Origin of the sequence: Streptomyces sp. NPDC057623 (genome assembly GCF_042800355.1) — a bacterium.
Taxonomy (GTDB): Bacteria; Actinomycetota; Actinomycetes; order Streptomycetales; family Streptomycetaceae; genus Streptomyces.
In genome coordinates, this window is sequence record NZ_JBHVGZ010000012.1 from 168,769 (window position 1) to 211,532 (window position 42,764).

The 42,764-nt window shown below is 71.7% G+C and carries 37 protein-coding genes (1 of these 37 running past the window's edge); 12 read left to right on the top strand and 25 right to left on the bottom strand.

What is annotated here, in order from left to right; translation table 11 throughout:
* From ACFU95_RS15745 to ACFU95_RS15770, 6 genes are all read right to left on the bottom strand, one after another.
* A protein-coding gene (locus tag ACFU95_RS15745) for a threonine/serine dehydratase (protein WP_383827425.1) crosses the window boundary here: on the bottom strand, positions 1-398 show its 5' portion. 562 nt of this gene lie to the left of the window's left edge; the window shows 398 of its 960 coding nt (coding positions 1-398); it begins with the start codon at positions 396-398; the stop codon falls past the left edge of the window.
* A 138-nt stretch (positions 399-536) separates the two neighbouring features.
* Entirely contained in the window at positions 537-1,568 is a 1,032-nt protein-coding gene (locus ACFU95_RS15750) for a polyprenyl synthetase family protein (protein ID WP_383827426.1), read from the bottom strand.
* Positions 1,565-2,665, bottom strand: a complete 1,101-nt coding sequence (locus ACFU95_RS15755; protein ID WP_383827428.1) for a tetratricopeptide repeat protein — start codon at positions 2,663-2,665, stop codon at positions 1,565-1,567. Before ACFU95_RS15755 ends, ACFU95_RS15750 begins: the two co-directional genes overlap by 4 nt.
* Before the next feature lie 206 nt (positions 2,666-2,871).
* Positions 2,872-3,549 carry an AIM24 family protein gene (locus ACFU95_RS15760; protein WP_383827430.1) on the bottom strand — a complete coding sequence of 226 codons (678 nt, stop codon included), beginning with the start codon at positions 3,547-3,549 and terminating at the stop codon, positions 2,872-2,874.
* Positions 3,550-3,614: 65 nt separating this feature from the next.
* Positions 3,615-5,003, bottom strand: a complete 1,389-nt coding sequence (locus ACFU95_RS15765; RefSeq protein WP_383827432.1) for a CAP domain-containing protein — start codon at positions 5,001-5,003, stop codon at positions 3,615-3,617.
* Positions 5,004-5,121: 118 nt separating this feature from the next.
* Complete coding sequence (locus ACFU95_RS15770) at positions 5,122-6,417, bottom strand: serine hydrolase domain-containing protein (RefSeq protein ID WP_383827434.1); 1,296 nt, start codon at positions 6,415-6,417, stop codon at positions 5,122-5,124.
* A gap of 217 nt (positions 6,418-6,634) precedes the next feature.
* Here ACFU95_RS15770 and ACFU95_RS15775 point away from each other — a divergent pair, with 217 nt between their 5' ends.
* Genes ACFU95_RS15775 through ACFU95_RS15790 form a run of 4 tightly spaced genes read left to right on the top strand, consistent with a single transcriptional unit; the run spans position 6,635 to position 13,258 of the window.
* Positions 6,635-7,822 (top strand): ROK family protein, encoded by a 1,188-nt coding sequence (locus ACFU95_RS15775; RefSeq protein ID WP_383827436.1) that lies wholly within the window; start codon positions 6,635-6,637, stop codon positions 7,820-7,822.
* A gap of 23 nt (positions 7,823-7,845) precedes the next feature.
* On the top strand, positions 7,846-9,660 hold the full coding sequence (locus ACFU95_RS15780; protein ID WP_383827438.1) for an alpha-galactosidase D: 1,815 nt from the start codon (positions 7,846-7,848) through the stop codon (positions 9,658-9,660).
* A 41-nt stretch (positions 9,661-9,701) separates the two neighbouring features.
* Positions 9,702-12,065: a glycoside hydrolase N-terminal domain-containing protein gene (locus tag ACFU95_RS15785; RefSeq protein ID WP_383827440.1), complete on the top strand. Its 2,364-nt coding sequence runs from the start codon at positions 9,702-9,704 to the stop codon at positions 12,063-12,065.
* Positions 12,062-13,258 carry an SGNH/GDSL hydrolase family protein gene (locus tag ACFU95_RS15790; protein ID WP_383827442.1) on the top strand — a complete coding sequence of 399 codons (1,197 nt, stop codon included), beginning with the start codon at positions 12,062-12,064 and terminating at the stop codon, positions 13,256-13,258. Before ACFU95_RS15785 ends, ACFU95_RS15790 begins: the two co-directional genes overlap by 4 nt.
* Before the next feature lie 23 nt (positions 13,259-13,281).
* On the opposite strand, the gene ACFU95_RS15795 is transcribed toward ACFU95_RS15790, so the two are convergent.
* Genes ACFU95_RS15795 through ACFU95_RS15805 form a run of 3 tightly spaced genes read right to left on the bottom strand, consistent with a single transcriptional unit; the run spans position 13,282 to position 16,759 of the window.
* A complete protein-coding gene (locus ACFU95_RS15795; protein ID WP_383827444.1) occupies positions 13,282-13,644 on the bottom strand; it encodes a UBP-type zinc finger domain-containing protein in 363 nt (120 codons plus the stop codon).
* Entirely contained in the window at positions 13,641-15,086 is a 1,446-nt protein-coding gene (locus ACFU95_RS15800) for an ATP-binding protein (protein WP_383827446.1), read from the bottom strand. The genes ACFU95_RS15795 and ACFU95_RS15800 overlap by 4 nt, the downstream gene beginning before the upstream one ends.
* Complete coding sequence (locus tag ACFU95_RS15805; RefSeq protein WP_383827448.1) at positions 15,083-16,759, bottom strand: FAD-dependent oxidoreductase; 1,677 nt, start codon at positions 16,757-16,759, stop codon at positions 15,083-15,085. The genes ACFU95_RS15800 and ACFU95_RS15805 overlap by 4 nt, the downstream gene beginning before the upstream one ends.
* A gap of 199 nt (positions 16,760-16,958) precedes the next feature.
* Between ACFU95_RS15805 and ACFU95_RS15810 the strand changes: the two genes are divergently transcribed.
* Positions 16,959-17,840 (top strand): universal stress protein, encoded by an 882-nt coding sequence (locus tag ACFU95_RS15810; protein WP_383827450.1) that lies wholly within the window; start codon positions 16,959-16,961, stop codon positions 17,838-17,840.
* A gap of 14 nt (positions 17,841-17,854) precedes the next feature.
* On the opposite strand, the gene ACFU95_RS15815 is transcribed toward ACFU95_RS15810, so the two are convergent.
* The 4 genes from ACFU95_RS15815 to ACFU95_RS15830 all read right to left on the bottom strand — a co-directional run bounded on the left by ACFU95_RS15815 (position 17,855) and on the right by ACFU95_RS15830 (position 21,897).
* The gene (locus ACFU95_RS15815) at positions 17,855-19,087 is read right to left on the bottom strand and encodes a DUF4032 domain-containing protein (RefSeq protein ID WP_383827452.1); all 1,233 of its coding nucleotides are present in this window, start codon (positions 19,085-19,087) and stop codon (positions 17,855-17,857) included.
* A 40-nt stretch (positions 19,088-19,127) separates the two neighbouring features.
* A complete protein-coding gene (locus tag ACFU95_RS15820; RefSeq protein WP_383827454.1) occupies positions 19,128-19,874 on the bottom strand; it encodes an MBL fold metallo-hydrolase in 747 nt (248 codons plus the stop codon).
* A gap of 82 nt (positions 19,875-19,956) precedes the next feature.
* A complete protein-coding gene (locus tag ACFU95_RS15825) occupies positions 19,957-21,156 on the bottom strand; it encodes an acyltransferase (RefSeq protein WP_383827456.1) in 1,200 nt (399 codons plus the stop codon).
* A 111-nt stretch (positions 21,157-21,267) separates the two neighbouring features.
* Positions 21,268-21,897, bottom strand: coding sequence for an alpha-ketoglutarate-dependent dioxygenase AlkB (locus ACFU95_RS15830; protein ID WP_383827458.1), 630 nt, complete (start codon positions 21,895-21,897; stop codon positions 21,268-21,270).
* Between the two features lie 153 nt (positions 21,898-22,050).
* Between ACFU95_RS15830 and ACFU95_RS15835 the strand changes: the two genes are divergently transcribed.
* Together ACFU95_RS15835 and ACFU95_RS15840 are read left to right on the top strand one after the other, a co-directional pair.
* A complete protein-coding gene (locus ACFU95_RS15835; RefSeq protein ID WP_383827460.1) occupies positions 22,051-22,677 on the top strand; it encodes a TetR/AcrR family transcriptional regulator in 627 nt (208 codons plus the stop codon).
* A gap of 24 nt (positions 22,678-22,701) precedes the next feature.
* Positions 22,702-24,375: an FAD-binding dehydrogenase gene (locus ACFU95_RS15840; protein ID WP_383827462.1), complete on the top strand. Its 1,674-nt coding sequence runs from the start codon at positions 22,702-22,704 to the stop codon at positions 24,373-24,375.
* Positions 24,376-24,415: 40 nt separating this feature from the next.
* On the opposite strand, the gene ACFU95_RS15845 is transcribed toward ACFU95_RS15840, so the two are convergent.
* The 3 genes from ACFU95_RS15845 to ACFU95_RS15855 form a co-directional block, all read right to left on the bottom strand.
* A complete protein-coding gene (locus ACFU95_RS15845; RefSeq protein WP_383827464.1) occupies positions 24,416-24,766 on the bottom strand; it encodes a DUF488 domain-containing protein in 351 nt (116 codons plus the stop codon).
* Between the two features lie 117 nt (positions 24,767-24,883).
* The gene (locus ACFU95_RS15850; protein WP_383827466.1) at positions 24,884-25,126 is read right to left on the bottom strand and encodes a WhiB family transcriptional regulator; all 243 of its coding nucleotides are present in this window, start codon (positions 25,124-25,126) and stop codon (positions 24,884-24,886) included.
* Positions 25,127-25,232: 106 nt separating this feature from the next.
* A complete protein-coding gene (locus ACFU95_RS15855; protein WP_383827468.1) occupies positions 25,233-26,450 on the bottom strand; it encodes a saccharopine dehydrogenase family protein in 1,218 nt (405 codons plus the stop codon).
* A gap of 118 nt (positions 26,451-26,568) precedes the next feature.
* Between ACFU95_RS15855 and ACFU95_RS15860 the strand changes: the two genes are divergently transcribed.
* Complete coding sequence (locus ACFU95_RS15860) at positions 26,569-27,279, top strand: TetR/AcrR family transcriptional regulator (RefSeq protein WP_383827510.1); 711 nt, start codon at positions 26,569-26,571, stop codon at positions 27,277-27,279.
* A gap of 127 nt (positions 27,280-27,406) precedes the next feature.
* Here ACFU95_RS15860 and ACFU95_RS15865 read toward each other — a convergent pair whose 3' ends face one another.
* The gene (locus ACFU95_RS15865) at positions 27,407-28,315 is read right to left on the bottom strand and encodes a LysR family transcriptional regulator ArgP (RefSeq protein WP_383827470.1); all 909 of its coding nucleotides are present in this window, start codon (positions 28,313-28,315) and stop codon (positions 27,407-27,409) included.
* A gap of 66 nt (positions 28,316-28,381) precedes the next feature.
* Here ACFU95_RS15865 and ACFU95_RS15870 point away from each other — a divergent pair, with 66 nt between their 5' ends.
* Positions 28,382-28,996 carry a LysE/ArgO family amino acid transporter gene (locus ACFU95_RS15870; RefSeq protein ID WP_383827472.1) on the top strand — a complete coding sequence of 205 codons (615 nt, stop codon included), beginning with the start codon at positions 28,382-28,384 and terminating at the stop codon, positions 28,994-28,996.
* 79 nt (positions 28,997-29,075) lie between these two features.
* The gene (locus ACFU95_RS15875) at positions 29,076-30,383 is read left to right on the top strand and encodes an MFS transporter (RefSeq protein WP_383827474.1); all 1,308 of its coding nucleotides are present in this window, start codon (positions 29,076-29,078) and stop codon (positions 30,381-30,383) included.
* Positions 30,384-30,386: 3 nt separating this feature from the next.
* Here the strand turns inward: ACFU95_RS15875 and ACFU95_RS15880 are convergent, their stop codons facing one another.
* The 4 genes from ACFU95_RS15880 to ACFU95_RS15895 all read right to left on the bottom strand — a co-directional run bounded on the left by ACFU95_RS15880 (position 30,387) and on the right by ACFU95_RS15895 (position 35,117).
* Positions 30,387-30,836: a cyclic nucleotide-binding domain-containing protein gene (locus tag ACFU95_RS15880; protein WP_383827476.1), complete on the bottom strand. Its 450-nt coding sequence runs from the start codon at positions 30,834-30,836 to the stop codon at positions 30,387-30,389.
* Positions 30,837-31,139: 303 nt separating this feature from the next.
* The gene (locus ACFU95_RS15885; RefSeq protein WP_383827478.1) at positions 31,140-31,361 is read right to left on the bottom strand and encodes a hypothetical protein; all 222 of its coding nucleotides are present in this window, start codon (positions 31,359-31,361) and stop codon (positions 31,140-31,142) included.
* Positions 31,362-31,397: 36 nt separating this feature from the next.
* Positions 31,398-33,662: an FUSC family protein gene (locus ACFU95_RS15890; protein WP_383827480.1), complete on the bottom strand. Its 2,265-nt coding sequence runs from the start codon at positions 33,660-33,662 to the stop codon at positions 31,398-31,400.
* A gap of 63 nt (positions 33,663-33,725) precedes the next feature.
* The gene (locus ACFU95_RS15895) at positions 33,726-35,117 is read right to left on the bottom strand and encodes an NAD(P)/FAD-dependent oxidoreductase (protein ID WP_383827512.1); all 1,392 of its coding nucleotides are present in this window, start codon (positions 35,115-35,117) and stop codon (positions 33,726-33,728) included.
* 323 nt (positions 35,118-35,440) lie between these two features.
* Between ACFU95_RS15895 and ACFU95_RS15900 the strand changes: the two genes are divergently transcribed.
* Together ACFU95_RS15900 and ACFU95_RS15905 are read left to right on the top strand one after the other, a co-directional pair.
* On the top strand, positions 35,441-36,043 hold the full coding sequence (locus tag ACFU95_RS15900; protein WP_383827482.1) for a hypothetical protein: 603 nt from the start codon (positions 35,441-35,443) through the stop codon (positions 36,041-36,043).
* A 10-nt stretch (positions 36,044-36,053) separates the two neighbouring features.
* Positions 36,054-36,743 carry a fibronectin type III domain-containing protein gene (locus ACFU95_RS15905; protein ID WP_383827484.1) on the top strand — a complete coding sequence of 230 codons (690 nt, stop codon included), beginning with the start codon at positions 36,054-36,056 and terminating at the stop codon, positions 36,741-36,743.
* On the opposite strand, the gene ACFU95_RS15910 is transcribed toward ACFU95_RS15905, so the two are convergent.
* The 4 genes from ACFU95_RS15910 to ACFU95_RS15925 form a co-directional block, all read right to left on the bottom strand.
* Positions 36,635-38,539, bottom strand: coding sequence for an AMP-dependent synthetase/ligase (locus tag ACFU95_RS15910; protein ID WP_383827486.1), 1,905 nt, complete (start codon positions 38,537-38,539; stop codon positions 36,635-36,637). The two genes, ACFU95_RS15905 and ACFU95_RS15910, sit on opposite strands and share 109 nt — an antisense overlap.
* A 133-nt stretch (positions 38,540-38,672) precedes the next feature.
* Positions 38,673-40,880, bottom strand: a complete 2,208-nt coding sequence (gene glgB / locus ACFU95_RS15915) for a 1,4-alpha-glucan branching enzyme (RefSeq protein ID WP_383827488.1) — start codon at positions 40,878-40,880, stop codon at positions 38,673-38,675.
* 4 nt (positions 40,881-40,884) lie between these two features.
* Entirely contained in the window at positions 40,885-42,246 is a 1,362-nt protein-coding gene (locus ACFU95_RS15920; RefSeq protein WP_383827490.1) for a maltokinase, read from the bottom strand.
* Between the two features lie 41 nt (positions 42,247-42,287).
* Positions 42,288-42,764 (bottom strand): alpha-glucosidase C-terminal domain-containing protein (locus tag ACFU95_RS15925; RefSeq protein ID WP_383827491.1); only part of this gene is annotated, 477 nt, incomplete at its 5' end.

Below are 42,764 nucleotides of genomic sequence, written 5' to 3' on the forward strand. Positions count from 1 at the left end.
AGTCGTGTGACGAGCGAGAACGCCCCGTCCATGTCGTCCGTCAGCCGCACCGACGCCCCGGCGTCCCGGGCGATCTCGACGGCGCGGGCGGGCGCCGAACGCGGCATCACCACGGTGGCCTTCACATCGAGGACGGCGGCCGTCATGGCGAGGGCGATGCCGTGGTTGCCCCCGCTGACCGCCACCACGCCCGCCGCACGCTGGGCGTCGCTCAGCGACAGCAGCTTCGCCGTGGCGCCGCGGGCCTTGAACGAGCCGGTGCGCTGGAGGAGTTCGAGTTTCGCCGTGACCGGGACACCGAGCAGGTCGGACAGGCCGGGGCTGGGCACGGTCGGGGTGTGTACGACATGGGCGGCGACGAGGCCGGCCGCGGCTTCGACGTCTGCGATCCCGATCAAGGCAGTCACCTTTCCGGTGCGGGGCGGGGTCCGCACCGTCAGGCACCCTGACGCGGGAGGTGACGCCGGTCAACTCGGTTTCGCCGCGGGCGCCGAGGTGACACGACGGTCACCGCTACACCGCTGTGAACCGTGCTTTCACAGATCGCGTCGCACCAGGAAATCAAGCAGCGAGCGCAGCTCACCGGCGGCTCCCGCCGCCAGCGGTACCTCGGCCAGAGCCGTCTCCGCGGCGGCCACATGACGCCGTGCCTCCGTGAGCGCGGCGGTGCGGCCCCCCGCCTTCTCGATCAGCGCGGCCACCTCGCCCGTGTCGGCGGCCGACTCAAGGAGTGCGCAGAGCCGAGCGGCGGCGGGTGAGTCGAGCGCGGCCAGTACCGGGAACGTCTTCTTGCGCTCCCGCAGATCGCCGTGCACCGGTTTCCCGGTGACCCCCGGATCGCCCCAGATGCCCAGCAGGTCGTCGACCACCTGGAAGGCGATGCCCAGATGCCGTCCCGCCCGGTCGAGGGCGGTGACCGTCGCGGGCGGCGCACCGCCGAGCAGGGCGCCCAGCGCGGCGGCACAGCCCAGCAGGGCGCCCGTCTTGTGCTCGGCCATCGTCCGGTACTCGTCCGGCCGCACGCGTTCCGGCCCCGCCCAGGGACGCGTGGCGAACAGCAGGTCGTCGGCCTGCCCGCGCACCAGGTCCTGCAAGGCCACGGACAGCAGCCGTACCGCCCGCGGGCCCGCCGGTGCCATGGCCAGCGTCTCGACGGCCAGCGCGAACAGCGCGTCCCCCGCGAGGACGGCGGGCCCTGTGCCGTACGCCTTCCACACGGTGGGGCGGCCGCGCCGGGAGGTGTCGCCGTCCATGATGTCGTCGTGCAGCAGGGAGAAGACGTGCACCAGCTCCACCGCCACCGCCCCGGGCACCGCGACCCGCCCGGGCGCGCCGGCCGCCTCGGCCCCGAGTACGGCCAGTGCCTGGCGGACGCCCTTCCCGCCGGAGGCGCCGCTCGGCGCGCCGCCCCTCTCGCACCAGCCGAAGGAGTAGGCGGCCATCTCGCCGACCCACGGATGCGTCCGCTCCACGGCCTCCCGCAGCGCGGGCCGCACCAATGCGCGGCAGCGGTCGAGGACTTGGCGTGCGCCGGCCGGCGCCTGTACTGCCGAGGGGAACGTCGTCACCGTACGGCCACGGCCCCGGCGCCCGCCACGGCGCTCTCAGCGGCTGCCGCCACGGCACTCTCCGCCCCGGCCGCCCCGGCGCCGAACTCCTCCTGCGCCCGCGCCACCATCTCCCGGGCGTGCCGCAGCCCGATCCGCTCCAACACCTCGGCCAGCTCGGCCAGTTCGGCGGCCGTCTCGCCACGGTCGTGCCCCAGCCGGGCCCGCGACTTGACCAGCCCCAGGCGGGACAGCGCCTCCCCGCGCGGCTCGCTCATGGCACGGAACTCCGCCAGCGCCTGTTCGTACAGGTCCCGAGCCTCGGCGTAACGCCCCGCGCGGTAGAGGACGTTGCCGCGCATCTTGTGGTTGTAGGCCAGCGCGCTGGACAGCTTCATCGCGCGGCACGAGGTCTCGGCCTCCGACAACAGCTCCAGGGCGCGTTCCGTGTCGCCGTCGCGCACCGAGACGATGTCGGCGAGCCCACGCAGCGCCCAGGCGTGGCCCCGCCGGTCCTCGGCCCGCGCGGCTATCCCGGCCGCCTCCTCGAACAGGGTGTACGCCTTGTCGTACGAGCCGGTGTTGCGGTGGATCTGGGCGATGCCCTCCAGCGCCCACACGGTGTGCCGCGCCTCGCCGCGCCGCCGGGCCTCGGCCAGCAGCTGCTCGTGCAGCCGGTGGACGGCCTGGTAGTCGCCCTGGATGCGGCCGGTCTCGGCCAGACCGGCCAGGGAGTAGCCGCGTACGACGATGTCGCCACCGCGCTCGCCCAGCTCCGCCGCGAGCTGGAGCAGCCGCCGGGCCAGAGCGAACGCGCCGCGCTGGCGGGCCAGCGTGCCGCCGCTCCACAGCGCCCAGGCCATCGCCGCGGTGTCGCCGGCCTCCCGGGCGGCGCGGTAGCTCGCCTTCCAGGCCCGCTCCGCGTCCCCGACCTGACCCAGCCGGCGGTGTGCCTCGGCGACCGCGAGCCCCGAGCGTGCCGCCTCGCCGTGCTGCCCGGCCCGCTCGGCCGCTCTCAACTGCTCGGTGCCGGCGGCCAGTACGTCCGTCAGCGAGGAGTTCACGGACAGCTTGGTCAGGGAGCCCTGGTACTCCGGGGCGAATGCCTTGCCGTACATCGATGCCTCTCGATCGGTATACGCGCCGTCTCTACCCTCTGTGTATAGATGGTGCGTATACGTGATGGGTATACATGCCGTGTATAGTGCGCTGAAAACCGGCCCTGGCCGGAAAGGGCGGCCAGGGCTTCACCTGTTGTCGATCAAGACGTCGGCTGGGCGAACAGGGTTGCTCGTGAGGCGCAGATCACCTCACCGGAACGGTCTCAGTGCTGCTGGGCCTTCTGCGGGGTCGCCTCACTTGGCCGTACGACGACACAGCCCTGGCCCTCCAGCATCAGCTGCACGGCCTCTCCGGAGCCGCCGCGCAGCATCGAGCCCAGGGACTGGGAGCGGTGCAACGAGGTCTGCAGGCCGGCGGTCCAGCCGACCACCGCGTCCGTGTCGACGTACACCGGGTACTGCGGCGAGACCGGGATGACGAGAGGGGTGCCCTCACACACCAGCCCCAGCTTGCCCTGCCCGGAGAAGACACTGTTGAACAGACCGCCGCCGGTGATGCCGGCGCCCTTCACCGTCGCTATCCGGTACGACAGCGAGGCGTCGAAACACAGGACGTTGCGGCCGTTGACCGTGAACTCCTCGCCCGGGTCCACGTCGACGACGAAACAGTTCTGCGCCTCGTGCGCGAACCAGGCCTCGCCCTGTCCGCGCACCGCCATCAGCGGCAGCCCCTCACCGGTCATGGCGCGCTTGAGCATGCCGCCCACGCCCTGGCCCTTGCGCTCGAACTGGAGGTTGCCGCGGTAGGCGACCATCGCGCCCTGGCGGGCGTGCATCTCGCCGTTCACCGCGTACTTGACGCACTTGGAGTTCTCGATCGTCATGCCCGGCGCGGTGGCGGGCTGGACCATGTGCTCGCTGGAAAAGAGGTCACCCTTCATACGGGCATCCTGTCCCGGACGGTCCCCTTCCGCCTAGATCGCGGTGTGTCGCCGGTCACGGCCCCTCAGGCGCCGAAGAGCTGGGTCCAGTAGGTGCCCGCCGGGCCGCCGCCCGCGAAGCCGATGCCTATGTGGGTGAAGTCGTGCTTGAGGATGTTGGCGCGATGGCCCGGACTGTTCATCCAGCCCTCCACGACCTCGGCGGGGGAGCGCTGGCCGCACGCGATGTTCTCGCCGATCGCGCGCATTCGGGAGCCGGCGGCGGCCGCCCGGTCCCAGGGCCGGCTCCCCTCGGGCGAGGTGTGGGAGTAGAAGGCGCGAGCCGCCATGTCGGAGCTGTAGGCCTGCGCGGCGCCGGCGAGCGCGGCATCGACCGCCAGGGGGCGCAGCCCGGCCCTGGTCCGCTCCCGGTTGGTGAGCTCGACGACCTCCGTGGCGGTGCGGGACAGGTCGCCCGGGGTGAGCGGTCTGGCCCACAGCGCCGTCCAGTACGTGTCGCCCGAGCGGCCGCCGCTGACGTACGCCACGGCGGCGTGGGTGAAGGCCGCGTCGTGCAGGGTGCGGCGGGGCTTGTCGGTGCGCAGGCAGTACGCGACGAAGTCGGCAGGGGTGCGGGGGCCGGAGACCAGATGCTCGCCGACGGTGACATACGCGAACCCGGCGGCGCTGATGCGCTGGTACACGGAGACGCCGTCGCGGCCCTCGACGCCGAGCTGTCCTGCCGCGGCCATGGCGGCGGCATGGGCCTGAGCGGCGGAGGCCAGACGGGCGTCGAGTGTGACGGGCGGTGAACCGGCGTCGGCGCGGGCGGAGTTGACCAGCCCGAGGAACCCGTCGCGGTCGGCGAGCGGGGCGTGCGGCGTGGTGCCGCCGGACAGGGTGTGCATCGTGGGCCGGGTGGTGGGCATCGGCGGAGCGCCCGGCACGGAGGGTGCCGAGGGGGTGGGTACCTGCTGGGCGGGAGACGGCGTCGCGTCCTCGACGACGTCCACCCCGAAGTCGCGGGCGAGCCCCGCCAGCCCGTCCGCGTACCCCTGCCCCAGCGCCCGCAGCTTCCAGCCGCCGCCACGCCGGTAGATCTCCGCGAGCAGCAGCACGGTCTCCTGCCGAGGGCGCGGCGGGGCGAACCGGGCGATCGGCCGGCCGCCGGAGTCGGTGACCTGGAGCGCGGGGGCGGGCAGACGGCCCAGGGGAGTGCCGGGGTCGGCGGGGCTGACGACCACCGTGATCCGCGTCGCACCGGAGCGCAGGCGTGGTGGGTCGACGGTCAGGGTGTCGCCCTGAAGCCGGGCGCCCGGCGCGGACGGCTGGTTGTAGAACACGAAGTCGGCGTCGCCCCGGACCTTGCCGCTGTCGTCGGTGACGAGCGCGGACACGTCGAAGGGGCCGGGCACCCGGACGGCCACGGTGCCGCCCGGGAGGGGCAGATTGCCCCCGGGTACCAACTCGCTCATCGGGCCGTCCTGGTGGGTGGTTCGGGATCCGGTGGGGGATGTCCGGTGAACGTCCACCGGATCCCGCGGGTTCCCGCCGGCGGCCGGCGGCCGGCGGTCGGCCGTCAGCCGCCCGTCCTCAGTCCGCGTCGGCCTCCGCGGCGATCGGGTGAGCCAGCGGGACCCGGAGGCCCGGTGCGATGTCCTCGTACCGTTCGACCGGCGCGGAAGCGCGTCGCTGCTTCGCCTGCTTGGTCTGCTTGGTCTGCTTCACCGGCTTGCCGCAGAACGCGGACTCCAGCGTGCCCAGCATGGAGTTGAGCACCGTGCCGTTGTTGGACGTGTTGGCGAGCGCGGCGAGGCTGCGCCTGCCGTCCTTGGAGGCGAACGCGTAGGTGTAGTAGCCCTGGACGGCGCCCGTGTGGCCGTACACGGAGATCCCGCACGACAGGTCACGGCGCCGCAGCCCGAGCCCGTACGCCTGCGTACCGCCCGCCGGTACCCACCGCTGCATCTGGGCCAGCTGCGCCTTGGAGGTCAGCCGGCCGCCGAGCAGTGCCGACAGGAAGGTGTTGAGGTCCCGCGTGGTGGAGATGACCGCTCCCGCGCTCTGGGCCCAGGACACCGTCTGCTCGGTGGCGTCGACCAGCGCCGCGCCCGCCGTGTCCGGGGTGAGATAGCCGCGGGCGTGCCGGCCGGGGATCTTCTTGCCGGGGTGCACGTAGAACGTGTCGCCCAGCTCCAGCGGCTTGATGATCCGGTTCTGGTACTCGGTCCGCACCGAGTGCCCGGTCAGCTTCTGGATGAGCATCCCGGCGACGACGAAGTTGGTGTTGGAGTAGGAGTACGCGCCCCCGGGTTCGGTGGTCCGGGGCTTGCTGAGGGACCGGTTCACCAGCTGCCGGTAGGTGAAGACCTTGCTGCGGACCGCCTCGAAGCCGGGAACCGTCCGGGCGAACATCTCGTTGGTGTAGTCGTACAGGCCGCTGCGGTGGCTGAGCACATGCCGGACCGTGATGCGGTCGTCGGGCAGCAGCCCCGGCAGGTAGCGGTTGACCGGGGCGTCGAGCTTCAGCTTCTTCTCGTCGGCCAGTTGCAGCAGTACGACGGCCGAGAAGATCTTGGTGACGCTGCCGATGCGGAACCGGTCGGCGTTGCTGATGGGCCGCCGGGACTTTCGGTCGGCGACACCGACGGCCGCCCAGTGGGCCGTGCCGCGGTCGTCGAGGCGCGCGATCGCGCCGGGGGCGCCCTGTCGCTGTGCGCCGCGCAGGACGTTCCAGACGCCGGTGACGTCCGGGGCGGGCAGGGCGCCCGCCCGGGTGCCGACCGTGGTGGCGCCGGGTTCCCCGGGCACGGCGTGGGCGGGAGCCGCCAGGAGCGACACCAGGGCCGCCGCCATCGCCGTACCTCTGACCACCGTTGCTGAGACCATCCGGCTTCCTCCGCTTTCTGTCGATGTGCCGCTCATAGGAGAACGATCACGTTCGTGCGGGGCAACCTTCTCGCATCCCGTCAGATCGCCACGGACGACGCACAGTTGGACAGACACGGATCACCGGGTAGGAGTCCTCGGGTCGTCGGCGGATCCCGCGTGAACGAATCCCGCTTCTTTTATTGACGGCGGAAAATAAGGGCTCTAGGTTCCGGGCATGTCCTCGACCCGCCGCGCCGAGACGTTCCCGGCGAACACGCCGGCCGCCTCGCAGATCTTCACCACGGTCCTGTCCCACGGGCCGCTCACCCGACTGGAGGTGGCCCGGCGGGCGGGACTGTCCCCGGCCGCCGTCACCAAGGCGGTACGGCCCCTGATCGAGGCCGGCTACCTGGTGGAGGATGCGGAGGAGCCGGCCCGGCCCGCGCTGGGCCGTCCCGCCAACCCGGTGCGGGTCGACGGGGGACGGGCGCTGTTCATCGGCGTCAAGGTGACCGGCGACGAGATCATCGGTGTGCTCACCGACCTGTGCTGCCGGGTCCGCGTGGCCCGGCACGCCCCGCTCCCGGACCGGGCACCGAAGGGCGTGCTCGCCTCGGTCGCCGAACTCGCGGGGCAACTGCTCGCGGAGGCGGGCGACCTGGGCGTGCCGGTGCTGGGCCTCGGCATCGCCGTCTCCGGTGACGTCGACCGCGGCGCCGGCGTCGTGCGCTACTCGCCGTTCCTGGAGTGGCGGGACGTGCCCCTCGCCGAACTCGCCGCCACGACCACCGGGTTGCCGGTCACCGTCGACAACGACGTACGGGCCCTCACCGTCGCCGAGCAGTGGTTCGGGGCCGGTGTGGGGCTGTCCGACTTCGCCGTGGTGACGGTCGGCGCCGGGATCGGCTGCGGACTCGTGGTGCACGGCCGGGTGGTCGCCGGTGCGCAGGGCGTGGCCGGCGAGATCGGCCATGTCACCGTCGATCCCGCCGGTCCGCCCTGCCGCTGCGGCAACCGCGGCTGCGTGGAGGCGATCGCGGGGGACGCCGCGATCGTCAGGCGGATCCGCGAGACCACGGGTGTCGAGGTCGCCGACACCGCCGAGGCCGTGGCGCTGGCCCACCAGGGCAACGCCGGGGCCCGGGAGGCGTTTGCGCGCGCGGGCGACGCGATCGGCCGCGGCATCGCCACCGTGGCCAACCTGCTCGGCCCCGAGCGGGTGATCATCTCCGGCGAGGGCCTCGCCGCGCACGACCTGTTCGCCGGACAGATCCGCGACGCGTTCGCCGCGGCCGCGTTCGGCTCCGCCGCCCAGTGCGACGTACAGACCCGCCCACTGCCCTTCGAGGAGTGGGCGCGCGGGGCCGCGGCCACCGCGATCCAGTCCTTCATCAGAGCCGACGAGCAGCGCCCGAGCCGCTGAACCGACCCCGGGAGGTACGACCCATGCGGTCATCCTGGTACTCCGTCATGCCCGCACGCACCCTGAGAGCCGTGGTGGTCCTGGCCCTCACCGCCGGTGTCACCGCCGTCGTCCCCGCCGCACAGGCCGAGACCGCCCCGCCCCCGGCCGCCACGAACACCACGGTGGCCGCCAAGCCCTACATGGGCTGGACGAGCTGGACCATGCAGTCGTCGAAGTATCCGGGACTCAACCCGAAGGGCGACTACAGCTACCTGTCCGAGGCGAACGTCATCAAGCAGACCGACGCCATGGCCGCCAAGCTGAAGAAGTACGGCTACGAGTACGTCAACATCGACGCCGGCTGGTGGATGGACTGGTCCTGGAAGCCGCGGTTCGACGAGTACGGACGCCAGCAGGCCGACCCGGAACGCTTCCCGAGCGGCATGAAGGCCGTCGCCGACCACATCCATGCAAAGGGGCTCAAGGCCGGTATCTACCTCCCGGTCGGCCTGGAGAAGGGGGCGTACGGCGACGGCGGGAACCCGGTTTGGAACGCCGACGGCTGCACCACCGGCGACATCGTCCACGACGACCTGCGCACCACCAACGGCTGGGACAGCGCCTACAAGATCGACTTCTCTAACCCCTGTGCGCAGAAGTACATCGACTCCCAGGCGCGGATGTTCGCCGACTGGGGCTATGACTTCCTCAAGCTCGACGGCGTGGGCCCCGGCTCGTTCAAGAGCGGCGACAACTACGACAACGTCGCCGACGTCGCCGCCTGGCAGCAGGCCATCAGGACCGCCGGCCGCCCGATCCACCTGGAGCTGTCCTGGTCCCTGGACTACGGGCACGTCGCGGACTGGAAGAAGTACTCCAACGGCTGGCGCATCGACACCGACGTCGAGTGCTACTGCAACACCCTCGTCACCTGGGAGAACTCGGTCGACGACCGCTGGGACGACGCCCCCGCCTGGACCGGCCACGCGGGACCCGGCGGCTGGAGTGACCTCGACTCCCTCAACGTCGGCAACGGCGACATGGACGGCCTCACCAAGGCCGAGCGGCAGAGCTACGCCACCCTGTGGGCCATCGCCAAGTCCCCGCTCTTCACCGGCGACGACCTCACCAGGCTCGACTCCTACGGCCTGAAGCTGCTGACGGACCGCGAGGTCATCGCGATCAACCAGAGCGGCGCCCCGCCCGCCGAGCCCGTCACCGCCTCCGACCCCCAGCAGGTGTGGGCCGCGAAGAACCCGAACGGCACCTACACCGTCGCCCTGTTCAACCTCTCCGACGCACCCGCCGCGGTGACCGCGAACTGGTCGACCCTCGGCTTCAAGGGCAAGGCCACGGTGCGCGACGTGTGGAACAAGGAGAACCTCGGCGGCCACACCGACCGCATCACCCAGGCCCTCCCCGCGCACGGCTCCCGGCTCTTCACCGTCACCCCGCGCGGCACGGCCCTCGCCCGGACCGCCCACGAGGCCGAGTCGGCCGGCAACACCCTGAGCGGCAACGCCTCCGTGGCCGACTGCTCCGCCTGCTCCGGCGGCCGCAAGGTCGGCAACCTCTACACGGGCGGCAAGGTCACCTTCAACGACGTCGTGGTCGCCAAGGCCGGCACCTACCAGATCGAGGTCGCCTACGTCAGCGGTGACTCCCGCTCGATCCTGGTGTCCGCCAACGGACGCGGCGCCACCTCGCACATATTCGCCTCCACAGGCGACTGGTCCACCGTGAACAGCGTCCATGTGCCGGTGAAGCTGAAGGCCGGGGCCAACACGGTCACGTTCGACAGCGGGAGCGGTTACGCACCGGACATCGACCGGATCGACGTACCGAAGTCGTCCTGACCGAATCCCGGACGTCCGCCCACGACTGCCAGGAGCCCGCCATGGACACCACCCCGTCCGACCACCTGCCCCGACGCGGCCTGCTCGCCCTCGCCGCGGCGAGCGGAGCCCTCACCACACTGCCCGCCTTCACCGCGTCGGCCGCACCGCCGCGCCCGGCCGACGCACCCGCCGTCCCGGCAGGCGCACGCCACCGGCTGTGGTGGCAGGCCCCCGCCGACGAGCACTCCATGATCGAGCAGGGCCTGCCCGTCGGCAACGGCCGCCTCGGCGCCCTCGTCGGCAACGACCCCGGCCGTGAACTCCTGCTGATCACCGACGCCACCCTGTGGACCGGCGGCCGCAACGACACCCTCGACGCCGACGGCCAGTTCCCCTACGGCCGCGACGACTTCGGCTCCTTCACCCTCCTCGCCCGCCTCACCGTCGACATCCCCGACCACGACCTGTCCGCCGTCCACGGCTACCGCCGCACCCTCGACCTGGCGCGCGGGCTGGTGACCACGTCGTACACCCGCGCCGGAGTGACGTACCGCAGACGGGTCTTCGCCAGCCGGCCCGACGACGTGATCGTCCTGCACTTCACGCAGAGCGGCGGCGGCCGCCACACCGGCACCGTCGTGCTGGAGGGCACGCACGGCGAAGACGCCGCGGTGTCGTTCGGCGCCGACTTGCCCAACGGTCTGCGGTACGGGGCCGCCGTCACCGCGTACGGCTCCGGCGGGCGGGTCACCGTCAGCGGCTCGCGGATCGACTTCGCCGGCTGCCGGGAGCTGACCGTGGTCGTGAGCGGCGGGACCGACTACGCGCCCGACGCCGCCAAGGACTACCGCGACCCGGCCCTCGATCCGCACCGGCTCGCCCGCGCCAAGGTCCGCGACGCCGCCGCCCACTCGGCCGACACCCTGCTGCGCACCCATGTCGCCGACTACCGGGACCTGTACGGGCGGATGGATCTCTCGCTCGGGACGTCGACCCCGGAGCAGCGCGCCCTGGACACCTGGGAACGGCTCCGGGCACGCGCCCGGGACGGCGAGCCGGATCCCGAACTCGAAGCCGCCTACGCGCACTTCGGCCGCTACCTGATGATCTCCGGTTCACGCGGGAGTCTGCCCCTCGCCCTGCAAGGGCTGTGGCTCGACGGCAACGACCCGGACTGGATGGGCGACTACCACACCGACATCAACATCCAGATGAACTACTGGATGGCCGACCGGACCGGCCTCTCCCCGTGCTTCGACGCCCTCACCGACTACTGCCTGGCCCAGCTCCCGTCCTGGACCGACCTCACCCGCCGCCTGTTCAACGACCCGCGCAACCGCTACCGCAACTCCACCGGTGAGAACGCCGGCTGGACCGTCGCCATCTCCACCAACCCCCATGGCGGAGGCGGCTGGTGGTGGCACCCGGCGGGCAACGCCTGGCTGTGCACCACCCTGTGGGAGCACTACGAGTACACCGGGTCGCGCGAGCACCTGAGGAAGATCTACCCGCTGCTGAAGGGCGCCTGCGAGTTCTGGGCGGCCCGGCTGCTCACCACCACCCTCCCCGGCACCTCGAAAGAGGTGCTGATCGCCGACAGCGACTGGTCGCCCGAGCACGGCCCCCTTGCCGCCAAGGGCATCACCTACGCTCAGGAACTGGTGTGGGCGCTCTTCGGGCACTACTGCACCGCGGCGGCCGAACTGCGGAAGGACACCGGCCACGCGGCCACGATCGCCTCACTGCGCAGAAAGCTGTACCTGCCGCAGGTCAGCGCGACCACCGGCTGGCTGGAGGAGTGGATGACCCCCGACAACCTCGGCGAGATCACACACCGCCACCTGTCCCCGCTCGTCGGCCTGTTCCCCGGCGACCGCATCCGCCCCGACGGCTCCACCCCGGCCGACCTAGTCGCCGGCGCCACCGCCCTGCTCACCGCGCGCGGCATGGAGAGCTTCGGCTGGGCCAACGCCTGGCGCAGCCTGTGCTGGGCCCGCCTGAAACACGCCGAGAACTCCTACCAGCTGGTCGTGAACAACCTGCGCCCCTCGACCGGCGGCAGCAACGGCACGGCACCCAACCTCTTCGACATCTACGAGGTGGAACGCGGCCGGGGCATCTTCCAGATCGACGCCAACCTCGGTACCCCGGCGGCGATGGTGGAGATGCTCCTGTACTCCCGGCCCGGGCACATCGAACTCCTCCCGGCACTTCCCCGTGCCTGGGCCGCCTCGGGCTTCGTCAAGGGCGTCGCCGCGCGCGGCGGCTTCGAGGTCGAGCTGCGCTGGCGCGACGGGAAACCGACCGAGGCACGGATCCACAGCGTCGGCGGCCGCACCACCACCGTCGCGTACGGCGACGTGTCCCGCACGGTCACCCTGCGGCCCGGCGCCTCCGTCACGCTGAAGGACCTCGCCCGGTGAGGGCCGCACTCGCGTCGGCCACGGTCCTGCTGACGGTCGTCGCCTGCCAGTCCGCGCCGGCACCCGCCGAGACGACTGCCGAGCCGAGCGGCGTCGTCACGTGGGCGGCGAGCGCCGACCGCCTGGGCGACGGCGTCGCCGGCCGCGGCTACCGGCTCGTCGTGCACACCAGCGTGGGCGGCACCGGCGTCCGGGTCCGGCTCTCCAACGCCTTCGGAGACCGGCCGCTGACCCTCGACAGCGTCCATGCCGGGATCCAGAAGCAGGGCGCCGAGCTGCGACCCGGCAGCAACCGGCGCCTGACCTTCGGCGGCGCACGCACGGTCACCGTGCCGGCGGGCAGCACCGTGTGGAGCGACCCGCTGCCCGGCAGGCTGCCCGCCGCGACCAACCTCGCCGTCAGCCTGCACAGCCCCGACGCGGGCGGCCCGGCGAGCGGCCACTGGATGGCCCTGCAGTCGTCGTACGCGACCCAGGGCGACCACACCGCTGAGGAGAGCGGCGCCGCCTGGACCCTCCCGACCGGCTCCTGGTTCTACCTCGACGCCGTCTCCGTACGCGCCCCCGCGGGCACCGGAGCGGTGGTCGCCCTCGGCGACTCCATCACCGACGGCTGGCAGTCCACCGCCGACCTGAACCGCCGCTGGCCCGACTACCTCGCCCGCCGCCTGAAGCGCACCGACACGGTGGTGAAGGGCGTGGCCAACGAGGGCATCGCCGGGAACAAGGTCCTCAGCGACGGCCCCGGCCAGAGCGCGCTGAACCGGCTGGAGCGGGACGTCCTGTCCCAGCCGGGCGTGCGGACCGTGTTCCTCCTCCAGGGCGTGAACGACATCAAGGCCCACACGGGCGTCACGGCCGAGGACCTGGTCGACGGCTACCGAGAGATCGTCGAGCGGGCGCACGCGGCCGGCAAGTGCGTCGTCGGCGCGACCGTGGGCCCCTTCAAGGGCTGGCACGAATGGGACCCGGCCGCCGAGGCCGTACGCCGGAAGGTCAACGCCTCCATCCGCTCCGGCGGTGTGTTCCACGCCGTCACCGACTTCGACCGCGTCCTGCGCAGCCCCTACGACCCCGCGCGGATGCTGCCCGCCCTCGACGGCGGCGACCACATCCACCCCAACGACAAGGGCATGCAGGCGATGGCCGACGCCGTCGACCTGTCGGCCCTGGAGTGCGACACGCCCCCCTGACGCACGCGGCGCGAACCTGGGTCTCAGGCGCGCAACGTCTTCGCCCAGTCGGCCGGCACCCGCCCCGCGGGCCCCGGTGTCGGCTGCTCGGCCGGATGGCTCACCGGCGCGGCCAGCTCGGGGCCCGACTCGTACAACTCGTTCGACCCGTAGTCCCAGTACCAGTCCTCACCCGGCTCGAAGCTCTGCACGAACGGGTGCCCGGTCTCCCGGAAATGCCCCGTCGCGTGCTTGGCGGGGGAACTGTCGCAACACCCCACATGTCCGCACTGCGCACACCGCCGCAGATGGAACCACCACCCGCCGGCCTCGTCGCACTCGACACACCCGCTGCCGCTCGGCGGAACGCCCGGGTCGATTCCCTTACCGCCCTTGTCGCTGGTCATGCGGAGTCCTCCTCGGCCGATGTGAGCGGAAGCAGCACCTGGAAGCGCGTGTCACCGGGCTCCGACTCCACCTGAATGGTCCCGTGGTGCTTGTTGACCACGATCCGCCAGGAGATGTCGAGGCCGAGCCCGGTCCCCTCACCCACCGGCTTCGTCGTGAAGAAGGGATCGAAGATCCGCCCCCGGTGCTCGGCCGGGATACCGACACCGGTGTCCCGGAACTCCACCAGCAGCCGATCGTGATCGGGGGCCGTCCGCACGGTCAGCGTCCCTTCGCCGCCCGCGCTGCCGATGGCGGCGACCGCGTTGTCGATCAGGTTGGTCCATACCTGGTTGAGCTCCGCCGGGTACGCGGGGATCCTGGGCAGCGTGCGGTCGTACTCCTTGACGACCTTGATCCGCGGGCCGATCTTGGCCGACAGCATCATCAGGGTGCTGTCGAGGAGTTCGTGCACGTCGGCGTTCTGGAACGGCGCGCGGTCGAGCTGGGAGTACTGCTTGGCGGCGTCGACGAGATGGGAGATGCGCGCGGTCGAGTCGTTGATCTCGTCCATCAGCAGCTCGGTCTCGACGGTGTAGTTGAGCCACCCGACCGCGCTCGGCAGGATCTTCTCGTCCACCGCCGCCGCGACCTGGTCCAGCCAGTCCACGTCGAGACCGGCCTGCACGAAGGTGGGCGCGATCCGCCAGCCGTCCGCGATGCCGTGGTCGTCGAGCCAGTCGGTGAGCTCGTCCTCCCGGTCCGACGCCTCCAGAGGGCTCAACGCCGGTGCCTTGGCGACGCGTTCGGCGGTGCGCTCCTGGATGTCGATGAGGTTCGCCATGACCTCGGGGGAGTAGGAGCCCTGCGCGATGACGGCGAGCTTGTGCCGCATCTTGCCCACCCGCTCGCGCAGTGTGGCGGTCGCGCGGACGGCGGCCGCCGCGGGGTTGTTCAGCTCGTGCGTGAGCCCGGCGGACAACGAGCCCAGCGCCAGCAGCCGTTCACGCTGGTTGATGGCCAGCTGAGTGCTCTTCTGGCCGAAGAAGAGACCCTCCAGCAGATGCAGGGCCATCGGGAACCACTCGCGGATCACGACGGCGAAGGTCTCGGCGGGCAGCACGAAGAACCGCGTCGGCTCGGTGACCCGCATCGAACTGTTGTAGACCTGCGGCACCCGGTCACCCAGGTAGGCCTGCCAGGCCCCGGAGTACACCCCGCGCTGGGAGGTCCGGTTGACCTCCACGTCGTCGCCGCCGACCCGCCGGGACAGCACGACGGTGCCCTCGACCATGACGTAGAAGCAGGTCGCGGGATCGCCCTCGGTGTACACGGGGCCGGGCTCGAACCTCTCCACCCGCCCCTCGCTGCACAGCCTGCCGAGCTGCTCGGACGTGAGCTTCTCGAACAGGAACAGCGCCCCGATCTCCTGGGGGTTGCACGGCATCGGCTGCCCGCTCATGACTGCTCCAGATAGCGGTGGACGAGCATCACGGCCATGGCTCCCTCTCCGACGGCGGACGCGACGCGCTTGGCGGACTCAGCGCGCGCGTCGCCCGCCACGAACACGCCGGGGACGTTGGTCTCCAGGTGGTACGGCGGCCGGTCCAGCTCCCAGTCGGCCGGCGGCCGCCCGTCCGACGTCAGGTCGGGCCCGGCCAGGATGAACCCGCGCTCGTCCCGCAACACCGTCCCGCCCAGCCAGTCGGTCAGCGGGGCCGCCCCGATGAACACGAACATCCACTGCGCGTCGACGAGTTCGGTCCGCCCGCTCCCCACCTCGCGCAGCGTCAGCTGCTCCAGGCGGCCGGAGCCGTGCGCGGACTCGACGACCGTGCCGGTGCGCACCGAGATGTTCGGCGCCTCGTCGATCTGCTGGATCAGGTAGTGCGACATGGACGCCGACAGCGACGCCCCGCGCACCAGCAGCGTCACCGACTTGGCGCCCCGCGACAGGTACATCGCCGCCTGCCCCGCCGAGTTGGCGCCCCCGACGATGTACACGTCCTGCCCCTGGCAGGCGGGCGCCTCCGTGAGCGCCGACCCGTAGTACACCCCGCAGCCGGTCAGGTCGTCGCAGCCCGGCGCCGCCAGCTGCCGGTAGGACACGCCGGTCGCCAGGATCACGCTGTGCGCGGCGACCGCCGAGCCGTCCGCGAACCGGACGACCCGGGCGGCGCCGCTGACCTCCAGCGCCGTCACCTCGCGCGCGGTGAGCATCTCGGCCCCGAACTTCGCCGCCTGCCGCCGGGCCCGGTCGGCGAGCTGGGCGCCCGACACGCCGTCCGGGAAGCCGAGGTAGTTCTCGATCCGGGAGCTCTGCCCGGCCTGCCCGCCGGTCGCCGACCGCTCCACCAGCACGGTCCGCAGCCCCTCCGACGCCCCGTACACCGCGGCGCCGAGCCCCGCGGGACCGCCGCCGATGACGACGAGGTCGTAGAAGTCGGCCGTCGGAGTCGTGGCCAGCCCGACCTTCGCGGCCAGCTCGGGCGCCTCGGGCGCCACCAGGGGCGTCCCGTCCGGCGTGATCACCAGCGGCAGCCGCTGCCCGTCCTGCCCGGCGGCGGCCAGCAGCCGCTGCCCCTCGGGTTCGTCGGCCGAGTACCAGCGGTACGGCACCTGGTTACGGGCCAGGAACTCCCGCACCTCCGAGGAGCGCGCCGACCACCGGTGCCCGACCACCTTGGTGCTGGGCACCGGCCGGTAGTCGCTGCGCCGCCACGCCTCCAGCAGATCGTCCAGGACCGGATAGAGCTTCTCCTCGGGCGGGTCCCAGGGCTTGAGGAGATAGTGGTCGAGGTCCACGACGTTGATCGCGTCGATGGCCGCGCTCGTGTCCGCGTACGCGGTCAGCAGCACGCGGCGCGCGCCCGGGTAGACGTCCAGGGCCTGTTCCAGGAACTCGATGCCGTTCATCTGCGGCATGCGGTAGTCGGCCAGGATCACGGCCACGAGATCGCCGCGCAGCTTCAGCTCGCGCAGCGCCTCCAGGGCGGACTCGCCGGACTCCGCGCGCACGATCCGGTGCGACTCGCCGTAGCGCCGCCGCAGATCGCGGGCGACCGCCCGGGACACGCCCGGGTCGTCGTCCACGGTCAGGATGACGGTCCGCGCTGCTTCGGCGGCCTGTGTCATACGTCTCCCACCCCGGGCGTGGCCTCTCGACGCGGCGGCGCTGCGTCCCGGTGGCGCGGTCGCCGAGCCGACTTTCGGCCATCGTATGTTCGATCCGCCCGCTTCGCTCAGGTATGCGGGACGCGCTCCAGAGGCATGGGCGCGGCGTGGTGAAGACTGGGCCCCAAGGACGTGACCGCGACACCAGGAGGCAGCCGGAATGACGCACCCGATCACGGCAGGGGTGGACGGCTCGGAGGAGAGCCTCGCCGCTCTCGGCTGGGCGGCCCGGGAGGCGGTCCGCCGGGGGCTGGCCCTGCGGGTGGTGCACGCCTGGCGGTTCGAGTCGCACGAGGCGCTCGACGCGGGATACGCGAAGGACGCCGACACCCAGGCGCAGTGGGTGCGGGAGGGCCTCGCGCAGGCCGCCCGTTCCGTCACCGAGCGACACCCGGGCCTCGACGTGAGCACCGACGTCGTCGACGACGGCTCCGTCGACACGCTGGTCGCCGCGACGGCGGACGCCGAGATGCTGGTGCTGGGGTCGCGCGGCCACGCCGCGGTCGTCGGGTTCCTGCTGGGCTCCGTCGGACAGCAGGTGATCGCCGGCGCCGAGAGCCCTGTCGTGCTCGTCCGCGCCGGGGACCAGGCGTCCGCCGAGGCCGCCGGACGCGAGATCGTCGTGGGCCAGCACGGGGACGCGGACGACAGCGCCGCCGCGCTGCGGTTCGCGTTCGAGACGGCCGCGGCACGCGGCGCGACCGTGCGCGCGGTCCGCGCCTGGACCCTGCCGCCGCTGTTCGCCTACAGCCCGGCGTCCCTGAAGCTCCTCGACGAGGCCGGAGGTCTGGAGCCGTACGAGAAGAAGTCACTGGGCGAGGCGCTGCGGCCGTGGCGCGAGCGCTTCCCCGAGGTGCCGGTGGTCGAGCACGTCGAGATGGGCAGTGCCGGACAGGTGCTGCTGTCGGTCGTCGGGCGGGCCCAGCTGATGGTCGTCGGGCGCCGCGCCCGCCGCACGGCCGTCGGCGCCCGGATCGGCTCGGTGGCACACGGCGTCCTGCACCACGCGCCCTGCCCGGTGGCGGTCGTACCGCACGTCTGAGCCCGTCCCACCGGCTAGTCGTCCGTCGGCTGGAGCGTCTCCCGGGCCTTGGGCAGGATGTTCTCGATGTAGTCCTCGACCACCGTGTCCAGGCCGATGTCGAGCTGTGCCCGCTCGGACAGGTACCAGCGGTGTTCGAGCAACTCGTGATAGATCTCCGCCGGGTCCATGGAGCTCCTCAGGTCCAGCGGTACGGTCCGCACGGTGGGGCGGAAGACATCGCGGACCCAGCGGTGGGCGAGGACCTCGGGGCGGGCGCCGAGGGGGTCGCCCGGGGCGTAGTCGTCCTGGGTGGCCATCCAGCTCTCCAGGTCGTTCAGGAGCCGCCGGGCCTGGTTCTCCTCGGTGTCCAGGCCGGTCAGGCGCAGCAGTTGGCGCTGGTGGTGGCCGGCGTCCACGACCTTGGGAACGAAGGTGACCGTGTCGCCGTTGGTGGCGTGCTCGATCTGCATCTCGGCCACGTCGAACCCGAGTTCGTTCAGGCGGCGGATCCGGCGCTCTATGTAGTGGTACTTGCCCGCCGGGTACACCGAGGTACGGGTCAGTTCCTGCCACAGGCGCTGGTAGCGGGCGCAGATCTCGGTGCCGAAATCGATCGGGTCCACCGAGGGGTGCAGCGCCCCGGATGCCTCCAGGTCCAGCAGCTCGCCGCTGATGTTGACCCGGGCGAGGTCCAGGTCGTAGTCGCGCTGGCCGTCGCTGAGCTGCGGGTGCAGGTCGCCCGTCTCGGCGTCCACCAGATACGCGGCGTAGGCGCCCGCGTCGCGCCGGAACAGCGTGTTGGACAGCGAGCAGTCGCCCCAGGCGAACCCCGCGAGATGGAGGCGGACCAGCAGTACCGCCAGCGCGTCCATCAGCCGGTGCATGGTCGCCGGCCGCATCGTCGTCTCGAACATCGAGCGGTACGGCATCGAGCCGCCCAGATGCCGGGTGACCAGGACGGACTCCAGCGGGCCGCCGTCGGCGTCGGCGCGCCCGGTGACCACGGCCAGCGGGTCCACCGCCGGGATGCCGATGCGGTCCAGGTCCCGCAGGAGCTCGTACTCGCGCAGCGCCGGGCGCTCGGCGAGCTCCTTGACCGCGATCACCTCGGTGCCGGCCCGGGCGTAGCGCACGACGTGCCGGGATATACCGCGCGGCAGCGGGACCAGGACCTCGTCCGGCCACTGCTCCAGGGGCAGATGCCAGGGCAGCTCCAGCAGGAGCGCGGGGTGCTCCGGGTTCGTCGCGCTGATCTGGAGTGCCATGGCCGTTCGTCCTCGCCTCGCCGGTGATCGTCACCTCACCTTAGAGTGCCCGCTCCCGGGCCTGAAGGGCGGCTTCTCGGACCGGGCCGCGGTGCAGCGGACCGTGCCCGGGCAGCAGCAGATCACCCTTGAGCCCTTCGAGGACGTCCAGGGAGGCCACGGCGCGCGAGCGCTCGCGGTGGAACATGTCGGGCAGCAGCTGCGGTCCCTTGATCCGCGAGGTGGGGTGCCCGCTCACCAGGGCGTCGCCCGCGATCACCACGCCCACGTCGGGCAGGTGGTAGGCGCAGTGCCCGTCCGTGTGGCCCGGCGTGTGCAGGGGGACCGGCCGGCCGGGCAGGTCCAGCGGCCCGGCGGAGGGGAACGGTTCGGGGGAGGTGACCGGCACGTGCGCGGTGCCGCCGGAGCGGATCGCGTGGATCGCCCAGGGCAGGACGCCCGGCCGCCAGCCGTTCTTCAGGACCGTCCCGACGTCCACCTGGTGCAGGAACTCCCGGCGTGCGTGCGGCACTTCGGCCTCGTGGAGGTATATCGGCGTGCCGTGCGTGGCCCGCAGGTACTCGGCGTTGCCCAGGTGGTCCGTGTGCGCGTGCGTGATCAGTACGGCCGTGACGGCCTCCGGCGAACTCCCCACCTCGGCGAGCGAGGCGAGCAGCTTCTGCCGGTCGCCGGGGTAGCCGGTGTCGATCAGTGTGACCGCGTCCCCCTCGGTCAGGATCACCCAGTTGGTGTTGCTGCCGTGCACCAGGTAGGCGCCGTCCGTGACTTGCCGCACATCTGCTCGCATGATCGTCCCGAATCCTTGATTCCGCTGCCCGAGGGCATCAGCAAAGCAGACCGCACAGGCGCCGTGAGCAGCGGGTCCGCCCTCAACCACGGTCAGGCGCGGGGCGTTGGGGAGCGGCGCGCATCCCGAACAGGAAGCGCGTGACCCGCGTCCTGCGCACCACGCACTCGTACAGCACGAGGATCACCGCGAACGAACCCGCGACGATCACGGCGTACTCCACGACGATCGGCGCCGACCAGCCCACCACGGCGTAGGCGAGGGCGACCACGACCGGCTGGTGCAACACGTACAACGGCAGGGCGGCGACGCCCAGATATCCCGTCGTCGGGCTCGGGCCGGCTCCCGCGGGCGGCTGTTCGCGCGGCCGGTCCAGGGTGCCGGTGACGGCCACCGCCAGGCACCAGCCCGCCGCGCTGAACAGGGCGCGGGTGCCCAGCGCGAGCGGCGTGCGGTCCGTGAACGGGTCGTCCGAGGTCATGAACCCGGGCCCACAGGCCGCGAACAGGAGGACCCCCGCCACGCCGAGCGGCCGGGCGAGCCGGCGCATGACCGCCCGGATCCGCTCGTCCCCGGCGAGGGCGAAGCCGTAGAGGAAGAACACCAGGTAGGCCCAGTGGTGCCAGGCCGCGTAGTCCTCCTCCATGCCCAGCGGCACCTGGATCAGCGCGAGCGGCAGCACGGGAAGCAGAAGCAGGAGGGGGCGGCGGGCGACGGCCCGCGCGGCACGGTCGCCACCCTGCGCGAGGACTCCCGCGACCGGCGCCAGCAGCAGGCAGAACGCGAGCAGCAGGAGCACGAACCACAGATGGCCGGACTCGAAGTGGTCCCCGTCCAGGAAGAAGGGGAAGTCGGCGAGGTCCGGGTGGACGGTGAAGTAGCGGGGCAGAAAGCGCCAGTACGACTCGTGGTAGTCCGGGTCGGCGGCGCGCAGCCGCAGCCACTGGGGGAGCGGGTTCAACGCGACGACGGTGAAGAGGAGGGGGACTCCCAGGCGCACCAGGCGTTCCCGGGCGAAACGGCGGGCGCCTCGGCGGCTTACGGAGTACCGGGCACCGAGCCCGGCGACGAGGAAGAGCACCGGCATCGCCCAGACCACGCCGAACCCGGCGAGCACGGTGATGACCTCGGTCCTCTCCGCGTTCTGGACGTAGAAGTCGCCCTCGGTGGCGAAGACCAGCACCGCGTGGAAGAAGACCAGCCCGAGGACGACGAAGACCCGCAGCGCGTCCAGTTCGCCGCGCCGGGCCGCGGTGGCCGGTCCTCGCGTCTCAGCGCTCACGCGCACCAGTGTGGGGGCGCGGCAGGGCTTCGCACAGAGGAGGGACTGCCTCCGGCACCGTCCGCCGGAGGCAGCCCCCGCGCGTGCGTCCGAAGCGGCCGCCTCTCCGCCTCAGTGCACGCCGTGCGGGCGGAACTGCACGCTGATGCGCGGTCCCGCGGCGCGCGTGGTCTTCGGTATCGAGTGCTCCCAGGTCCGCTGGCAGGAGCCGCCCATCACGATGAGGTCGCCGTGCCCCAGCGGACGGCGCACCGTCTCGCCGCCGCCTCGCACCGGGCGCAGCAGCAGATCCCGGGGCGCGCCCACGGAGAGGATGGCGACCATCGTGTCCTCGCGCGCGCCCCGTCCGATCCGGTCCCCGTGCCAGGCGACACTGTCCCGGCCGTCCCGGTAGTAGCAGAGCCCGGCCGTGGTGAACGGCTCGCGCAGCTCCTCGGCGTAGTGCGCGGACAGCGCGTCGCGGGCCTGCGTGAGGACGGGGTGCGGGAGGGCGTCGTCGGCGCCGTAGAAGGACAGCAGTCGAGGTACGTCGACCACGTGGTCGTACATCGTCCGCCGCTCCGCACGCCAGGGCACCTCGGCGGCGAGCTGTTCGAACAGGACGTCGGCCCCGCTCAGCCAGCCGGGCAGCACGTCGATCCAGGCGCCGTGGCCGAGCCGGGTGCGGAGGATCCCGGCGAGGGACCCGAGCCGCAGCTCGTCGGTCTGGTCGAAGAGGGAGCCCTGGAGGTGCGTGGCCATGGTCCCAGCGTACTCCTGAATCGAAAATCTGTTCCTATCTATGTTTTCCGTCGAGGTGCTCACGCTCGCGTCAGTTCTCGATCGAGTTCACGTCCTCCTCTTTGGATACATTCGTGTATCGGATACATTCACGTATCGAACGGAGGCCGGGACATGGCGGTGAAGGAAACGACCGGGCGCGTCACCAAGCGCCGGGTTCGCACGCGCGCCAACCTGCTCGACGCCGCGTTCGCCGTGTTCGCCGCCAAGGGGTTCGGCCGGGTCTCCATCGAGGAGGTCTGCGAGGCCGCCGGCTACAGCCGGGGCGCCTTCTACTCCAATTTCGACAGCCTGGACGAGCTGTTCTTCGCCCTCTACCAGCAGCGCGCGGACCTGATCGCCGAGCAGGTGTCCGGGGCGCTCGCCCTGGACGGACCCGACCTGGACGTGACCGCCGCCGTGGACCGGGTGACCGAGGTGCTGCTGCTGGACCGCGACTGGCTGCTGGTGAAGACGGACTTCCTGGTGCACGCCGCGCGTGACCCGGCCGTCGCCCGGACCCTGCTGGAACACCGCGCCCGGCTGCGCGGGGCGATCGCCGACCGGCTCGCCCGCGCGCGGGGACACACCGAACTGCCCGCCGTGCTCGGCGACACCGACGGCGCCGCCCGTGCCGTGGTCGCCGCGTACGACGGCGTCACCACCCAACTCCTGCTGGACAAGGACGTGGAGCACGCCCGCGTCTGGCTGGGCCAACTGCTCACCGCGCTGCTCACCGACGGCAGCGACACCACCGCATGAGGACTTGAGGAAGGGACGGTCGCCATGGATGCCGACGTCATCGTCGTCGGAGCGGGACTCGCGGGCCTGGTCGCCGCGAGCGAACTGACCAGCCGGGGCCGCAGGGTCGCGCTGGTGGACCAGGAGAACGCCGCCAACCTCGGCGGGCAGGCGTTCTGGTCCTTCGGCGGGCTCTTCCTCGTCGACTCCCCGGAGCAGCGGCGCCTGGGCATCAAGGACTCCCTCGACCTGGCCTGGAACGACTGGCAGGGCAGCGCCCAGTTCGACCGGGTCGACGACGAGGACTCCTGGGCGGTGCGCTGGGCACGTGCGTACGTCGAGTTCGCGGCCGGCGAGAAGCGGGCCTGGCTGGACGGGCACGGCATCAAGTTCCTGCCCACGGTGGGCTGGGCCGAGCGCGGCGACCTGCGCGCCCACGGCCACGGCAACTCCGTGCCCCGCTTCCACATCGCCTGGGGGACCGGCACGGGCGTCGTGGAGCCGTTCGTCCGGTACGCCAAGCAGGCCGCGCGCGACGGGCTGCTCACCTTCTACCACCGGCACCAGGTCGACGAGCTGGTCATCGAGGAGGGCACGGCGCGCGGCGTGCGCGGCACGGTCCTGGCCGACGACCACTCGGCCCGGGGCGTCGCCTCCAACCGCGACCGCGTCGGCGAGTTCGAGCTCACCGCGCAGGCCGTCGTCGTCACCACCGGCGGCATCGGCGCCAACCACGACATCGTCCGCCGCTACTGGCCCGAACGGCTCGGCACCCCGCCCGGCGAGATGGTCACCGGCGTCCCCGCCTACGTCGACGGGCGGATGCTCGACATCAGCGCGCAGGCGGGCGTACGCCTGGTCAACCGCGACCGGATGTGGCACTACACCGAGGGCCTGCAGAACTGGGACCCGATCTGGCCCGGCCACGGCATCCGCATCCTGCCCGGCCCGTCCTCGATGTGGTTCGACGCCCTCGGCCGCCGTCTGCCCGACCCGTGCCTGCCGGGCTACGACACCCTCGGCACCCTCAAGCACCTGCGCACCGACGCGGACATCGCCGGCCACGACCACTCCTGGTTCATCCTCAGCCAGAAGATCATCGAGAAGGAGTTCGCACTGTCGGGCTCCGAGCAGAACCCCGACATCACCGCCAAGGACCGCGCCGGGTTCCTGAAGGAGCGGGTGCTCGGCAAGGGCGCCCCGGGGCCGGTGGCCGCGTTCCTGCGCAACGGCGCCGACTTCGTGACCGCGCCGACCCTGGAGCAACTGGTCGAGAAGATGAACCAGCTGACGGACAAGCCGCTCCTCGACGCGGCGGGCATCCGGCGCCAGATCGAGGCCCGCGACCTCCAGATCGCCAACCCGTACAGCAAGGACTCCCAGGTCCAGGGCATCCGCAACGCCCGCCGCTACATCGGCGACCGTCTCGGCCGGGTCGCCACCCCGCACCGTGTCCTCGACCCCGCGGCCGGCCCTCTCATCGGCGTCAAGCTGCACATCCTGACCCGCAAGACCCTGGGCGGCATCCAGACCGACCTGGACTCCCGCGCGCTCGGAGCCGACGGGACGCCGATCGACGGCCTGTACGCGGCCGGCGAGGTCGCCGGGTTCGGCGGCGGCGGCGTCCACGGCTACAACGCGCTGGAGGGCACCTTCCTCGGCGGCTGTCTCTTCTCGGGCCGCACGGCGGGCCGGGCGGCGGCGCGACAGACGGGCTGACGCCGGCGTACGGCCCGTCTCCGCACGACGTGATCAGACGTCACGCCTGGAGGAGACGGGCCAGCACGGCGGCGTGACTGCTTTCGGGAGACTTCGACGAGGTCAGCAGGGTCACGTCGCCCTTGCTCGCCAACTCCCGTACATGATCGACGAGTTCGGCCGCCTCGGGCGCGGCCAGCTCCGCCTCGTACCGCTCGGCGAACTCCTCGTACGACCTCTCGTCCGCGTGGTACCAGCGACGCAGCTCGGTGGACGGGGTGAGCCCCTTGGGCCACTCGTCCACCCGAGCCGCGTCCTTCGACAGGCCGCGCGGCCACAGCCGGTCGACCAGGACGCGCACGCCGCCCTCCGGCTCGGGTGCTTCGTAGACACGACGGATCCGAACACTCATGGCCGGGCCTTTCTCGGGTGCGGAGGGCGAACCGCCGAAGCTGACGAGTCCCTCCCCAGTGTCGGCCAAGGCCGCCGCGTGATCACGTACAGGACCCGTGTCCCGCCGCTCCGCCGGCTATCCGGCCCGCCGCCGCAGCGCCCGTCGCTCGTTCTCGCTCGTGCCACCCCAGATCCCGATGAACTGGCCGGTGTCGACCGCCCAGCGCAGACACCGCTCCTGTACCGAGCAGCGACGGCAGACCGACTTCGCCTGCTCCGTCTGGAGCAGGGTCGGTCCGGACGTGCCGATCGGGAAGAAGAGGTCGGGATCCTCATGGCGGCAGGCAGCGTCGTCTCGCCAGTCTCGCCAGTCGTCCATCAAAGTCACCTGCGATCGTCGTCTGTGCCCTCGGTGGATGCATTACCCGGTTTCGAGTCGCCTGTCGATGCGTAGGTGAAACCCCGTGGGACACCGGCGAATCCGGTCACTGTTCGCGCATGCCCCACGGGGAGCCGTACGCCGTCAGCAGGTCCAGGAAGGGCCGGGCCGGGAAGGCCTCCGGACCCAGCACGCCCGCGCCGGACCAGGCGCCGGTCGCGAGGAGTTCGAGCGCGACGACCGGGTTGACGGCGGTCTGCCACACCACGGCCTGTGAGCCGTACTCCGCCATGGACCACTGGTTGTCCACCACGTGGTACAGGTACACCTCGCGCGGCTTCCCGTCCTTGACCCCCCGCACCCAGGTGCCCGCGCAGGTCTTGCCGTGCATCCGCTCGCCCAGCGTCGCGGGGTCCGGCAGACACGCGGCGACGACGTCCCGGGGCGAGACCTCCACGGGCCCGGCGGCGCTCGGCACGGTCACCGGCTCGGCGCGGTCCAGGCCCAGCAGACGCAGCGTCTTCAGCGTGCCGATGAACTCCTCGCCCAGGCCGTACTTGAAGGTCACCCGGCGCGCGTCGACCCAGCGCGGCACGAGCAGCACCTCCTCGTGCTCCACGTTCACGCACTCGACCGGGCCGATGCCCTCGGGGAAGTCGAACACCTCGGGCTCGCTGAAGGGCTCGGTGGTGAACCAGCCGCGGTCGGCCTCGTAGACCACCGGCGGGTTGAGGCACTCCTCGATCGTGGTCCAGATGCTGAAGGACGGTGCGAAGTCATAGCCGTCGACGGTGAGGTTCGCACCGTCGCGGACGCCGATCTCCTCGATCTCGTCGAAGAGCTCGTCCGCCGCGTGCCGGGCGAAGACGTCCGACAGGCCCGGCTCCACGCCCATGCCGACCAGGGCCAGCGCGCCCGCCTTCGCCCAGTCGGCGGCCTGCTCGAACTGGGCGTCGCCCAGCTTGACCCCGCAGTCCTCGTAGGGGCGCTCCGCGTGCGGCCGGGACAGCGACATCGCCATGTCGACATACGTCGCGTCGGCCGTGCGGGCCGCCTGGAACAGCGGCATCACGAACCGCGGGTCGGTGGCGTTGACGAGCACGTCGCAGGCGTGCCGCTCCAGCAGTGCGGCCACCGCAGCCTCCTCGCTCGCGTCGACGCGCTCGGCCCGGAACCGGTCGTCCCCGCCGAGCGCCGCGACGGCCGCCTCGGCGCGGGCGAGGTCGTAGTCGGCGACGACCATCGCCTCGAAGAACGGCCGCCGGGCCGCGATCCGGGTGATGGCGGTACCGACCCCGCCGGCTCCCACAATCAGTACACGCATGACAAGACTCCCTCGACTCGAAGGTCTACGACGTGGTGGGGCCCCGCCGGAGATACAACGCGGTCCGTTCTCGTAAGGTCAATGGCGTTGGCATAAGACGCAGAGGACGGAGGTCATGGTGCCGAAACCGGTCGTTCCGGAGGAGAAGCGACGCCGACGCCGTCCCACGAAAAGCGGCACGGTGCTGTCGGAGCGGCTGATCGTCGAGACGGCGCTGCGCATGCTCAGCGAACACGGCAGCGCCGGACTTACCGCCCGTCGCCTCGGGCTGGCCCTCGACGCCGACCCCAGCACGCTGTACCGGTACTTCCGCGGCATGGACGACCTGACCCTGGCCATCGGCGACGCCCTCATGGGCCAGGCGCTGGACGGCTGGGAGCCGACGGGGCAGTGGCGGGAGGACCTGCGCGCCGTCGGGCTGCGCATCCACGCCGCGTATGTGGCCCATCCGCAGGCCGCCGCGCTGACGACCAGCCGGGTCACGGGGCGGGCCAACGAACTCGCCGCCGACGAGGCCGTGCTGGACGTCCTGCGCACCGCCGGGTTCCCGCTGGCGGACACCGTGCGGATCTACCACGCCTTCATCGACCAGACGCTGGCCTTCGCGGCGCTCGACGCGGCGTCGCTGGCACTGCCGAGCGAGGCGCTCCGCGCGGATGAGGGCATGTGGCGGTCGACGTATGCCCGGCTGCCCCGTGCCACGCATCCGCGGATCGCCGAGGCGGTGCCGTTGCTGGCGGCGCGGATGGTGGACAGCGCGTATCCGGTGGCGTTGGAGATGCTGTTGGACAGTGCCGCCGGTCAGTTGGGGCGCGGTAGCACTCCGTAGGTCGTGCCTCGATGCGCCGTCGAGCGGCTGCGGCGCCGTCGTGGCTGGTCGCGCCCACGCGGCGGAGCCGCGAATCAGGCACAGCCCCGCGCCCCTGGGAGGCGTTGTAGAACCGCCCCTGACCTGCTCAGCCGCGCAGAGCCTCCGTCGCCTGCGCCGTCACCGCCTCCGTCACCGTGGCCAGTGCCGGTGAGTCCAGCTTCCACTGCTGCCAGTACAGGGGGACGTCGATGGGGTGGTCCGGGGCGAGCGGTACGAGGCGGCCGGCCCGCAGGAGCGGTTCGGCCTGGACCTCGGGGATCATGCCCCAGCCCAGGCCGGCCGTCACGGCCGAAAGGAAGCCCTCCGAGGTGGGGACGTGGTGCCGTACGGCGCTCGCGACGGTGCGACCGCGGTGCAGTGTGCGGACGAGGGCGTCCTGGAGGTCGTCGCTGCGGTCGAACGTCATCACCGGCGCCCGCGGGAGCGTGTCGCGCAGCGAGCCGTCGAGGTGGCGCCCGGCGAACTCCGGGTTCGCCGTGGCCAGATAGCGCATCCGGCCCAGCGGGCGCACGGAGCAGCCCGCGACGGGGTCGGGCGAGGAGGTCACCGCGGCCATGACCAGTCCCTCTCGCAACAGCGTCGCCGTACGGCTCTCGTCCTCCCGCCGCAGTTCGAAGCAGAGCCGTAGTTCCTCTGGCACGCGCGTGAGCGCGCCCAGGAACCACGTCGCCAGCGAGTCGGCGTTGACCGCGATCGAAACCCGGGTCGCGTCCCCGGCGTCGTTCATGCCGAGCTCGGCACGCGCGTCGCGCTCCAGTCGGGCCAGTTGGCGGGCGAACCGGACGACCACCGTGCCGGACTCGGTGGGCCGCACCGGTTTCGTCCGCACCAGCAGCACCCGTCCCGTGCGCTGCTCCAGCGCCTTGACCCGCTGGCTCACCGCCGACGGGGTCACGTGCAGCGCGGCGGCGGCCGCGTCGAAGGTGCCCTCGTCCACCACCGCGAGCAGCGTCCGCACCTGGTCGAGGGGAAGCTCGGTCAGCTCGGTCTTCATATCTGCTAAAGATACGTAAGAATCTTTAGCTGTACGTACGGAGATCGCTTGCTTAGCGTCAATGGCATGACACACGCCCTGACCACCGCCGCCGCCGGATTCGGCACGGGTCTCTCCCTGATCGTCGCCATCGGTGCCCAGAACGCCTTCGTCCTGCGCCAGGGGATCCGCCGTGACGCGGTCCTCGCCGTCGTCGCCATCTGCGCCCTGTCCGACGCGCTCCTCATCACCCTGGGCGTGGCCGGCGTCGGCGCGGTCGTCGTGGCCTGGCCGGGGGTGCTGACCGCGGTCGCCTGGGTCGGCGGGGCGTTCCTGCTCTGCTACGGCGCCCTCGCCGCCCGCCGGGTGTTCCGGCCGGCCGGCGCTCTGGTGACGGAGGGCGACCCGGCGGGGTCACGGCGGCGGGCGGTGCTGACCTGCCTCGCGATGACCTGGCTCAACCCGCACGTCTACCTCGACACCGTCTTCCTGCTGGGCACGGTCGCCGCCGACCGGGGCCCGATGCGCTGGACGTTCGGCCTCGGTGCCGTGCTCGCCAGCCTGTGCTGGTTCGCCGCACTCGGGTTCGGGGCGCGGCTGCTGAGCCGCCACCTCGCGAAGCCGGCGGCCTGGCGGGTCCTGGACGGACTGGTCGCCGCGACGATGATCGCCCTGGGCGTCGGGCTGATCGCCGGAAGCTGAGACGCGGGTCCCAACACCCGGGCGCTGCTGCCATAGTGATCCTCGGCCGAGAAAGATGTAACGAGCATCCAGGAAGCGCGTGGACACCAGCGAGAGCAGCACCGAACCACAGGATCCAGTGGAGAAGGACCCGGCCGCGGTGTCACCGCGGCGGCGCGGCTGGCGTCGTTGGGCGATGGACACCCGGCCGCTGCGCCGCCCGGCCTACCGCCGCCTCTGGTCCTCGACCATCGTCACCGCCGTCGGCAGCCAGCTCACCGCGGTCGCCGTGCCCAAGCAGATCTACGACATCACCGGCTCCTCGGCCTGGGTCGGCGCGGCGAGTCTCGCCGGACTGCTGCCGCTGGTGGTGTTCGCGCTGTGGGGCGGGGCCGTCGCGGACAGCATGGACCGGCGCAAGCTGCTGCTGATCACCAACAGCGGCATCGCGGTCACCTCGGTGCTGTTCTGGCTCCAGGCCGTCACCGGTCTGGAGTCGGTGGCCGTGCTGATGGTGCTGCTCGCCGTTCAGCAGGCGTTCTGGGGGCTCAACGCCCCGGCCCGCAACGCCTCCATCGCCCGTCTGGTGCCGGCCGACGAGCTGACCGCGGCGAACGCCCTCGGCTCGACCGTCATGCAGACCGGCCAGGTGGTCGGGCCCTTGCTGGCCGGCGTGCTCATACCCGTGATCGGCCTGGCCGAGCTGTACCTCATCGACGCGCTGGCCCTGTGCGTCACGGTCTGGGCGGTCCTGCGGCTGCCCGCGCTGCCGCCCTTGGCGGCCACCGTCAAACGCCGCGCGGGCGTACGGGAGATCGTGGACGGCTTCCGCTACATCGCCCTGCACAAGGTGCTGCTGCTGTCCTTCCTGGCCGACATCATCGCGATGGTCTTCGGTATGCCCCGCGCCCTCTTCCCGCAACTCGCGAGCGAGACCTTCGGCTCGTACGGCGAAGGGCTCGCCCTCGAGCTGCTGTTCGCGGCGATCCCGATCGGCGCGGTGGCCGGCGGGCTGTTCTCCGGCACGTTCTCCCGGGCCCGCCGGCACGGCTGGATGGTGATCGGCGCGGTCGTCGCCTGGGGCGTCGCCATCACCGGCTTCGGGCTGAGCGGCAGCCTGTGGCTCGCGGTGGTGTTCCTGGCCCTCGCCGGCGTCGCCGACATGGTCTCGATGGTCTTCCGCGGGGCGATCCTGCTGTCCGCCGCCAGTGACGAGATGCGCGGGCGCATGCAGGGCGTCTTCACGGTCGTCGTGGCGGGCGGGCCGCGCCTCGCCGACGTCCTGCACGGCACGGCGGGTTCGGCCTTCGGCGCGCGCACGGCGACCGTGGGCGGCGGGCTGCTGGTCGTCGTCCTCATGCTCGGCCTGGCCGTGGCGGTTCCGGCCCTGCGCCGCTACCGCGTCTGAGGCTCAGAGCGCACTGCGCCGCCCGTACTGTTCCATCAGCCTGCCCCGTGTCAACTCCAGCCGGTGCGCGAGGATTTCGGCGACATGCCGCACCAGGGACATCCCGAGCCCCGGATCCTCCTCGCACAGCCGCAGCACCGCCGCCGCGTCGAACTCGTAGGCGCGCACGGGACTGAAGGCCTCCGCGCCGAAATCCCACCGGTACGGCGGGAACAGCCAGGACCAGCCGAGCAGATCGCCCGAGCCGAGACTGGCGACGGTCACCCGCTGGATCGATGTCACCCGCTGGTCGAGGGAGACGGCACCCGAGCGCAGGACCCAGAAGCGGTCGGCCGTGCCGCCCGCCTCGAAGATCCGGGTGTCCTCCGGGAAGGAGACCTCCTGGGCGAGTGCCATCAGACGCTGGCGCTGAGGCGGCGGAAGGGCGGTCAGCAGTTTGATCGCTTTGGTCATGACACGGGGCTCCTCGCCGACGACTGAGGTTCCGGTGCTTGCCTGCGTCCATTTCAGCCGCTACCGGCGCCGTGAGCACCTCGGCGGAGGACGGTTTCGTCCCGGAGTCCGCACGCGGCGGGTGCCGAGGGCATTAAAAAGCCCTGGCTGGACGGGGGAGACCAGCCAGGGCCGTAAAGGGTGGTGCGCGGGGGACGGATACGGTCGACCCCGTGACCACTTATGGATGAACCGTAAACCATCTTGGTGGATTCCGCGTAACCAGGACCGGGGTACGTGACCGGTTTCACTCCGGTCGAGGTTTCAGGGCTGCTCGGGGTGCTTGCCCGGGGTCAGGATCTCCTCCAGTACCGTGATCACGGTTTCGTAGGCCACGGTCCGCACGGCGGCGTCGCGGGCCGCGTCGGGATCGGTCGACCTCAGCTGCTCGCTCCGTTCCCGCCAGGTCCGCTCCTCCTGCCGGGCGCAGGTCCTGGCACGATGCATGCGCCGCAGCAGTTCGTCTGAGTCCACGACTTCGGTCATGGCATCCGCGTACCCGGAAATCGCCCCGATGAGCCGTCATCCGCCCGATGCCTTCGCGGAGCCGTCCGATGCCTTCACGGGCACGCCCAGGGGACGGGCCAGACCGGCCACGCCCTCGTCGAGGCGTTGCAGATGCCGCAGGACCCGGTCGGTGACCCGGCCGTAGCGCGGGGTGCCGGGGACGGCGCGTCCGAGGAGCGAGGCGATGCTCGGGCCGGTCTCGATCCCGGCCGTGGCGTGTTCGTCGGTGACGTGCGCGGCGATCGTCTCGATGTTGTGCGCGATGCGCCCCGCGGCCCGGCGCAGCCGGGGATCCGCCGCGATCGAGGGGTGCGTGGGCAGCAGCTCGGCCGTCGCGGCCAGGGAACGCGCGTGGTACGCGCACGTCTCCAGCAGCGCGACGACATACCGGGCGGTCTCCCGACGGGCCCGCAGGGGCGTCACCGGGTGCGTGAGCGGCTGCGTGGCGGCACGCAGGTCGGCCAGCGCCTGGTCCAGGTCGCGCGCCTGGTCGAGCAGCTCGACGGGCGACCCGCCGCTGAGCTGCTCGACGGCGCTGCGGGTGACGTCGCCCAGCCGCTCCAGCACGGTGGCGAGCAGCTCGTTGGTACGGCGGTCCGTCTGCACCGGCAGTACCAGCGCGGCCGCGATCACCCCGCAGGCCGCGCCGAGCGCCGTCTCCTCGATGCGCAGCACGAGCACCGACAGGCTGTAGGTGTGCAGCAGGGTGTAGAGCAGCCCCAGGGCCGCGGTGACGAAGAAGGACATCAGCGTGTAGGACAGCGGTGCCGAGTAGAACATCGCGAACACGAACAGCAGCACCAGCGCGAACGCCGTCCAGGTGTGCTGCCCGACCGCGCCCGCCAGCACGATGCCGGCCAGGACACCGAGCACGGTGCCGAGCAGGCGGCGGTAGCCCTTGACCAGGATCTCGCCCGTGGACGCGGTGTTGAGGAAGACGATCCAGCAGGTCAGCACCGCCCAGTACCAGCGGTCGCGGGACAGCAGCTCACCGCCGACCATGGCCAGCGTGGACCCCACGGCCACCTGCACGGCGGCACGCGTGGTGGGCCGGCGCAGCCCGGAGCGCTCCTCTTCGGTCTCTTCCTCGTCGGCGTCGAGTACCGCGTCCTCCGCGTCCAGCTCCTCGCGTGAGCGCGCCGTGGCCGGGCTGTCGTCCGACTCGTCCTGGGGCCCGCCGAGGGCGATCCGCAGTCCGAGGACCGCGCGGGCGGCCTCGCCGACGGCCCGGAAGGCGTCCTGCACGGCGGGGGAGGCGTCGGGCAGGTTGTCCTCGTCGCGGTAGCCGAGGAGGCGGTTGCGCAGGTGGGACAGCGCGGTGCCGGCGGACTGGCCGACCGGGTGCAGGACGAGCAGGCGCAGGGCCTCCAGATCACGCCGCAGCGTGACCGTCTCCTCCTCCCGTACGGGCCGGCGCCCACCCGAGGGGACGGGCGCGCCCGGCAGATGCAGGGCGAGCGTGTCCGCCCGCTCGGCGCCGCGTGCGGCGAGCAGCGACAGCCCCAGGCGCTCGGCGGCGATCTCGGCGTCCGCGACCCTGCGTTGGACGAGCCGCGCCACGGCCTCGTCGGTGGTCCCCTCGGCCAGGCGGCCCTGGATCAGCAGGGCCGTCTCGTGCAGGCGCGCGGTGCCCTCGCGCACCCGCTCCAGGGCCCGGTCCACTTCCTGCGGACCGGCGCCCAGGAGTTCGAGCTGCCCCGACAGCAGCTGGGCCAGCCGGGCGCGGAAGGCCTTGCGCAGCCGCTCCAGCACTCCCGTCGGCGTCTCCGGGACGAGGGCGAAACGCACCAGCGCGCTGCACGCGAAGGCCACGGCGACCGCACCGTACAGCGCGGGCAGGCCGGAGACGGTGGCGCCGACGAACAGGGACACGAAGTAGATCTGGAAGCCGATCAGGCCGAGCGCGGTGCCGCGGTCGCCGAACCTGCGGCCGTAGACGGCACAGAAGATGAGCACGACGAAGAACACGTCGCCGGCCAGGAGACTGCTGTGCAGAACGGCGGCCAGGGTCATGGACGCCAGCGCCACCGGCAGACCCAGGGCGAGCGTCACCGCCTGCTGCCCGCGCTGCTTCTCCCGGATGGCGAAGGTGGCGACCATCGCCGCCAGGGCCCCGGCCACCAGATGCGTCACATCGGTGCCGAGCAGAGCGAGCACGGCGACCGCGAGGGCGATCGCGCCCGCCGTGCGCAGCCCCGCGGTCAGCCGCAGCAGCCCGGGGTCCGACGCCGCGACCCGGTCCCGCAGTCGCGCCCGGACCGGCTGTCCCGCTGCCCTCACGCCGCCGTACTCTCTCCCGCTCTCTCCCTCTTCACGCCGCGAGCCACGGCTCGGCCGAGACCGTCACTCAGCCGTTCCCTCGGTCGGCTCGGCGTCGTCCTTCCCGTCGACGCGCGCCCGCAGCTGCTCCGGCGTCAGATACGCGTGGACGAACTCGAAGTCCCTGAGCTTGGCCGGACTGCGGGACTGGAATCCCGTGCGCACGAAATCGTCCCCGGCGACGGCGTTGAGCAGCCAGTTCGTCATGACGCGTGTCTTGGCGACATTGGTGCGCAGCGCCGACCAGTGGTAGCCGCGGGCGACGGCCATCGCGGGCAGGCCCTTCAGCTCGATGCCGAGGGGCTTGGAGACCGCGTCACGGCCACCGAGGTCGACGACCAGGCCGAGGTCCTTGTGCTCGTACCGTCGCAGCGGCTGGTCGCGCAGGGCCGCTATGACGTTGTCGGCCACGACCTTGCCCTGACGCATGGCGTGCTGGGCGGTGGGCGGGCAGACGGCGCCCTCCTCGTCCTTGGCCACGTCGGGCACGGCGGCGGCGTCGCCGAGCGCGAACACGCCGTCGTGGCCGGGCAGGTTCATCTCGGCGGTCACCGCGAGGCGACCGCGCACCGTCGCGGCGCCCAGGGTGCCGATCAGCGGGCTGGCGACGACACCGGCGGTCCAGATCAGCGTGCGGGTGGGGACCACCCGGCCGTCGGTGAAGGTGACCTCCTCGGGACCCGCCTTCGCGATGGACACGCCCAGGGAGATCTCGATACCGCGCTTGCGCAGGATCTCCTGGGCCGCGCTGCCCAGCTTCTCGCCGAGTTCGGGCATCAGCCTCGGCGCGATGTCGATCAGATGCCACTTGATCAGCTTCGGGTCGAGCCGCGGATAGCGCTTGACCGCGTTGTGGGTCAGCTGCTGCAGACACGCGGCGGTCTCGGTCCCCGCGTAGCCGCCGCCGACCACCACGAACTGGAGCCGTGCCGCGCGCTCGTCCGGATCCTGGCTGGCGTCGGCCAGGTCCAGTTGGGAGATCACGTGGTCGCGGACGTAGGCGGCCTCCGCCAAAGTCTTCATGCCGTACGCGTTGTCGGTGAGGCCGGGAATGTCGAAGGTGCGGGTGATGCTGCCGGGCGCCAGCACGATGTAGTCGTACGGCTCGTTGACGATCACGTCGGTGATGGTGCGGATCACGCAGACCTTGGCCGCGAGGTCCACACCGATGGCGCCGCCCGGGATGATCCGGGTGCGGTACCTGCGGCTGCGGCGCAGGGACACGGCGATCGACTGGGGTGTCAGGACGCCGGAGGCGACCTGGGGCAGCAGTGGGAGGTAGAGCTGGTAGGAGGACGGCGTCACCAAGGTGATCTCGGCCTCGTCGGGGGCGAGTTCGCGTTCCAGCCGGCGAACGCATCCGACTCCGGCGAAGCCTGCGCCAACCACCAGGATCCTGGGTCGTGTCACGGTGATCTTCCCTTCTGCGGCTCCAGGCGGGGTGCCTGACGTCGTTCGCCTGCCCCTGGATCGCGGCTTCGCACGCCTTGATCCCACCGCGCCACCGGCCGTTCCGCCAGCCGGGTGCGGCAGGCAGATGAACCCGTCGACAGCCACCTTGCCCCAACCCGCGCGGGGGCACACCGGTTCGGAAGCGAAAGACATGTACGCGTGATCTCTTGACGGTCTATTGGTCTGGACCTAACGTTCCTCCTCGCTCGTCCAAGTCAGGGGTCGCAGTTCATGTACGTGACCAAGGTGCGTGGCAGCGGTCCCCCCCCCATCCGACAGGAGGCAGCATGCCCGTACGCCTGCGTACCCTCACCGTCACCACGGCACTGTGCACCACCTCCCTGCTCGCCGCCCCGCACGCGTTCGCCGAAGTCGAGCCCGGCGGCTGGCAATCGGTGTCACCCACCTACAGCGTGCAGGAGCGCGGCTGCGGCCAGGTCGACGGCCTGACCTTCCGGCTCACCTGCTCCACCGCGAGCGGCGACCAACGGGCTGAACGCCGCTATGCCACCTACACCGGAGGAACGCGCCAGTTCGAAGGCCACTTCCGCATCACCAGCCTCAGCGGCACCCGGATCAGCCTCAAGCTGACCTTCAACGACTCAGCTCCCGGCCCCTACTTCATGCTCGCCGTCGAGCGCGGCGGCAGGCTCTACGCGGTGCACGGCGGCACCACGCTCTCGAACGCCGGGACCGTCGGCGCGACGGTCCGCGTCAACACCGTCCACCAGGTCGGCGTCGAGCACCGCACCTACATCAACGGCTCGCTCAAGCACACCTACGCGAGCCCAGGCGGCAGCTTCTACGACAAGTTCGGCGCCTATCGCACCAACAGCGGCAGCGGGCAGGCGACCGTGGAGTGGAGCAACATCCGCTTCTGGCGCAAGTAGCGGCCGCCGTATGCGAGGAATGGCGCGGATCGCGGCGTCGGCAGCGCTGGTCCTGGCGCTGCCGGCCTGCTCGGCAGGCGCCACCGACCCGGAACAGCCCCTGCGCGGTGTCCTCACGACCCCCACCGACATCGACCTCCACTGGCGGGACGAGCGGCCCGGGATCGCGGGACACGTCCTGGAGTTCGCGACCGAGGAGACCGGCCCCTACACCGTCCTGCGGTACCTGGCCCCCCAGGTGACGAGCTACCGACACCCCGACCTGCTCCCGCACACCACCTTCTTCTACCGGCTCCGGTCCTACCGCGGCCCCACCGTCCGACCGGTCCGGACCGACCTGGCGGACGGCCTCCGCTTCACCTGGACCGACAACTCCTCGGACGAGGACGGCTTCCTCCTGGAGATCCGCAGGACGAACGGCCGCCACTACGACCCCGTCGCCGTCCTCGCCCCCGACACCGAGACCACCGGGTACGTCCCCCTGCCGGACGAACAGCACGCCGGCTACCGCATCCGCGCCTTCACCCTGGGCGAGCAGTCGAATGTCGTACGACTCACGACGGGCCAACAGGCGCGGGCGAGCGGACGCGCTCAGCCGAAGACGTTGTCGGCGTCGTCCCAGTGCGCCAGCTCCTCCGCCATGTGCTCCCGGGGCGCACGCGAGCGCGCCTGGTACATCGCGTCGATCTGCAGCGCGTAGTGCCGCACGATCGCGTCCCGGCGCAGCTTCATCGACGGTGTCAGCAATCCGCTGGCCACGTCGAACGGCGCCGGCAGCACCCGGAACACACGGATGGACTCCGAGCGCGACACCGCGCTGTTGGCGGCGGCCACGGCCCGCCCGAGCTCCTCCCGCAGCGCGTTCTCCTCCCGCGCCTCCCGGATCCGCGCGTCGCTGCGCACCGCCAGCGATTCCCGCCAGTACGCCAGGAAGTCCGGATCCAGGGTGATCAGAGCCCCGACACAAGGCCGGTTGTCGCCCACGACCACCGCCTGGTGGACCAGCGGATGCATCCTCAGGCGCTGCTCCAGGAGCGCCGGGGACACGCTCTTGCCGCTGCTCGTGACGATGACGTCCTTCTTGCGGCCGGTGATCGTCAGATAGCCGTCGGAGTCCAGCCGCCCCAGGTCCCCGGTGGCCAGCCAGCCGCCGCGCAACGCCGCCCGCGTCGAGGCGTCGTCGTGGACGTAGCCCTGGAACACCGAGGGCCCGCGCACCAGGATCTCCCCGTCGTCCGCCACCCGGATGTCCGTGCCCGGCAGCGCCTGCCCGACCGTCCCCGACATCTCCTGGCCGAGAGGCTGCGCGGTGATCCCGCCGCTGGTCTCGGTCAGTCCGTAGCCGTCGTTCACATAGAGACCGATCCCCTCGTAGAACAAGGAGATCTCACGGTTCAGGGACGAGCCGCCCGAGGTCGCCAGCATCACCCTGCCGCCCAGCGCGGCGCGCAGCTTGCGGTACACCGTCCGCTCGTACAGCGCGTGTTGCAGCCGCAGATCGAAACCGGGCCCCGGCCCGCCCCCCAGCCGGTGCCGTTCGAGGGCCGCCGCGAAGTCCCGGGCGGTGTCGGCGGCCCGCTCGAACAGCGCGCCCCGGCCCGCCTGCTGAGCCCCGCGCAGGAAGTTCTTGTAGATCTTCTCGAAGATCGACGGGACCGCGCAGAAATACGTCGGCCTGAACGAACGCAGCGCCGCCGACAGCGACTCCTCGCGCAGGTCCGGCTCATGGCCCATCATCATGCCGCCGCGGATACAGAGGGTCTGCACCAGAAGGCCGTACACATGGGAGAAGGGCAGGAAGGCGAGAACGGACGCCTGCCCTCCCGGCGGCACCACCTTGTGCCCCCAGCCCGCCAGCAGGGTGTCGCAGGGGCTGGCCAGGTTGCGGTGACTGAGCGCGCAGCCCACGGGCCGGCTCGTCGTGCCGGAGGTGTAGGCGACGACCGCGGTGGAGTCCGGCAGCACGATGCGGCGCATCGACTCCACCGTCGCGAGCGGGACGAACTCGCCCTGCTCCACCAACCGCGGCAGCGCCCCCGCGTCCAGTTGCCAGACATGGCGCAGCTGCGGCAGCGACCCGCACACCGAGCCGACCGTCATGACCGCCTGTTCGTCCTCGACCACCACGGCCACGCAGCCGGAATGCCGCAGGATCCACTCGACCTGGTCGCGCGACGACGTCGGATAGATCGGGACCACCTCGGCGCCCACCGCCCACAGCGCATGGCTGAGGACCGTCCACTCGTACCGCGTGCGCGCCATGATGGCCACGCGATGGCCCGGTGAGATCCCGGAAGCGATCAGTCCCTTGGCCAGATCGGTCACTTCGTCGCGCAGTTCGGCGGCGGTCACCTCCTCCCAGGTGGTGGAGGAGGGGTCCGGACGGCGCGCGAGCAACGGCAGCGTGGGATCGAGGGCCGCCGTCTCGAAGACGGTGTCGGCGAGCCCGCCGGCCAGGGGCGTGACGGTCGGGGGAGCGAGGCCGAGGTCGCGCATGCGCTGCTCCTGTTGTGTACCGGGTGTGACATCACCGATGAGTACTGTTATCGGCGGTGCCCGAATCTAGCCCAGCTGAGAGCGCGTGGTGTCGAGAACTGACAATTGACCTCGTTCGGTGATCTCCGCTTGATCAGGGCGACAGCCACACCGTGGCGAGCGGAGGCAACGTCAGCCGGATGTGTCCGTCCTCCGGTTTGAGCGGTTCGGGGCTGGTGACGTCGCTCCCGCCGTAGTGCGCGGCATCGGTGTTGAGGGTCTGGTGCCAGGCGTCGATGTGGTCCGGCACCCAGAGGCGGTAGTCGGCACGGACGACGGGGGAGAAGTTGGAGACGGAGAGCAGCACGTCACCGTCGGAGCCGAACCGCAGGAAGGCGAAGACGTTGTCGTCGGCGGCGTCCCCGACCACCCACTGGAAGCCGGACGGATCGGTGTCCCGCTCCCAGAGGGCCGGGGTCGCCCGGTACAGCGTGTTGAGGTCCCGGACCAGGTCCCGCACGCCCCGGTGGTCGCCCGCCGACGCGTACCCGGGATCCAGCAGCCACCACTCGGGCCCGTGCTCCTCGGACCACTCGGCGCCCTGCGCGAACTCCTGCCCCATGAAGAGCAGCTGCTTGCCCGGGTGGGCCCACATGAAGCCCAGGTAGGCGCGGTGGTTGGCGCGTCGCTGCCACCAGTCGCCGGGCATCTTGGAGACCAGCGCCTGCTTGCCGTGCACGACCTCGTCGTGGGAGATGGGGAGCACGTAGTTCTCGCTGTAGGCGTACACCATCGAGAAGGTCATCTCGTTGTGGTGGTACTTGCGGTGCACCGGCTCCTTGGCGATGTACTGGAGCGAGTCGTGCATCCAGCCCATGTTCCACTTGAGCCCGAACCCCAGCCCGCCGCTGTCGGTCGGCCGGGTCACGCCGCCCCAGGCCGTGGACTCCTCCGCGATCGTGACGACCCCCGGGTTGCGCCGGTACACGGTCGCGTTCATCTCCTGGAGGAACGCCATCGCGTCCAGGTCCTCGCGCCCGCCGTGGACGTTCGGCGTCCACTGCCCCGAGTCCCGCGAGTAGTCGAGGTAGAGCATCGAGGCGACGGCGTCCACCCGGAGCCCGTCGATGTGGAACTCCTCGCACCAGTACGTGGCGTTGGCGACGAGGAAGTTGCGCACCTCGGTGCGTCCGTAGTCGAACTCGAACGTCCCCCAGTCCGGGTGCTCGGCACGTCGCGCGTCCCCGGGTTCGTACAGCGGATCCCCGTCGAACCGGCTCAGTGCCCAGTCGTCCTTGGGGAAGTGGGCCGGCACCCAGTCCACGATCACCCCGATGCCGGCCTGGTGCAGGGCGTCCACGAGGTACTTGAAGTCGTCCGGCGTGCCGAGCCGGGAGGCCGGCGCGTAGAAGCCGGTGACCTGATAGCCCCACGACCCGGCGAAGGGATGCTGGGCGACCGGCATGAACTCGACATGCGTGAAGCCGAGCTCGTCGACGTACGCGGGCAGCTCCTCGGCGAGCTGCCGGTACGTCAGACCCGGACGCCAGGACGGCAGATGCACCTCGTAGACCGAGAAGGGAGCCTGGTGCACCGGGACGTCGCCCCGGTGGGCCATCCAGTGCTCGTCGTCCCACTCGTAGTGCGAGGCGTGCACGATCGACGCCGTGTCCGGCGGGATCTCGGCGCGGCGGGCCATCGGGTCGGCCTTGAAGAACCGGCCGCCGTGCCGGGACGTGATCTCGAACTTGTACCGCGCGCCCTCGCAGATGCCCGGCAGGAACAGCTCCCACACCCCGGACGCCCCGAGCGAGCGCATCGGGAACGCCGTCCCGTCCCAGCAGGTGAAGTCCCCGGCGACCCGGACTCCCCGGGCGTTCGGCGCCCACACGGTGAACCGGGTGCCGGTCACGCCCTGATGGGTCATCGGCTCGGCGCCGAGCGCCCGCCACAGCTCCTCGTGCCGGCCCTCGCGGATGAGATGCAGGTCGAGCTCGCCGAGGGCCGGCAGGAAGCGGTACGGATCGTGGACCTCACGCTCGTCGGACCCGTCCTCGGCGTACGACACCAGCAGCGTGTACGCCGGGATCGCGTCCAGCGACAGTACGCCGGAGAACAGGCCACCGCCCTCCGAGACCAGCCCGGTGCGCTCACCGTCGACCACGACGCTCACCGTCTGCGCGAACGGGCGCAACGCCCGGAAGGCGACTCCGCCCGGGACCGGATGCGCCCCGAGCAGCGCGTGCGGGTCGTGGTGGGCGCCCGACAGCAGGCGTTCACGGTCGGCCGGTTCGAGGGGAGGCGCGGTGGCGCGCCGGCCCGGTCCGGCCGATTCGGGGCGCGAGGTCTCGTGCAGGGCCATGGGGTCAGGCTCCTCTCACGGCGAGGCGTTCGATCGCCGCCATCGGTACGGGCAACCAGTCGGGTCGGTGCCGGGCCTCGTACAGGACCTCGTACACGGCGCGGTCGGTCTCATACGCACGCAGCAGTCCGTGCTTCTTGCGCGGGTCCCACCCGGCGAGGCCGGCGTAGCCCGCGCAGTAGGCCTCCCGGCAGCGGCGCGCCCACTCCGGACGCCACGGACGGCGCTGCCGGGCGGCGTAGTCGAAGGAGCGCAGCATGCCGGCGATGTCCCGCACCGGTGAGTGGACGCCGCGCCGCTCGGCGAGCGGGCGGGACGGTTCACCCTCGAAGTCGATGACGAACCACTCGCGCCCGGCCCGCAGCACCTGACCCAGGTGCAGGTCACCGTGGATGCGCTGGGCGGGCGGCCCGGGATCACAGCCGGCGAGGGCGCCGAAGGCGGTACGCAGGCCGGGGACGTAGGGCCGGAGCGCGGGGACGAAGTGCGCGGCGAGCTCCAGGCGCTCGGTCATCGCCGCCGCCATCCGGCCGTTCTCGCCGCGGGACAGCGACGGGAAGGCCGATGCCAGCGCCAGGTGCACCTCCGCCGTCGCCCGCCCCAGCTGACGGGCCTCCGCCGTGAAGTCGCCGCCCGAGGCCAGCGCGTCCAGCGCCAGCGTCCAGCCGTCGGAGGCGTCACGCAGGAACGGCTGGAGAACGCCGAGCGTGGCCTCCCAAGGGTGCGTCGTGCGGAACGAGGCCACCGGGGCCGGTACCCGGCGGCAGCCCTGCCCGGCCAGTGCGCCGGACAGCTCCAGGTCGGGGTTGACGCCGGGCTGGATACGCCGGAACAGCTTGAGGATGAACGTATCGCCGTACACCAGCGAGGAGTTCGACTGCTCGGCGTCCAGCACTCGGGGCACGAGCCCGGCCGGCACCGACACGGACGGGTCCGCCTCGAAGCGCAGCGGGCCCGACGCGCCGGGATGCCGCAGCCGCTCCAGCAGCAGTTGCGCCGAGCGGGGGTCCTGCAACGCGTCGAAGACCGTCAGACCGGCCAGCGGCCCCTCCTCCGCGCGGCCGATGAGCGCCCGGCCGAGCCGCGGCGACAGGTGCTGCCGTACGCCGATCAGCAGCTGGTAGCAGTCGCCGGCCGGGGGAGCGCCGCCGGGCGCGGGCACCGCCGAGTGACCGGCGTGCACCAGCAGATGCAGACAGCCCGGGAACAACTCGGTCATCGACAGCAGGGCGAGGTCCGTGACGGGCCGGTCCTTGCCCGCGAACCAGCGCTGCCGTGGCAGCCACTCGCGCAGCAGCCCGGTGAGCGAGGCCATGGGGCTCGCGTCGACCGTACGGCTCGATCGGGGAGATGCGGTCTTCTGCATGGTGACCCGTCCTTTCCTCGGCACGGACTCGGAGCGCACGCTCAAAGCCGTCGGCCGATGCGGGATGAGACTCGGGAGAGCCGGAACCAGTAGAAGCCGTGGCCCCCGAGGGTCAGCAGATACGGCAGCTCGCCGATGGCGGGGAAGCGCACCCCGCCGAAGAGCTCCACCGGGTGGCGTCCGCTGAACTCACGCAGGTCGAGTTCGGTGGGCTGCGCGAAGCGCGCGAAGTTGTTCACGCACAGCACCAGGTCGTCCTCGTATTCGCGCAGGAAGGCGAGGACCGCCGGGTTGGAGGACTGGAGTTCCGTGTAGGAGCCGAGTCCGAAGGCGGGGTTCTGCTTGCGGATCTCGATCATGCGGCGGGTCCAGTGCAGGAGGGAGGACGGGGAGGCCATGGACGCCTCGACGTTCGTCACCTGGTAGCCGTAGACCGGGTCCATGATCGTGGGCAGGACCAGCCGTCCCGGGTCGCAGGAGGAGAACCCGGCGTTGCGGTCCGGGGTCCACTGCATGGG

Excerpts from the sequence above, each read along its gene's own strand:
- ACFU95_RS15755 (WP_383827428.1), bottom strand. The coding sequence starts at position 2,665 with ATGTACGGCAAGGCATTCGCCCCGGAGTACCAGGGCTCCCTGACCAAG.
- ACFU95_RS15760 (WP_383827430.1), bottom strand. The coding sequence starts at position 3,549 with ATGAAGGGTGACCTCTTTTCCAGCGAGCACATGGTCCAGCCCGCCACC.
- ACFU95_RS15765 (WP_383827432.1), bottom strand. The coding sequence starts at position 5,003 with ATGAGCGAGTTGGTACCCGGGGGCAATCTGCCCCTCCCGGGCGGCACC.
- ACFU95_RS15770 (WP_383827434.1), bottom strand. The coding sequence starts at position 6,417 with ATGGTCTCAGCAACGGTGGTCAGAGGTACGGCGATGGCGGCGGCCCTG.
- ACFU95_RS15775 (WP_383827436.1), top strand. The coding sequence starts at position 6,635 with ATGTCCTCGACCCGCCGCGCCGAGACGTTCCCGGCGAACACGCCGGCC.
- ACFU95_RS15780 (WP_383827438.1), top strand. The coding sequence starts at position 7,846 with ATGCGGTCATCCTGGTACTCCGTCATGCCCGCACGCACCCTGAGAGCC.
- ACFU95_RS15785 (WP_383827440.1), top strand. The coding sequence starts at position 9,702 with ATGGACACCACCCCGTCCGACCACCTGCCCCGACGCGGCCTGCTCGCC.
- ACFU95_RS15795 (WP_383827444.1), bottom strand. The coding sequence starts at position 13,644 with ATGACCAGCGACAAGGGCGGTAAGGGAATCGACCCGGGCGTTCCGCCG.
- ACFU95_RS15800 (WP_383827446.1), bottom strand. The coding sequence starts at position 15,086 with ATGAGCGGGCAGCCGATGCCGTGCAACCCCCAGGAGATCGGGGCGCTG.
- ACFU95_RS15805 (WP_383827448.1), bottom strand. The coding sequence starts at position 16,759 with ATGACACAGGCCGCCGAAGCAGCGCGGACCGTCATCCTGACCGTGGAC.
- ACFU95_RS15810 (WP_383827450.1), top strand. The coding sequence starts at position 16,959 with ATGACGCACCCGATCACGGCAGGGGTGGACGGCTCGGAGGAGAGCCTC.
- ACFU95_RS15815 (WP_383827452.1), bottom strand. The coding sequence starts at position 19,087 with ATGGCACTCCAGATCAGCGCGACGAACCCGGAGCACCCCGCGCTCCTG.
- ACFU95_RS15820 (WP_383827454.1), bottom strand. The coding sequence starts at position 19,874 with ATGCGAGCAGATGTGCGGCAAGTCACGGACGGCGCCTACCTGGTGCAC.
- ACFU95_RS15830 (WP_383827458.1), bottom strand. The coding sequence starts at position 21,897 with ATGGCCACGCACCTCCAGGGCTCCCTCTTCGACCAGACCGACGAGCTG.
- ACFU95_RS15835 (WP_383827460.1), top strand. The coding sequence starts at position 22,051 with ATGGCGGTGAAGGAAACGACCGGGCGCGTCACCAAGCGCCGGGTTCGC.
- ACFU95_RS15840 (WP_383827462.1), top strand. The coding sequence starts at position 22,702 with ATGGATGCCGACGTCATCGTCGTCGGAGCGGGACTCGCGGGCCTGGTC.
- ACFU95_RS15845 (WP_383827464.1), bottom strand. The coding sequence starts at position 24,766 with ATGAGTGTTCGGATCCGTCGTGTCTACGAAGCACCCGAGCCGGAGGGC.
- ACFU95_RS15850 (WP_383827466.1), bottom strand. The coding sequence starts at position 25,126 with ATGGACGACTGGCGAGACTGGCGAGACGACGCTGCCTGCCGCCATGAG.
- ACFU95_RS15855 (WP_383827468.1), bottom strand. The coding sequence starts at position 26,450 with ATGCGTGTACTGATTGTGGGAGCCGGCGGGGTCGGTACCGCCATCACC.
- ACFU95_RS15865 (WP_383827470.1), bottom strand. The coding sequence starts at position 28,315 with ATGAAGACCGAGCTGACCGAGCTTCCCCTCGACCAGGTGCGGACGCTG.
- ACFU95_RS15870 (WP_383827472.1), top strand. The coding sequence starts at position 28,382 with ATGACACACGCCCTGACCACCGCCGCCGCCGGATTCGGCACGGGTCTC.
- ACFU95_RS15880 (WP_383827476.1), bottom strand. The coding sequence starts at position 30,836 with ATGACCAAAGCGATCAAACTGCTGACCGCCCTTCCGCCGCCTCAGCGC.
- ACFU95_RS15885 (WP_383827478.1), bottom strand. The coding sequence starts at position 31,361 with ATGACCGAAGTCGTGGACTCAGACGAACTGCTGCGGCGCATGCATCGT.
- ACFU95_RS15900 (WP_383827482.1), top strand. The coding sequence starts at position 35,441 with ATGCCCGTACGCCTGCGTACCCTCACCGTCACCACGGCACTGTGCACC.
- ACFU95_RS15905 (WP_383827484.1), top strand. The coding sequence starts at position 36,054 with ATGCGAGGAATGGCGCGGATCGCGGCGTCGGCAGCGCTGGTCCTGGCG.
- ACFU95_RS15910 (WP_383827486.1), bottom strand. The coding sequence starts at position 38,539 with ATGCGCGACCTCGGCCTCGCTCCCCCGACCGTCACGCCCCTGGCCGGC.
- glgB (WP_383827488.1), bottom strand. The coding sequence starts at position 40,880 with ATGGCCCTGCACGAGACCTCGCGCCCCGAATCGGCCGGACCGGGCCGG.
- ACFU95_RS15920 (WP_383827490.1), bottom strand. The coding sequence starts at position 42,246 with ATGCAGAAGACCGCATCTCCCCGATCGAGCCGTACGGTCGACGCGAGC.